The following is a 57671-nucleotide window of genomic DNA, read 5'->3' as shown; positions in this document are numbered from 1 at the left end:
CAGTCTCGGAAAGTGCTTCCGGGATGATTCATCATAACGGACTCGATTTCGGCGAGCCCTATGTATACTTAGGCCCGGGGACATATGATTTTACTTATACCCTGCCAGAGATGATAGATCAATCAACAGACACAATCAATGAAGTGAAAGTTAAATTACGTTCTAGAAACAGCAATCAGGAGTATTATATCCTCAATCAGAAAAAGGCAGAACTGGAGCCACTGGAGAATAAAGCTTCCATAACGATAGAGGGGAATCTTGCAGACTATATTAGCGAGCAGGGGACCTTGGTTGTTACCGTAAAAGTTTTAGATAATATGGATAGCGATATTCAAGTGCCGGGAATCCAGATAGAGGGAGAGTTAAAAGAATGATAGAAACCATTAATCTTACAAAAAAATATGGAAAATTCACAGCATTGGATTCCTTGAATTTGAAGGTTGAAAAAGGAACTGTTTTTGGGTTTGTCGGTCATAATGGAGCAGGAAAATCTACGACATTCTCCATCCTGTCCACCTTGCTCGCGCCAACATCCGGGACAGCTTTTGTGAACGGGTATGATGTTAGCAAAAACCCTAAGATGGTTCGTAAATTCATAGGATATATGCCAGACTTCTTTGGTGTTTATGACCAATTCAAAACAGATGAATATCTGGATTTCTATGGCGCAAGTTACGGTATTCCATTACAGGAAAGACAGAAGCTAATCCCACAGCTTTTGGAGCTCGTGAACCTGACGGATAAAAAAGATGCCTATGTAGATGTCTTATCAAGGGGGATGAAGCAACGCTTATGCCTAGCAAGGGCATTGATACATGATCCGGAAGTCTTGATTTTGGATGAGCCGGCATCAGGCCTTGATCCAAGGGCAAGAATCGAGATGAGGGAGATCTTAAGAGAACTGAAGAGCATGGGGAAAACGATCATGATTTCTTCTCACATACTGCCAGAACTTGCGGAAATGTGTGATGAAATTGGTGTCATTAATGGTGGGAAGCTTGTCGCTACTGGACGGGTGGAGGAAATCCATCAACAGTTGCAGGCAAATAAAGTATTAAAGGTCTTGATTCTTCAAGACATAGAAAAAGCAATTCGTTTTTTTGAGGATGTGCCAAGCATCTCAAATATCCAGGTCAGTGAGCAAAGAGAGAACCTGATTTCTTTCTCCTTTGAGGGTTCGGATAAAGAGCAAGTAGCTTTACTAAAGGATGCATTGGATTCAGGAGTCATGATTCTAAGCCTTAGCCAGGAAGAATCGAACCTTGAAGACATCTTCTTAGAAATTACAAAGGGTGTGGAATAATGAAGGCGCAATTAATCAACCCCATGTTAAATAAGGAATTCAAGCTACGTTTCAGAAGTTTCAAAAGTTTTCTTGGTATTCTTTTCTACCTTGGAGTACTTGGCTTGATTGCATTGTTTTATATCTATATGGAAACCCGTTATAACACCATGGGGATGTTCCGGGCAGAAAATAGTAGAAATATGTTCATGATCTTGGCGTTTGTCCAGCTTGCCTTAATCTTCTTTATGACCCCAGGACTCACAGCTGGAATCATCAGTAGTGAAAGAGAAAAGCAAACCTTGAATATCCTGTTGACCACCCAGCAGTCTTCCACAAGTATCATTGTAAGCAAGCTGGTCTCGTCACTTTCATTTTTATTATTGATTGTCATCTCCAGCTTGCCATTGTATAGCATTGTGTTCTTGTTTGGGGGGATCTCTCCAAAGCTTTTACTGATGACATTTGGAGTCTATCTCCTCTCGATGGCTACACTCGGAAGTATCGGGGTTTTCTTCTCCACACTGATCAGAAAAACAATCGTTGCGATGGTATGTACGTACGGGGTTGCTTTTTTCCTTGCAGCAGGTACAGCCATCATAACCATGTTCACGATAAGCTTTACACAATACGGAGCAACTGGCCCTCAGACCAATCCAATACCATATTTTATTGCGATGTTTAATCCATTTGGTGTCATGTTGGCACTGTTTGAACCTGCAGCTGCAATGGAATTGAAAACTCTCACAGGAATTGAAACACACTTAGGTATTGGACTGGTTTGTACGTATATCATTATTTCCATCACCTTGATTTTGCTTAGTATAAGAAAGTTACGCCCCAATATGAAATCACGTAAAGGGTAGATGAATATGAAAGAAAACGATCAAATTGTCAGATTTCTTCACTCAATCAGAAAGAAACTAAGGATTCAAAGGCTATCCAAACATGCGCAGTATGCTTTATTTTCATTCTGTGCGAGCTTTTTGAGCGTACTTATAGTAGCAAGGTTCGTAGTAACCCCGTATATGCTTGAAAAGGCTGTTTGGATAGGAGCAGCAGTCTTTATAGCCGTATTCGCACTCTATTGGAAAAACAGGCCATCTACTTGGGATGCAGCAAGATTTTCCGATCAATACTTAGAAGAAGACAGACTCACCACTTCACTCGATTACGTGGAGGATTCTTCCTTACTGGCACAATTACAGCGGAACGAGGCATTAAAGCATTTGAAGAAAAAGGAACATCAAATAAAAGAAGCAAAGCTTAGGCATCTTATACCTAGACTGCTCGTACTGACATTCCTGACGACAAGTGTAGCTGTCCTGTTAATCCTGTTCCCAAATAGTAAGATGCAGGAAGCCCAGGCGGTAGAAGCAGAAAGGGAGATTGTGGAAGAGACTTTAAAGGAAGTGAAAAAAGACACAAAGAACCTTCAGGAAAAACAAGGCTTGAAGGAAGAGCTGGAAGACCTTAAAGAACTACAAGAGAATAAAGAGGCAGATGAATTGCTGAAGGAGCTTATGGAAAAGGAGAACAGGTTGGACGAACAGCTGAAAGAGCTTCAAGAAAAAGAATCTGCACTTAAAGAACTGGCAAAAGATCAACCAGAAAACTCTATGGCAAATCTTGCATTGAATCGAAAAAATGAAGAACTTGAAAAGCTACTGAATGAAATGAAAAATAAAATTGGCACTTTGACCGATGAAGAAAAGGAAGAGCTTTCTGAGCTTTCAAAAAGTCTTCTCGATCAAGAAGAAACAAACTTGAATGAAATGTCCGATGAGGAACTGGAGGCTTTGCTGGAACAACTTGAGGAAATGCTTCAAGATATTGCGGCACTACCAGATATGGAGGCATTAAAGAATGCACTCCAATCAGCTGCGACAAACCAATACGGAAAAATGTCACAGGCTGGTATGAACCCCTCTAAACTGACGTTATCTAATTCAAACAATCCTTCTTCCAACCAAACCGCTCAAGGTCAAAGTCAGGGGCAAAGCCAAAGTCAAGGTCAAGGTCAGGGGCAAGGCCAAGGTCAGGGTCAAGGGCAAGGCCAAGGTCAGGGTCAAGGGCAAGGCCAAGGTCAGGGTCAAGGGCAAGGTCAAGGTCAAGGTCAGGGTCAAGGGCAAGGCCAAGGTGGCGGTGGTCTTGGTGCAGGTGTTGGTGTAGGTGATCAGACCTTTACCGTTCCATCCAACCTACAAAGTGACATTCATAATGAAACGGATGGTGGCCCTACCGGGGAAGGGCAATCTGAATATGAAGATGCTCCCGACTCCCCAACGCTAAAAGGGGAAGCAAGACCTTACGGAGAAGTGTTTTCTACGTATGAAAAATCCTACAGGGAATCTTTGGATAGAATGCAATTGCCATCTCGATTAGAAAACATCGTCAAACAATATTTTAGTGAAGTGGATCCGAAGGGAGCAGATTAAGTGATCAGTTTGGAAGAGAAAGAAAAGGAACTGAAATATTATCAAGATACATTGCAAGAAGTGAAACAGGAAATCGGAAAAGTGATTGTTGGACAGGAGGAAGTGATTGAACAACTGATTTGGGCCATGGTATCAGACGGCCATGCCTTGCTCGAAGGGATGCCAGGTGTGGGTAAAACCATGCTTATTCGCACCATATCAGAAGTTTTAAGCTTTGATTTTTCAAGAATCCAGTTTACTCCTGACTTGATGCCTTCCGATATTACCGGTACGAAAATGATTGAGATACATGATAACGGGAAGCAATCCTTCGTGTTCCATGAAGGGCCAATTTTTTCAAATATAGTCCTAGCGGATGAAATAAACCGTGCAACACCAAAAACACAGAGTTCCCTTTTAGAAGCGATGGCAGAGAAGACTGTTACCATCATGGGTGAAACAAGAAAGGTTTCATCTCCATTCTTCGTACTTGCAACACAGAATCCAATTGATATGGAAGGGACCTATCCGCTACCAGAAGCACAGATGGACCGTTTTCTGTTGAAAATTAACATGGGCTATCCGAAAAAGGAAGAATTATATGAAATTATTAAAAGAACGACAGGAACGGAAACCTATCATGTTCAAAAGCTCTTAAATACAGAGAAGATGCAAAAAATCCAATTGGCAGTAAAGGAAATTCTGGTTTCACAGGAGTTGCTTGACTATACGGTCCAGCTCATCATGGCAACCCATCCAGAAGAAGAACATGCAAGTGAGCTCGTTAAGAAGTATGTCCGATACGGTGTAGGTCCACGTGGAGTCCAAAGTTTAATAAAGGTGGCAAAAGCAAGGGCATTCTGCTCAGGGCGCTTTCATGTATCAAAAGGTGATATCAAGCAAGCTGCCATACCAGTCCTTCGACACAGGCTGTTTATGAATTTCGAAGGGGAAGCTTCTGGAATAAAGGAAGATATTATTTTAGAAGATGTGATCCAGCACATTGATAAAGCGTTGAACATAAGGTAGATGCCATGTTGAATTCTACGCTAACCAAGCAGCTCCAAACTTATACACTCCAAGCAGGCAAGCTCAAGAGAAGCTGGCATAAAGGAACCAGGAAGTCGACAAGGTATGGCGCCTCCCATGATTTTTCCGATTACCGGATGTATGAGCAGGGAGACGACTTAAGGCAAGTGGATTGGAACATATTTGCCCGCACCCAAAAGCATTATATTAAACGGTATCTAGATGAACAGGAGTTGTCTGCATCCATTTATCTGGATTGTACAAACTCCATGGCCAGTTCCCCTGAAAAATGGAAACTTGCCAAAACACTTGCAGCCTCATTTGCTTATTTAGGACTAAGTCAGGATGACCGCATATCAATCATTGATGTGCATGGAGAACAGCCTCCTTACTTATATCGAAAAGGGAAAGGGCATCTCTTTCAGATGATGCAATATGTAGAGGAAATAAATGCAAAGGAATCATCCTTATTATTCTCAGAAGCCACTTTAGAACATGTCCAAAGGAAAAGCAGTGTATCGATTGTTATCAGTGACTTAATGGAACCCATTGACTCGGTTTTACACACCTTAAAAATCATCCAAGCCAACCGACAGCAAATCTATCTGTTGCAAGTCTTGGAAGAGGATGAATTAAATCCAAGTTTTGATGGGGACTTTATGCTGATTGACAGCGAAACCAACCAGGAAGTAAATGTGACAGTTTCCGAATTTACTAGAAAGAATTATAAAGAAAAAATGCAACAAAGGATGGAAATGCTAGAGGGTTTCTGTTTTGAAAGGGGAATCTCCTATCTTGTGTGCAGCACAGCAGAGAAAGTGGAAGACATTTTATTCAAAAGGATGACCTCTAAAGGTTGGATTAGGTGATGGGTATGGGTTTTACGGCACCAATATATTTTGTGTTCAGTGCATTTTTACTTTTAGTTATCTTGATGTATTTTTTTAGGAAGCAATATGAAAAGAAAGCAATCCCCTCAGTATTATTATGGCAAGAATGGATGAACGAATTTGAAGCCCAGGCTTGGTGGAGAAAGCTGCAGCACCATCTCCTTTTATACCTACAGCTACTGGCACTGTCATTCCTTATTTTCACTTTAGCGCAACCATACTTTAACAAGGAAGGCATAAAGGGAAATCATATCATTTTCATAATGGATACATCAGGTTCCATGACCGCCTTGGAAGGGGAGAAAACTCGACTGGTATTGGCCAAGGAGAAAGTGGTTCAAACACTGGATAAAATTGACAATCAAGACTTGACAGTTATCGTGGCAAAGGAATCTCCAGAAATTCTAATAGAAAGGTCCACTTCGAAAAAGCAAGTGTTACAACTTGTGGAAGGGTTAGAAACGTCATACGCCTCTCCTAACTTGATAGATTCCATCAATATGGCCAAAAGCCTATTGGGGGATGAAAAAGGAAACATACAACTTATGACCGATAATTTTTCCAAGGACAATAGTTTGGAGTTTCATCCAAATACAGCTTTTTTTGCGCATAATATAGGTAGTTCCCATAAGAATTTGGCTGTGGAAATGTTTGGGGTTGCACTACGTGAAGATTATGTAATCGGAGTAGTAAACGTAAAGAATGAAGGGGAAGAATCAAGGGAAATAAAACTAGACATATTTAACGATCAGGATGAAGTGATACAACAAGTTTCTGAAACGGTGGAAGGTAATCAGATTAAAACCATTCACCTTGATAAGCTCCCTATATCGCCAAGTTATAAAGCTATAGTTAGTGGAGACAATCAGTATATGTTGGATAATGAGCAAATCGCTTATCTGGGACGACAACAAGACCCTACTATATATATCCATAAAGACATACATCCTTTTGCAAGAAAGGCCGTTGAAATTGCTAGTACCAACGTCATCCATCTGGGTTCTGGGTCAGATGAAGATGATAGTTTCGAAGGGGTTCATCTTGTTCAAGGAGGATCAAGAAGCGACTGGCCATCTGGTCCAAAGCTTGTGTTTCTGTCCGGGCAAGATGGTGAAAAAGAGGTGGATCTTTCAGGTAAGATAACGGCGAATATGGCCGATCCGTTGATGCAATCAGTTGAAATGGAAAAGGTATATGTGGAAAAGAGTTTTTCATCAGAGGAATTTTCTTCATTGGACGTGGTTGCTAGCAGAGGGGGAACACCATTGATCCTATCGGGAACATATGAAGGTGATCCAGTTATTGTGGTGACCTTTGAGCTTGGTTCCAGTGACTGGCCGCTCCACCCAGGCTTTCCCTTATTTATGTTCCATTCCATCCAGGAATTGACCCAGAGTCGCAGTATGTTGGGTTATTTTTATCCTGGTCAGACCATGGACTATTTCCCGGCTTCTGATGTAAAAAAGGCGGAAATCATTGATAAGAATGATAAGGTGGTTTTCTCAACAGAATCATTTGATCAGCCAATTGACCTTCCCTTAAAACCGGGTTCTTACACACTCAGAGAGATAAAGGATCAAACAGAGGCAAGGAAGAGCTTTTATATTCTGTTAGAGGATGAAGAAAAGTCAATTCAAACAGAAGATAGCTTTACTGTATCGGCGGTTCCTTCTATCGATCAAGGAGAGGAAACAACAACCAGCAAGGACATCTCTTATCTGTTTCTAATACTTGCTCTAATCGTACTTTTGGTAGAATGGGAGGTTTATAGACGTGGAATTTCAAATTGAACACCCTCTCATGCTTTTATTTCTTATCCCGGTACTATACAGCTTGGTCCTGTTTTGGCGTAAAAAGAAAAAGAAACAGAAAAAAGAGTATGTCATTTTCTCCTTGCGAAGCATCATCTATTTAATGCTTATACTTGGTTTATGCATGCCTTCTCTTCTTTCCCCTGTAAAAGGAACGCATACCGTTTTTCTTGTCGACCAGTCAGATAGTGTGAAAAGGGTGGAAAGCGAAATCCTATCCTCCATTAACGAGGCGATCAAACAAAAGAAAGAAGAGGACAGTTATAGCATAGTCACTTTTTCGGAAAAGCCTAAATTGGAACGATCTTTTACTAATCAGCAAGAGACCGTTCAGCAGATTTCCATAAATGATAGTCCACAATTCACTAATATGGAAGAGGGCTTGAAGTTTGCAGCAAATTATATTCCAGAAGATCGTAAAGGCAGAATCGTTTTATTGACGGATGGAGTAGAAACAAACGGGAATAGTGCCAAACAATCCACATTCTTTTCGGGGAGAAATTTAGAATTGGATGCAATGGCTTTCCAACCACCCTTCGTGGAGGATGTATCCTTACAATCTTTCCATACTCCGCAATCAAGCTTTGAAGGAGAGGCGGTTCCATTTCTTGTCGGCCTTGAAGCCAATGTGGACACGACTGCCACTTTGCATATCACCCAGAATAACGAAACGTTGATTAAAGAAGAAATTATCGTGTCAAAAGGGACGAATAACTATTCTTATTCCATTCCTCTGGCAGACCCAGGTTTGTACACGTTCAAAGCAGAAATTTTCCCGAGTCAAGATAAAATTGTGGAAAATAACATCTCTCATTCTTTAACACAGGTTTCAGGTCAACCTAAAATTCTTATGGTGGACCAAGATGGTGCGGGTGATAATGTGTTCCGCGCGTTGGATGCAAGCGGCTGGAAGGTGGATCGCATCCACCCAAGCCTGTTGCCGACGACACTTAGTGGATTTTTGGCTTATGAAAGCATCATTTTTCATAACGTTTCAGGTCATCTTTTAAGTGGCACACAAATGGAACTCATTGAAACAGCGGTCAGGGATTTTGGTGTCGGTTTTACGATGACAGGAGGCAATGAATCATATGGTCTTGGTGGTTATTTCCAAACCCCAATAGAGAAAATCCTTCCGGTTGATATGGATGTGAAAGGAAAGAAGGAAATACCTTCTCTTGGATTAATCATCGTCCTGGACCGTTCGGGAAGTATGATGGGGGAAAAATTTGAATTGGCTAAAGAAGCAGCAGCGAGGTCCGTGGAATTATTAAAGGAAGAGGATACATTTGGTTTTATAGCCTTTGATACAGAGCCTTGGACAGTCGTGGAGACGCAACCGATTAAGAATAAAGAGGAGGTCATTGAAACGATTCGTTCAACAGCTTTGGGAGGGGGAACGGATATTTTCCCTGCACTAAATCAGGCTTATGAGCAGTTGAACGAAATGGAGCTGAAAAGAAAGCATATTATCCTCTTAACGGACGGACAATCCAATGATGGACCTTACGAGGAAATCATTGAAGAAGGTTTAACGAACAATGTTACTTTATCCACTGTGGCAATTGGTGGGGATGCTGATACTTCCTTGCTGGAAGAATTGGCAGAAATGGGAACAGGGAGATTTTATGAGGTCTATGAAGCAAGCTCTGTCCCAAGTATTCTTTCAAGGGAAACAGCTCTCACTACAAAAACATATATAGAAGATAATCCACATGTACCGACCGTTTTTGCAGGATACGATTGGTCCAAAAGGTTTGAAAATGGCATACCGTTTCTCAATACTTATATTGCCACTACCTTGAAATCTCGGGCTGAGCAAATCATATCCAGTGAAAAAGAGGATCCGATCCTCGCCCGAATGAATTATGGTCTCGGTAGAACAATTGCTTGGACTTCAGATGTTTCGGGTGCATGGAGTGGAGGTTTTCCATCATGGGATGAATGGACGGCTTTCTGGAACGAAATGGTGACATGGTCCTTGCCATCCTATGAGCAGGGGGCATATGACATCTCCACGTCTGTAAATGGTGGGAGGGCCTCCATACAAGTGGAGGCAATTGATGATATGTTAAAACCAGTTACAATTTCGGTCTCAAACAATAAAGGGCAAATTATAGAAGATGCTAAAAGTAAGATGGTGGGACCTGGCCAATATGAAGTCGAATTTTCAGCCATACCTGACATCTACTTCCTCAATATTACGCAAGAAGAGGAAGGGGAGGTCGTTTCCACGTTTACTAGTGGTATGGTTGTCCCTTTTTCAACAGAGTTTGAACAAAGGCCGGTTAATATGGATCTACTAGAAACCATTACAGCAAATCAGAATGGTAAGATAGTAAAAGATCCAAAGGAAGTGTTCCGTCCGTACCATAAGAATGTCTATCAGTCTCAAACGGTATGGCTTCCATTTATCATTATTGCTTTCTTCTTACTGATTTTGGAGATATTCATAAGAAGGTTCGGTTTGAGTCCATTTGGATCCTGGAACAAGAAGAAAGGGGAAAAGGCTGAAGTAGATAAAAAATGGAAGGCACCAGTAATTCAAAGGAAAACGGTGAAACCTAAAGCTAAACAGACTGCAAATAGGGAAGAGCCGAAAGTTGAAAAGCTTAAAGAATTTAAGCCACCAGAAGAAAAAGAACAAACTCCTAAAGAAACAAAAGCTACAGAAGACCGGATGAATCAATTATTGAAAGCGAAAAACAGGAAACGAAGATAAGACAAAGGGGCTGACATATAAAGTCAGCCTCTTTGCTTTTTTCTTTGAATAGGGTATTTTAACATGGAAAGCCAGTTGAAAATGAAAGTTGCAGAAATATTTCTCTGACCTTTGTGTAAAAAGAAAAAGCATAGAATGGCTTGTATGAAACAAAGTCCGGAAGATAATCCAAAAATGGTGGGTACAGAAAAATCCATGAAATATCCAAATACGATAGGGCCTAAAGCAATCCCAACAAATCTGACTGATCCATAAAGGGCAGTTACAAAGCCCCTCGCCTTTTTTTCGCCGGAATTGGTGATGATGGCATTCATACAGGGAAGTATGATTCCTATAGATGTACTGATAAGGGATATTATTATGATATCCCACCATAGATTGCTAAAGAATAACAACCCAAGAAGGAAGCCCGCAAGTAAAAGGAAATTTATGATTATTATTGCATTTATATAGTCAACAAATTTGCTGATGGCGGTACCGGTTAGGAAGGAAGCAATCGTCAAGAACAAAAGTGGAAACGATAAGAGGAGACCATTCAGGAAACCATGGGTCTCAAATCTGTTTTCTAACATATCAGAAGAATAGAACAAAAGACCGAAAAGAAGAAAAAGGCAAAGGGCTCCAGCACTGTAGCTTGTAAATAAATTAAATTTATTCTTCCTCAGAACTTCTGAAAGATGTCTAACATAACTTTTAAAGTTCACTTGTTCAGGAGGGCGCTCTCCTTTTTCCACAAATTTATAGAACAGAACTAATAAAATGCCGCATGCAACCGGAAATGCGAAGAATACATAATGCCACATTATTAAGGCGATAAATGCCCCAATCAGTGGCGAAACGACTTTCCCCAGGCTATTGGTTGTCTCCATGAGACTTAGAACCTTCAACTGTTTCTTACCTGAAAACAAATCTGCCACGATTGCCATTGCAATCGGAGCTGTTCCTGCAGATCCGACCCCTTGAAGGACCCTACCCACCATAATTCCTTCGAATGCATAATCCGATCCTACAATGGAAGCAACCCCAGATATTAACCCTCCTATTCCATAAAGCATAAGCGAGGTTATAATAACATCTTTCCTTGAAAATCTATCGGACAGGTATCCTATGAGTGGGATGGTGATGGCCCCTGCAATAGAGAAAATGGATAAGATGAAACTCGCCTGTACTTGGGTTAGTTGGAGATCGTGGCGTATTTCAGGTAGCACGGGAATAAGCATGGAGTTTCCTAATACAAGGATGAAAGAGGTAGATGTGAGGGAGATAATCTTGATTGACTCAGACTCTGGTTGCATAACCTGTTCCCTTCTACATATAAAATGTGTTTATTTTATGAATTTCTGCCGGAGTTACTTTCAACTTAGTATCAGAAGTGATACGATTTGATTGGAAAATGGAAAAAAAATTAGATGGAATAAGGTGAAGCTCTTGCTGAACAATTGTAAAATAGTATTAATCGGTCTTTGCGCTGTAATACTTGCAGCATGCGGTGGCAATTCGGAAATACCAGATACAACAAACTGGGAACTGGCTGACTTTCAATTCATCAACCAAGAAAATGAACAGGTTGGTTTGGAGGACTTGAAGGGTGAGATAACAGTAGCCAATCTCATTTTTACAAATTGCACCACTGTTTGTTCTCCCATGACTGCCAATATGGCAAGGCTACAACGGATGGCCGAAGAAGAAAAACTGAATGTTCAATTTTTGTCCTTCTCGGTCGACCCAGAAGTTGATAATCCGGAAGTGCTCAAAGAGTTTGGCGAGAACTTTCAAGCAGATTTCACGAATTGGGACTTCCTTACAGGTTATTCCCAAAAAGAGATAGAAAAGTTTGGCCAAGAGAACTTCAAAACAATCATCGCTAAACCGAAAAACGGTGGGGAAGTTGTCCACGGAACTAGTTTCTATTTAATCGATCAAGAAGGAACTATCATAAAAAATTACAATGGACTTGATGTCCCTTATGAAGAAATACTAGAACATATTGAAATCCTTCAACAACAACAATAGAACCGGATCACTCTTGATTTTTCAAGAGTGATCCGGTTGTTTCATTTCCTTACCCGTATCGCGGCTGGCATGCAGGCCATCTGTAACAATAACATGGAGTTCCTTAGAAAATAGTTCTCTGGAAATCTCCTCGTTGCAGGCTAGAATTTCTTTTTCATTTCTCTGTTTCTCCATTGTTTCTGCTCCTTTTACATATTCCAATTTTAGCAAGTAACCTTAAGGTTTTGAAAAATATACTGGAGTATGTTATAAAAAATATACTGTCTTCATTCTAAAGAACTACAATTGCATCCTTAACAAATAAGGAGAATGTATAATGAATAAATTCTGGAAAATTGCCCTATTGGGCTTCCTGGTAATTAGTATGGTTAGTTGCTCTTCAGAAAATTCATCCAGTTACGTGCTGGAAAAAGCGAAAGAACGCAGAGAGAGTCAAAACGAAAAACCGCTTTTTAGAGATTTTTTTAAAAAAGAGGAAACTACTGAAAATCAGAATAAAATCATAAACATTGAAGAAAAAGAAGAGGTAACGGAGGAATTTTTTGATCGTTCCTTCAAGTTGGTGTTCTTCGGCGACTCCCTGACCCAAGGGGTAGGCGACAAGTCCGAAAATGGAGGCTTTACATCAAGCGTGCAGGAATTTTATGAGAACAAACCTTATATTGATAATGCTAGTGTCACCAATCTCGGAGTAAGAGGGAACCGTACCAATCACCTGTTAAAAAGATTGGAGGATCCTGAAGTCCAGGAGGCATTGGCAGAGGCTGATGTAATCTTTATGACTGTTGGCGGAAATGACCTGATGAAGGTCATAAGAGAAAACTTCCTGGACTTGAACTTTTCCCTTTTTGATAAAGAACAGAAACTTTACGCGGAGAGGCTTGACAGTGTTCTAGGTGAGATTAGAAAGCACAATGAAAGCAGTAGGATATACCTTGTGGGACTGTTCAATCCCTTTTACCAATTCTTTCAAGAGATAGAGGAGATGAATGAGGTCGTTACCAACTGGAATGCCACCACAATTTCGGTTTTAGATGAATATCCGAACACCGCATATGTACCGATCCAAGATATATTCATTGATCCAAAAGAGAATCTGCTGGACGATGATCAGTTTCATCCTAATGAAAAAGGGTATCAATTAATAGGAAATAATATTATCGAAGAAATAAAACGTTTTAATGAAGAAAGTACGGCAGATGAAATGTTAGAAGAAGAATAGTGGAGAGGATCATGGTGAAAAAAGTAATCAATTGGAAAACAGCTTTTATAAGCTTGCTTATTTTAAATATCTTGATAGCTGGAGCTGCCATTTTAATGGTTTTTTTGCCTAAGCACACAAATTTCAAACTTAATGGCGATGGCGATGACCGTAAAAGGGTTGCCTTTAACATCCAATCAGACAAAGATGACTTAAATGAACTTATTCGTTATTATCTAGAAAAAGAAACAAGAAGACCATTGAATTATGAAGTGAGATTGACTGATCGTGTAGAACTACGCGGGGAAATGAAGGTATTTGAAAGGGACATTCCTCTGACGATGACTTTCATACCGGAAGTCCAGGAAAATGGGGATGTAGCGCTAAAACAGGATTCCATGTCCATTGGAAGGTTGCAAGTGCCAGTTTCCATGGTACTTAAGTATGTTGCAGATAACTATCCTTTGCCATCTTGGGTTAAAATCATCCCGAATGAACAAAGCATCTATGTAGCTCTGCAGGAATTGGAGCTTCAAAGTGATACAAAGGTAGAATTCACTAAATTTGATGTGGAAAACAATGATATAAGATTCAGGTTGTTGGTTCCTGTCGAGGACTAACCAGCGAAGAAGGCTGTTCCATGGTCAAAGTTGATCGTGTGAACCGCCTTTTTTTTTGCAGAGATCGAGACAGTGATGTCATAAAATATATACCCAAATTTTTAGGAACTGGGCATATGCCTTTACCAATGGCCCCTGTGTGAATACATTATGTATTAGGAAAGAGGGGGAGGTGTAGAGCATGAGTGGTTCTGGTTATGGATCAGGATTCGCGTTAATAGTTGTTCTGTTTATTTTACTGGTGATTGTTGGTGCTGGGGTACTTCACTACTAATTACTAAGGTGAGATATATACCCTTGTAGAGGAGGTGACAGCTATGAGTTGGTGTGGTTGCGGTTACGGTCAAGTAGCAGGAGCAGGATACCCAGGTGGTTACGGAAGCTCTTTCGTGTTAATCGTAGTATTGTTTATTCTTCTAATCATCGTTGGTGCTGCTTGGTGCTAATAGAATAGAATAGAATGGGATGCTCAATCATTGTCTGATTGAGCATTTTGTATGTTTTCGTTTAAGGAACCAAAAAAATTGTTTCTATGCCATTGCTTCCAATTGCAATGATTGTATAAGCAAGGTCCGGTTTTAAGCTGACACGATTAAGTGGTAAGACGACTTCTTTTGTCCCTGCAATTCTAACTTCCAAGTCAACGGTCATCGGAGTGAGGCCCAGATACTCTGAAAGTTCTGTAAAGGAGATGTCAGAGAATACTACATCGCCTTTTTTTACTGCGATATCTACAGCAGGAGCGCTTGGAGACAAGTGCCAGAAACGCATTTTTGCTTCGCTTTGGGGAACAGAAGGGTCATCTTCTATCATTATCAATTGAAGATTATCCACTGAGCCAGCTATTGCTAAGGTGTAACTGATGTCTGGTTTTACCTGAATCACACCAGTAATAAGAGGAGATTCAGTTGAACCGCTCGAATACGCGGAAATTTGAATGTCTAGCTGCTTCGTATCTACATAAACACTGCTATTTTTATAACGAAGATCTCGCGAAACAACCTCATTATCTATATAGACATCTAAAGAGGGTGCCTCGGGTGAGGCATGTATAAATCTTATCTTAGCATAAGATTCTGTAGTTCTTTTTTCCGCTTTTAAATTCGGTTCATTGTGTAACCATTTGTGAAGATGGATATAATGCATCTTATAAAAGTGGATATGTTTTTCCGGATCGAGATATTTGAAATAGTCAGCAAGTAGCTGGTATTGAGCTGCACGGTAATAATGTTCTTCATTAGACATGTACCCACACCTCCAATAACTTCTATTGCTACATGGATATGCAAAGAAAAATCGATTATTAACATTCCTCTTAAATATCGTGACAACTAGTTTAGGATGAATGAGTCAGTGGTACGTTAAGGGGAGAATAGGAAAAGAGAGGTGAGAAAAATGGCAGAGTTTGAAAGCACCATAAAAAGTGATGTGTCTTTGTTTTATGAAGATAAAGGAGTGGGCCAAACGGTCGTTCTTCTGCATGGGTTCTGCGGATCTCATTCATATTGGAAGTATGTGATGGATGGATTAACCTCCTATTATCGAGTTATTGCCATTGATTTAAGAGGTCATGGTCAATCAGCAATCTCGGAAGAATCTTTTACCATAGATGATATGGCTGAGGATGTAAAACTTTTATTAGATAGCTTAGAGATCGAACGGGCAACCATCATCGGTCATTCTTTAGGTGGTTATATTGCTCTTTCCTTTGCAGAACGATATGACCATCTTTTAGAAGGGATCGGGCTTATCCATTCCACTTCTTATCCCGACTCAGAGGAAGGGAGAAAAGGAAGGGATAAGGCGATGGAAAACATCCAGCAGAATGGAATGGAAGGATTTATTGATGAATTAGTCAAAAAGCTGTTTGCTCCTCAAAACATCCATCCCTTCAAGGGAGAAGTGGAATTTACTAAGACCATTGGATATTCTACAAAAATTCAAGGAGCTATTGGTGCGCTTGAAGCCATGAAAAACAGAGTAGATAAAACAAGATTTATTAAAGGATATAAAAAGCCTCTGTTACTCCTTGCTGGTCAAGAAGACCAGATTATTCCACCTGAAAAAACATTTGTGTCAGAAGGTGACCATGTCACACAAGTCCTCCTTGAGAATTCTGGTCACATGGGGATGCTGGAAGAACCCCAAGCTATTATAGACGCACTAAAGACATTCCTCACAGAGATGAAACAATGAAAAAGGATAAAGGCCCTCTTTTAAGGGCTTTTATCCTTTTTGCAATTCGGCATGTCTAATGAAGGTTATTTCTTCATCTACCTGTCCGCAAGTAGCACACTGAATTTTTTGTGAAGGTCCTTTATATGGAATATGGAAAGGGTCCATGTTTCCGGATGTGTATTCTTCCACCACTTCACCTGATTGTGGATTCAACTTAACGGATTTTGCTACCTGTTCAATGATGTTGAAACGTGAGCGGTTCGTTTTACAGTTTGGACATAGATAAGGGGATGCCATTAAAAATCCGCCTCCTTTACAGATAGTTTTTTCTGAAAGGAAACTTTTTATACCAATTCAAAGATGCCTACCTGCAAAGGAGGTAGGCATCTCAGACTGTTGACAAACTATAATTTAATTAGGTTAACTGTTGAAACAGTTGACCTCCGTTGCATGCGCTTCGCTTTCCTGCGGGCGGTCCGGAAGCCTCCTCGGGCTTACGCCCTGCGGGGTCTTCCCTGTCCCTTCCTCCCGCGGGAGTCTGCGCACCTTCCACTGCGATCAAATAGAGGTTTTTATCATTTTTGAACTTTGTCTACACACTGAGATGCCTACCTGCAAAGGAGGTAGGCATCTTTGTTTTATGCTGCTCTGTTGTCTGAAAGGTCTTCAGCATCCAGTTGAAAATCCGTTTTGCGAGCAGAGATGGCTTTAACATAAAATAGTCCAATGATTATAATCGTAAACATAGCTGCACCGATATAGGATGCCTCAATCGGCAATCGGAAACCGATTGGAGCATTCAAGATATAAGTGGTCGTTGCCATCGTCATGAATATGGCAGGGATCATGGCAATATAGTATTGCTTTCTTGCAATGAAGAGATACATCGCTCCTACCCATAAGGCAATGACGGCAGTGGATTGGTTAGCCCAGGAGAAATATCTCCAGAGTAATTCAAAATCGATATTCGTTAATACAAATGAGATAACGAAAAGCGGGATGGCAATCCACATACGGCTGATGATTTTCTTTTGAGAAATATTGAAATAATCCGCAATTATCATACGGGCACTACGGAAAGCAGTATCTCCTGAAGTGATAGGCAGGATAATGACTCCGATGACAGCCATGGTACCACCAATTGCACCAAGCATAGTAACGGATACTTCACTTACAACTGCACCTGGTCCCCCATTTGCCAAGATCTCACTAAGGCCTGCGGAGCCATTGAATAGGCTCATGCCTGCTGCAGCCCAAATCATGGCTATGATACCTTCTGCAATCATCATACCGTAAAATATACGACGGCCTTGTTTTTCATTTTGTGTCGTTCTTGAAATGATTGGTGTTTGTGTTGCATGGAAACCTGAAAGTGCTCCACAAGAAATTGTCAAGAACAATAATGGGAATATCGGTACATTATCAGGGTGCATGTTTGTAAAACTTAATTCAGGGATTGGTGCACCTGTAATGATAAGTGACGCCCCTACACCTAATGCACTGATTAACAATAGTGCTCCGAAGATTGGATACAAGCGACCGATCACCTTGTCAATTGGCAACATGGTAGCAAAAATATAATAAATAAAGATGACTAAGATGATGGCACCTAGAGCGATGCTTCCATCAGCCAATGTATGGATCAAACCTGCCGGAGCAGTGACGAAAACGGTTCCAACTAAAAGCAATAGTAAAATGGCAAATGCATTTACCGTGTGTTTCATGAATTTACCAAGGAATTTTCCAGCCAATTCAGGCAAGTGTGCTCCGCGGTTACGGATGGATATCATTCCTGTCAAGTAATCGTGAACAGCTCCTGCAAAAATACATCCCAATACTATCCATAAAAATGCAACCGGGCCGTAAAGTGCACCAAGTATAGGTCCGAATATCGGTCCAACCCCGGCAATGTTTAATAGTTGAATCAAGGAATTTTTGTTTTTACCTAGAGGTAGATAATCGACGCCATCCTGATTAGCATAGGCAGGCGTTTTTCTAGAATCCTTAATACCAAAAACTCTTTCCACGAATTTTCCGTAGATGAAATATCCTAATATGAGCAAGATGATTCCTGCAATGAATGTATACATGATTGATGACCCCTCTCTTTTTTTTTGGAGTAACATCATTATAGGATGAAAAGGCTTACATCAGGGTCGACTTTGATTAACATGTATATAAAAAGAAATAACATGTCAGTTTTCGACACTGACATGCTATAATTCAAGTTTATTTCTAAGTGATTTCACATAATTTCTGCTTACTGACAGTTTTTCTGTACTGTTGGTTAGTTCGAGCATATAAGCACCGTTAAACCAGGGGATCAATTTGGATACATAATTTAAATTAACAAGATAGCTTTTATGGATACGAAAGAAAGGAAAGCTTGCTAGCCTTTCTTCAAGATCCTTCAAGGCAAGCTTCGATTCGAAATTTGACTCTTTCGTGTATATACGTGTTAGTCGATCCTCACGGCTAATATAAAGAATGTCCAAAGGATCCAGGAAATGAATTTCACCATCATGTTCAACAGCTAGCTTGGAGGAGGAACTTGGTGAAAGGGCTTCCTTATCTCCATGTAGAAGTTTTCTAAGTCGCTGTATGGTTTGTTCTAATTGTTCCTCTTCATAAGGTTTTAACAAATAATCTACCGCTTCATGACGAAAGGCTTCTACGGCAAAGTTTGGGTACGCGGTTGCAAAAACAATAAAGGGGGATTTCTTCAATTCCTTTAAATGATTGGCAACTTCCAATCCATTCATTTTTGGCATTTCAATATCAAGAAATACCACATCGGGTTGCTGTTGCATGCATGCCACTAGGGCGTCTTCTCCTGATGCAGCCTCAGCAATTATCTGTATTGAATTATATTCCCCAAGCAGGTGTTTCAGCTCATCACGGCTATAGCGTTCATCATCCACGATCATAATTTTTATTTTATTCATTAGAAAATTCATCCTTATTTAATTTTTTATGGATGGAAAAGGATACCGTAGTACCAACATTTGGTGCACTATGAAAATATAATTTCGATTCCTTTCCAAACATCATAGTTAGTCTCTTATTGATATTGTACAGTCCCAGCCCCGTCCCGGTAGGAGATGATACCAGGTCCTCTCCTAGTATAGCGATTCGCTCGTGGGAAATCCCTATTCCATTGTCTGCGATAGAGATGAAAATATCATCAAGTGACTCCTTGATCTGTATATTGATTTTACAATTTTCGTTAATATCCTTGAGGCCATGTTTGACCGCATTTTCCACAATGGGTTGTAGCGACAGTGGTGGGATGAGGTAGGGGAGGGCGGACTCCTCTACATTGTATTCTACGGTTAAACGGTCGACAAAGCGTGCTTCTTCCACAGAAAGGTATGCCTGCACATGTTTTAGCTCCTCATGTAGAGTTGTCCACTTTTCCGTTGTTGCGGTCAAATTTTGGCGGAAGAAACGGGAAAGGGAAATAAGCAGCTTTCTTGCTTTCTTTGGATCTGTTCTTATCAAAGAAACAATGATATTTAAAGAGTTGAAAAGAAAATGCGGACTTATCTGTGCTTGAAGCGCTTTTATCTCCGCTTCTTTTGCCAGCTTGGAAGCTTTTTCTGCATCCGATATTTCCAGTTGATGGCTCATGAGAGAGCTTAACCCTTTGATAAGTTGTATAACAACATTATCGATATCCTTTTCCGAGGGGAAGTAGAACTTGAGTGTTCCGACCGGTTTCTCCCTCTTCTTTAATGGTGCAATAACAACTGCTCCTAATGGGCATGATGATTCCTGACACTGAATGTCTTTTTTTCCAGCCACTAAAAGGTTACCAAGTTCTAGTACTTGCTTGGTACTATATGTCTGAATGGGAGAGAGTGGGCGATGATGATCATTCCCTATACCAACATGAGCAAGGATTTGCTCTTTATCAGTCATTGCCACAGCACTTGCATTTACTTCGTTAAAAATAATCTTGCACGTTTCTTCCGCGGAATGTGGACTTAAGCCTGTTCTAAGATGGGCAAGTGTGTTCTCTGCAAGAGACAAAGCCTTTTGGGCCTGAACAGCACCTACCTTTTCCTCTTCATTGATCACTGCCAGTATAATTAGAAAGAATAGGGCTGAACCCACTCCGTTTGCCAATATCATCGGAAGTCCAATGCTTTCCACAAGACTCAAAGCTCGCTCAAAGGGCTGAGAGCCGATTAGAATGATTCCCATTTGTATTGCTTCTGCCAATGCACCTGTTAAGAGAGCAACACGGACGCTTATGCGTTTTCCTTTGTACTTACTACGTATGAACCCAGCCAAAAGTCCAGCCACGATGGCGGAAAATCCGCAGGAAAAAGCGGTAAACCCACCTAAACTCATACGATGGATACCAGCTATCAGCCCTGCACCAATTCCCACTTTGTATCCTCCAAGCAGTCCTGCCATTACAATTCCAATTACACGGGAATTAGCGATTGCCTCTGTTTGGTTCAATTCCGTGATCCAACGATTAAAACCTAATGTTTCCGTACTGAAGGTTAGACCTGTATAGGTACCGATGATTCCGAAGAAGCCAAAGAATAATATGGCATAAAATTGTTGATGACGTCCAATCTGCTGACGGTTGATCAGTTGTCGAAAAAAAGGAAGTCTTGTCATGATGAAGGCCACGGTTACAATAATCCCGAGGCGCTCCAGCATAGTGAGTAGTAATTCAAACATCCATACACGCTCCATAAATAATCATAATGTGATAATGGTAGCATATCCAAAGTGTCCAGTTAAGATTTAACTAGTATTTTATAAGTACAAAAGAAAAAGGCTTCTTCCGGTCTGCATGTGAACGGAACGAGCCTCTTTAGGTGCTATTATTTTGGTATTATCAATTTCTATTTTGCTTAAAGTGTGCCTGTATTTGGCCTTTCAACATCTGCTTTTTCCAATTTTCATTTTCTTTTTCTTTCTTTTTCCATTCTCTACGTATCTCGTGGGTCTGGACGCCTTCTTCCATTTGGTTAGCGATTTCCATGAGACGCTCTACATCCGAGAAGGAATATTTCCTGATACCTGAACCGGAACGTGCAGGAAATATAAGCTTGCGTTCTTCATAGTATCTTATCTGTCTTTCCGATAAGCCTGTAAGATCACGAACAGTGCCGATTGAGATGACTTTTCTTTCTTTTAATGATGGGTCTTCCTGTGTCATAGCCATTCACATCCTATTCTACATCTCTTCCTTACATTATAGTACAAATCAAGATTAGGTTCTTGGATATTTGTCAGAATTCCTTACAACTAAATCTTTAAAATATATAATTTCGTGTTAAAAGTCCTTACAAAAATACGGAAGAACACGAAAGTATCGTTTAAACTTTTTTAAAGAGAGGTGGGGATTATGTCTAAAATGCTAAAGAGTGCCATTACTAATGCAAGAGAATTCTATATTGATAAGCTTATTGCAACTGGCTATTTTCTGGATCACGGACTTCTTTCCTCGTACACGTTAAGCGAGCTCAAGAAAGAATACACAACTTTAATTGAACAGAGGAGTGATAAAGATGGAAATGAATGAAATTTCCAATTCGTTAAAGTTGGCAAGTGACATCATAAAATTGGACCAAGAAAGAGATGCAAGATGGGAGGAGTTGCTTTTGGCGGAAGGAGAGAGGGCTTTAGAAATACTAAGGTATGTACAAAATTACAAATAAAGGCTGACCCCTTTTTGGGGGGTTCAGCCTTTTATTGTATAGACAAAGTAAATATCATTGCAGTATTCAAGTTGATTGTAATGGAAGGCGCGAATGCTCCCGCAGGAAGGGACAGGGAAGACCCCGCAGGGCGTAGCCCGAGGAGGCTCAAGGTCGCCCCGCGGAAAGCGAAGCCTAGTGCGGAAATCAACAGCGGTATGGAACAGATTACTAAAATTAGGAACTTTTCAGCGGCCTGGGCGTAGCCCGTGGAGGCTTACGGACCGCCTTAAGGATAAGCGAAGCGCCTGGAATGAAGATCAACAAGTAAATGCAAATATAAAGATTATTAGGGTTTGTAAACAGTCTGAAAGGCTGACCCCTTTTTGGAAATCAGCCTTTGCTTTTGGTAAGTTCCTAGTTATGCAAATAGTGGCGATATAGATAAAAGAGGTATCGATCACAGGAGATAGAGTCTTTATTATGGAAGATGATAGGGTGATAGTTCTTCTTTCGAATATAATCACGTTGATTTAAAAACAGCTTCGCCAAGTGCGTGAAAGATGGTCTTGCTACATAATCAGTTAGAAAGGCGGGCTGGGTGCTTTCTGGCTTTCTAGTGCCATTTAGAAAGTCGATGATATAATCCGCATCCCTTATTCCGAGTCCGTGTCCAAAATACTTGCCGCCCCCCATCACCACCGCATTTTCCCCTCTCCACCAATAAGTTAAAGGATTAAAATCAGGATTTTTAAAATAAACGACATCACCCGGAATGAAGTGAAAAGTGTGAACGGATTGCATAACAAGGTCTGAGTCAAAATGCCAGCTATATAAAAAAAGTTCTTGGAAGTACTTATTAAAAAACTGTTCACCAACTGTGTTAAGAATGGCATGATAATAAATCATAACAATACCTGTCGCACATTCATAAGCATACTCCTGGCTATTTGTGAAAATATCAGAAATTGCATCAGAGGGATTGACACCCCTTCTTAATGATAAACCGCCAACATCTGTTATCTGCCAGAAGGAAGGGTTACCCTGGGTTCCAGCGAATGTTTCAAAACGTGCTACCCCTTTTGCCATTAAGTTTGCACTGGCAACAATGTTATTCCGTAAGGCTATTTCAAATTCCAATTCTTCCGGACTATCATATGAGTAGGTCTCTCGGTCAGCAAGTAAACTTTTGAAGATAGTTTCTTCCAACCCCTTAAACGAAAATATGGAGGTATCTGAAACAGATTCACCAGATATTAGAATCATATTATCCCTCTTTTCAAAATACCGATTTCATCCCTTGTAATAAGGATATTCGTATTTTGACTATTCATGATTGAAAAACTTCATGTCATTAAAAAGCCCCTATTCACTAAAGGAATAGGGGGCTTGTGATAAGACTCTATTTCTTCTCCAACGATGCCAGCTGTTGTTTCAGGGTCTCGGTATTTAAATTTTCCCCTATAATGACAAGGTTGAGAGGTACTTTCACAAGTTCTTTTAAATATAGTGGTGTACCATAGGAGTACTGGAAAAGATAGACACCACTAGTATGCTCAAACGATAAATAACCTTTGATACGATAGACCGAATCAGGTAGATTTCTGAGCCAGTCTTCAAATTCATCCAAGTCAATTTGGCTGGAAAATTGATAAACAAATGTCTTTAAATGAAGTGCTTTGTTTACATGTGCACCTTCATGACTACCTTTTTCAATTTGTTTCGTCTGTTTCCAGCTGTTTGCAGGAATCTTTGCGTAAGTGGTAAGAAGGGTAGATGCATGGGGGTTGATGGTCTGCAATTCAAATAAGATGCTAGATACTTCTCCCTCGCTAAGTAAATCCGTTTTATTGAGGATAAGCATATCGGCATGTTTCACCTGTTCCCTGATTAATTGTCTAACTTGAACAGACAAGCTTGCCCGATCTTTCCATCGTAATACATCCAATAGGGTAATGATGCGGGCACCTGAGAATCTATCTGCAAAAATTGGGGAAAGAACCGTATCTAAGACTTCTACTGGATGGGCTGCTCCAGTGGTTTCTATGTAGATAGCGTCTAGTTCTTTATCCATCAACAAACCCTGCATCGTAGACTCTAATTTTTCCTGTATGGTACAGCAAATACAGCCATCGAATAGTTCAGATAAAGGGGTATCTTCCGGAACGGAATCAGAATCGATGGACACCTTCCCAAGCTCATTCATTACTACTGCTACTTTTCGTTTTTCTGCTTGCTCTTGTTGCAGCATCTGGGTTAGAAGGGTGGTTTTTCCACTCCCTAAAAACCCAGATAATATGTAAACTTCCACTTTCCTGTTCATTTATTGAAACCTCCTGATTGGGTAAGGCTGATTTCGCATACTTTGTTGCCTTTACGCATTTTTAAATAACCCATTAGGTTCCTGGCGAATTTCTTTCTTGGCTGAAAGAATGGAATACATGCCTATAATGCGACTAAGTTTTTAAAAAATCCCATTGGCGATTTTTCACCTAGTGAATAGCTACAATCTTTGAGAAAAGAGCCTTGTATATTAACTCATCTCTTTATTTTATCATACTAAAAAGCTTCCTTAAGCATACCATTAGGAATTTAAGAGCGTTATTGCTATAATTCATCTAAATAATAGTTAAAAGGTGGGAGTAGGGATGACGGAAGAATTTGAAAAGGCCACTTTTGCCGGAGGGTGTTTTTGGTGTATGGTTAAACCTTTCGATGAACAAGCGGGAATCGAGAAGGTTGTTTCTGGATATACGGGAGGACATAAGGAAAACCCATCATACAAGGAAGTGTGTTCTGAAACAACAGGACATTATGAAGCGGTTCAAATTACGTATGATCCACAGGTTTTTCCTTATGAGGAATTGCTGAATGTTTATTGGAGCCAAATTGATCCAACAGATCCAGGTGGTCAATTTCATGACCGCGGCGATTCTTATCGGACAGCCATTTTTTATCATACAGAGGAGCAAAGGGAGCTTGCTGAAAAGTCTAAGAACAATCTAGCCCAGAGCGGCAGGTTCAAGGACCCAATCGTTACCAATATCCTACCAGCCAAGCCGTTTTATCCTGCGGAAGATTATCATCAAGATTATTATAAGAAAAATCCATTTCGTTATAAAATGTATCAGGCAGGTTCTGGTCGTGCGGCCTTTATAAAAGAGCATTGGAAGAAAACAGATGCGGAACTTAAAAATAGATTAACCCCAATGCAGTATGAAGTAACCCAGAATAACGGCACAGAGCCCCCTTTTAAGAATGAATTCTGGAACCATACCGAAGAAGGGATATATGTAGATATTGTATCAGGTGAGCCTTTGTTCAGCTCCTTGGATAAATACGATGCAGGTTGCGGGTGGCCTAGCTTCACCAAACCCATTGAAAAAGAAACCATAAAGGAAGAGATGGATGTCAGTCATCGTATGGTGCGCACCGAAGTACGCAGCAAGCAAGCGGACTCACATCTTGGACACGTTTTTGAAGATGGGCCAGTAGATAAGGGTGGTCTAAGATACTGCATCAATTCAGCAGCTTTGAGATTTATCCCAGTAGGTGAGCTGGAGAAAGAAGGATATGGAGAGTACAAAACATTATTTAAATGATAAACGAGAGTAAAAAAGAGGAGTGTCCACGGGCACTTCTCCTTTTTGTGTCAAATTTCAACAAAATAGCAGAATTATTGCAGGATTTAATAGGAGGGTTGAAGAATACTTAAAATGAATAGTAATTCAGATAAGAGATAGAAGCTAGGATAAAGTGGGGGATATGGTAATGTCGGTTTTAAGCGTGAAAGAGTTGAAGTTTCAAGATTTGGTCAACAAGAACAAGCTGATGTTTTTTGTTATTTTTATTTCCTATGGTGCGGGACTTATGGTGAACATCCTTGTCCCCGCTGCTAATGTGATAACCATTACTCTGCTCATCGCACTATGCATGGGAACGATATTATTCTTTCTGACAAAGTGGAAGAATTGGTTTCACCAAGTTGTACCGTACTTCACGGTCGTGGTGACTTTTGCGGTTTTCTTTATTATTTTAGTAAACCGTGGTGCATCCATTTCAGGTTTTATTTTACCTTTTTTCGTATTGATGCTTGCAACGATCTATTTTAACCGAAATGTTTTTATTGTCGGGGGCATCGGTAGTTTATTATTGTTCGGATACTCATTATGGTCATTTCTAAATGGGAATCTAATGACGGAAGGTCAGTTGGGCAATATCGTCCTACTATTCTTTTTGTTGTTTGTCATCACATTCGTGCAGGTGAAAATAGGTAAGAAATTATTCAACCAATTTGAAGAAATTGTAAATAATATGCAAGGTGTAAGCGAAGAGCGACAAAGGCAGCAGGATGCCTTTCAACAAGACGCAATGGCGCTCATTGATCATGTCAATAAAGTTCACGAACGTATCAGCATGAATATCCATTCACAACGTGAAGTCTCCCAGACCATTCAAGAATTATCCGTTGGCAGTCAAAAACAAACGGACCAGATCAGTGGTATTGCCGAACTTACAAATGATGTTTCTAGTCTGATGGATAATATTGTGGACAGGTCTACTAATCTTTATATGACAACTAATAAGACCAAGTCGGTAGCTGAACAGGGAAAAGAGTTGGCAGTAGAACTTCAACAAAATATGAGTAGTTTCTCAAGAGACGTTAAGGAAATGGATGCAGTTTTTCAAGTACTCACTGAAAAAATTGATGAAACGAATACGTTGACTCAGCATATCAAAAACATCACCGAACAGACTAACTTACTTGCCCTTAATGCATCCATAGAGGCTGCAAGAGCAGGGGAAGCTGGAAGAGGATTTGCGGTGGTAGCGGAGGAAATCAGAAAGCTTGCCATCTCCACTGGAGATACAACGAAAGAGATCACCGTAAACCTTGCCTCCCTTCATCAAACAAAAGAAGAAGTACTTCACCAGCTTCAAGTTAACATTTCAAAAATGAACAAAAATTTGGAAGCCACCAATGAAGTGAATCAGTCTTTCCATCAGATTAGTGAAACGTTGATCAGCTTATTGACCGATGCACAACAATTTCGTGATTTTGCAGGTACGGTAAAAGAAAAAACGGCCAACACCGACTTTTATACAAACGAATTTGCGGCTTTGATGGAAGAATCGACTGCGGGTCTTGAGGAAATTAGTGCAAGCGTGGAGCAAGTAACAAATGATAACAACAAAATGGAAAACACTTTAAAAAGCATGGTACTAATTATAGACAAGATGGAGAAGCGATAGTAGTTATTTTTTATAAATGGGCTAACGCACATACAGGACAGCCACCTAGTTCATAGTGTAGAAGTGTAAATAAAAAACAGGAGTGATGACCATGCACGATTACTGTTACTACACTTGCGGACCATGCGACTATCCATCTCAAGTAGCGCCAGCACATGGATATGGAAATACATTCGTTTTGATTGTTGTTCTATTTATCTTGTTAATCATTGTAGGAGCTTGCTACTGTAAATAAGGAAAAAATGTAAGGAGCATCACCCGCATAATTTGGGGTGATGCTTTTTTAATTGTAATTATATAGTTCACTTGATTTCCCAAAAAGCCGCTATAGCTTTCCTTGGAAGAACCTCAACCTGGTAATGAAGGCCTCCCTTCTTAGGCATCTTTATCGGCAACGTAATTATTACGAAAGATTTCGTGTTATTGAACATAGAATGGAGGTAAGCTAGCTCTTTAACTGCCGGTCTTATAAGCCTCATGAATGGGGAGGTTCCCTATTGCTAGTAAACGGTTACAGAACGCAGGTGGAAAGGAGTAATCGTTTATGGATCAATCCTATCTTATTAAGCCTCTATTAGATAAAGAATACCCGGTTATCAGCCATGGAAATGGTGTGTATCTTTACGATGTCAATGGAAAGAAATACTTGGATGGCTCTTCCGGAGCAGTAACGGCAAGTATCGGTCATCATGTACAAGCTGTCATCGATGCGATGGCTGATCAGGCGAGTAAAGTGTCTTTTGTGTATAGGTCCCAATTCAGCAGTGTGCCGGCAGAGAATTTGGCCAACAAATTAATGAAAATCGCTCCCGGCGATATCAATTGGTCCTTTTTTGTAAACAGCGGAACGGAAGCTGTGGAAACAGCCATGAAAATATCGATACAGTATTGGCAGGAAGTGGGCAAACCTGACAAAAATCAAATTATATCCAGGTGGAAAAGTTATCACGGCATTACAATAGGGGCTTTATCTCTATCTGGACACGCAGAACGTAGAAAAAGGTTTGAGGCGTTATTGGAAAAATCACCAGTTGTGGAGCCACCTTATTGTTATCGATGTCCTTTTAATCTTGAATACCCAGGCTGTGGACTGAAATGTGCGGAAGATCTAGAACGAGCAATCTTGGAAATAGGGGCAGAGCAAGTTGCTGCTTTTGTGGCAGAGCCGATCATTGGAGCAGCTGCTGGAGCTATCTCTCCTCCTGATGGATATTACCAAAGGATAGCCGAAATCTGTAAAAAGTATGACATTCATTTTATTGCGGATGAAGTGATGACAGGTATAGGCAGAACAGGGAAGATGTTTGCCGTGGAGCATTGGGGCGTGCCCCCGGATATTATTTGTATTGGAAAAGGAATGAGTGCAGGCTATTCCCCCATTGCTGCAACCATGGTGAGTGATAGTATCATAGGGAGCATCCTTAAAGGGTCCAAGGTTATCATGAGCGGACATACTTATAGTGCCAACCCACAATCTTCAGCCGTGGCACTTGCCGTACTGGAATATATTGAAGAACAAGACCTTGTTAAAAATAGTGCCCACATAGGTAACTATTTGATGGGTAAGCTGTTGAAGTTAAAATCAGCATTTCCTTTCATCGGGGATGTAAGAGGCAAAGGTCTTTTACTTGGGCTGGAAATGGTGGAGGATCATTCAACGAAATATCCTTTTGTCCAAGAAAAAGCAGTTACGACAAGACTTGTCGAGCTTGCACAAAAAAAGGGTCTGCTGATTTATCCGGCCTCAGCGGGTATTGAAGGCATTGGAGGGGATGCTGTGATCATCGCACCGCCACTTTCCATATGTAAGGAAGAAGTAGATGAGCTGATTTCCATCCTAGAGCGAGCACTAAAGGATCTTCAGGGATTATTGTAAGGGGTGACAAGGGATGGGAAGTGTGGATAACACGTTTAACAAAATCGTGAACACAGAGCAGGTAACTAACCTTTTTTCTAATGGAATGACCTTGATGTTTGGAGGGTTTGGCGGAGTGGGGACCCCACCAAAGTTGGTGGATATTCTCCTTGAAACAGGGATCAAGGATCTGACCCTCATCGGAAATGACGCCGGTTTTCCTACAATTGGAATTGGGAAGGTCGTCTGTACTGGCAGGGTAAAAAGATTGATAGCTTCTCATATTGGTTCTAATCCAGTTGCCGGTCAATTGATGACAGATAAAAAGCTTGAGGTGGAGTTCAGTCCACAGGGAACGTTAGCAGAGAGAATCAGAGCGGGAGGTGTAGGGTTGGGCGGGATACTTGTCGATGTTGGCATTACAAGCCAGATAGTAACCCAAAATAAACAACTCCTTTCTTTAGAAGGAAAAGAGTTCATCCTCGAGCCTGCTCTCACCGCCGATTTGTCGATCGTATATGCAAGAAAGGCAGATCCGTATGGGAATCTTGTATTCGACAAAAGTGCAAGGAACACCAATCCACTTGTGGCAATGGCAGGAACAAAAACAATTGTAGAGGTGGAGGAATTTGTATCACTTGGCCATTTGGACCCAGAAGAGATCATCACACCTGGTGTGTATGTGGATTATATGATTCAAAGTGAAGGGGTGAACTGGTCATGGGTATGGGAAAAGACATACGGAACCTGATAGCCAAGAGGGCCTCAAATGAAATAAAAAATGGGATGGTAGTGAATTTGGGAATTGGCATTCCGTCTCTGGTTCCCAACCATTTGCCAGAAGGAATCCATGTATTTTTTCAGGCAGAGAACGGAGTCTTGGGTATGGGCTCCACCCCTTGTGAAGGGGAAGAAGATGAAAATTTATGTAATGCTGCCGGATACCCTGTAACCATCCAAGCCGGTGCTTCCTATTTTGATAGCGCGCTAGCTTTTGGAATGATCCGAAAGGGGAAGTTAGATATTACGATATTGGGCTCCCTCCAGGTGAGCGAACAAGGGGATTTGGCAAATTGGATTGTACCAGGAAAAAGGGTACCTGGTATGGGGGGAGCCATGGAGCTATCTCAAAAGGCCAAAAAGGTTATCGTTCTGATGAGTCATACCGATAAGTACGGCCATTCCAAAGTGGTGAAAACTTGTAGTTTGCCTATTACAACCCCAAGATGTGTGGATATGATCATAACCGATTTGGCAGTTTTTAAAGTCGGAGAGGAGGGCTTGCTATTGCTTGAGCTAATGCCCGGGGTTACCTTGGAAGAGGTAAAAGCAAGCACAAATGCTACATTTACATTATCACCTGCACTTTCATAAACCGTTTGATGACTTTTGAGACAAGAAGAGCATATGTGATGGATAAGGAGGGGTGGGTGAGATGAAACAGATGGAATGGAAGGATTGGCTGGTTAAAAACAGGGGGAACGCGGTAAAGCTTCTCCAAAAATTGATTCAAGAAAGAAGTATACAAGGAAGGGAAAGCTCCGCTCAAGCGGTTGTCATAGAGGCTTGCAGAGAACTTGGTCTGGAAATCGACATATGGGAGCCAGATGCGAAAGAAATGAGCACTCATAAGAATTTCGTTTCTGTCCGTGAACATTTTCAAGATTCCCCGAATGTGGTGGCTATTTGGAAAGGAGTAGGCGGTGGACGATCCATCATCCTCAATGGACATATTGATGTGGTTCCAGAAGGTGACCCCCTACAATGGGAACATGACCCATATGAGGGGAAAGTGAAGGATGGGAAAGTATACGGTAGAGGTAGCACCGATATGAAAGGTGGAAATGTGGCACTATTGTTTGCCATCAATGCCTTAAAGTCAACAGGGGTAAAACTAAAGGGAGATGTAATTTTCCAAAGTGTTATTGAAGAGGAGAGTGGAGGTGCCGGAACTTTAGCCGCTATCCTCAGGGGGTATACGGCAGATGCAGTATTAATTCCAGAGCCTACCAATATGAAAATATTTCCAAAACAGCAAGGTTCCATGTGGTTCCGAGTAAGGGTGAAGGGGAAGTCCGCTCATGGGGGAACCAGGTATGAAGGGGTAAGTGCCCTTGAAAAAAGTGTTAGTGTTTTAGAAAAAATCAAGGAACTCGAGACGGTTCGAAACAACAGAGTCAGAGATCCTCTATATAATGGCATACCCATTCCACTTCCTATAAATATAGGGAAAATTGATGGGGGGAGCTGGCCTTCTTCTGTACCTGACTTGGTAGTTTTAGAGGGTAGAATTGGGGTTGGCCCCGAGGAAAAGTTGGATGATGTAAAAAAAGAGTTTGCTGATTGGTTGCGGTCATTGAGTGAAGTGGATTCGTGGTTTGACAGTCATCCAGTAGAAATCGAATGGTTTGGGGCTCAATGGGTACCAGGGGCTGTTGAGGTGGAGCATCCTTTTGTGAAGTTGATAGAGGATGCATATAAACAAGTTGTCGAGAAGCCTGCTATCCTCGAAGCTTCTCCTTGGGGAACGGATGGAGGGTTATTTACACAACTCTGCGACATACCGACGGTCGTATTTGGCCCAGGCACAACAGAGGTTGCACACTATCCGAATGAATATATCTCCATTGATCAGATGATGAAGGCAGCCGAAATATTTGCGATGGTGATGATGAATTGGTGTGAAATAGCGGAATGAATGTGAGAACCGGGCCTCTTTTAGGGGTCCTTTTTTAATTTCAATCCTATTATTGGGATTGCGGCATTTGTTTCAGTGCTTCTCTCTAAATTAGGATTCATTCACATATCTTGGGCGTAATAGAAAATACTATTATGTATATGAAGTCCGGGGGCAAGAAGATGGTTACGATACTAACATCCGTTATTTTTTTAGGCATGATGATATTGATTACAGTTTTGGATTGTCATTATTATGACATGAATTGGATGGATTGTTTCATGCGTTTATTTATATTTGATCCAGGACTTCGAGAGTGGATGGTTTATCTCACCTTTATATTTGGAATGGTTGTCGCAATAGTCCAAGATCTGAGGTATAAAAATAAAAAATATTGGAGTAGAGGCGCAAATGGGAAATAAGGAAACTATATCACTATTGCAACTTTTCATCCTGCTGCTGATCTTTGAAATGGGCAGTGCTACGGTGGTAGGGATAGGTGGGGAAGCGAAGCAGAATGTCTGGTTAGCAATCCTGATTGCTGGTTTGATCGGAGTGGGATACATCCTTTTGCTGCATTTTATGTTAGGGAGAAAAGTTGGTATAAACCTCTTCGGACTTATTGAATTTTGCCTTGGAAAATGGGTTGGTCGAGCTATTAGTCTCCTTTATATACTGTATTTCGTCTATTTGTCTTCAAGAGTACTAAGGGACTTTGGGGAATTGATCGTATCTACCATTTTTATCTATACTCCGATTGAAATCATCAGTATTACCATCATGTTGACCATTATTTATATGTTGTACGCAGGGATAGAGGTTATGGCCAGGACGTCGGAAATATTTTTTCCATATGTCTTTTCCTTTACCTTTCTTGTTGGTCTTTTCATTTTGCTTTCCGGTGAGATCCATGTTGAGAATTTAAGGCCATTCCTAGAAGATGGGATACGCCCCGTCTTGAAGGCTGTATTTCCTGGTTTACTGACATTCCCTTTTGGGGAATTGATTGCTTTTGCGACGGTATTACCGTTGGTGACCAAGTTTAAGAAAGCAAAAGGCTTTGCCATCGGAGGCATTGTGCTTAGCACTCTCGTTTTGGTCTATTCTGCCATTATTCAAGTGATGACGCTAGGGCAGGAAATGAAGAGAAGAGCGAATTTTCCGCTTTTATCTGCTGCAAGGGAGATTTCCCTTTTGGACTTTATCGAACGTGTGGACATCGCTGTGGTATTTGTCGTAATGTTCGGAATCATGGTGAAGATAGGTATATTTTTCTTCGGTGCTGTTAAAGGCCTGGAACATATCTCTAAAAGGGAATATAGGTCATTTTTGTTCCCGATAGGCTCTCTTATCTGTTTATCTTCCATTATCATTACAGATAGTTTTGCGGAACATATAGAAGAAGGACTAAGAATTGTACCATACTTCATACATATTCCCTTTCAGTTCGCATTGCCGTTTTTATTACTAGTGATTGTGCTTATCCGTACGAGGAAGAAAAATAGGAAAAGGGGTGAAATGGAATGGGGAGGATAAAGAATTATCTTTTTGGCCAACAACAGGAAATTTCCTCAACAGAAAAGGAGCTATATTCAGACTCAGAAACTTCTAAGCCATTATATAAATCCTTGAGGGAAAATGATGAGATCATCCAAGAAGCTTTCTCCCTTTCTATCGATTTCCATTACTCTACACTAATTGTGGGTCAGCGAGATGCAATCGTATACTATTTCGAAACATTAATTTCAAAAGATAGACTGACGGAAGAGATTTTTGAGCCGTTGGTATCGGCAGAAGGCGCAGATACAGATTTAGAAAAGGGAAATCTTGAAGAGTTTAGAAAAGAGTATTTTGCTTCTGTTCCCTATAAATTTGCAGAGAATTACCATCAAATTTACTGGAAGCTCTTAAATGGATACGCCGTAATAATCATTGATGGTATTGAACAAGCGTTGTGCATCAATCTGGGAAGCATCGAAAAGAGGCCTGTAACAGAACCGAGCACCCAAACCATCATCCGTGGTCCCAAAGACAGTTTCACCGAAACGATGAATACAAACATCAGTTTAATCAGGCGTAGGATCCGGAATCCCAACCTTTGCTTTGAACAGTATCGTATAGGACAGGATACGAAAACAGCGGTAGTGGTTGGTTATATAAAAAATATTACAAATGAAGCTCTTGTTAAAGAAGTGAAGAGCAGGATTGAAAAGGTGAATGTTGTCGGGCTATTTGATAGCGGGAATATTGAAGAGTTTCTGACTGATAAATCCCTGACTCCCTTTCCACTTACATATAATACAGAAAGACCGGATAATATCGCAGCCAATCTTATTGAAGGAAAAGTTGCAGTATTTGTCGATGGTAGCCCATTCGCCTTGAGTGTCCCGACCGTTTTTACGGATTTTTTCATTTCAACCGAAGATTACTATCAACCATTTTTTATGGCATCCTTCATCCGCATTATAAGGTATGTATCTTTTATGCTTTCCCTTTTGCTTCCATCCTTGTATGTAGCCATATCTACGTACCACCATGAGCTGATTCCTACCTCCCTGTTAATTAGTGTACAAGCACAACGGGAAGGGGTACCTTTTCCGGCGGTAATCGAGATCCTTCTTATGGAGTTGACATTTGAAGTATTGCGAGAAGCGGGAGTTCGTATGCCAAGAGCTGTCGGGCAAACCGTTTCCATTGTGGGTGCGCTCGTTATTGGACAAGCTGCTGTGGAAGCGGGATTGGTATCAAGTGTGTTGATTATTATTGTGGCATTGACTGCTATTGCAAGCTTTGTATCACCTATTTATAATTTTTCGATTGCTACTAGGATATTACGATTTGTCTATATTCTCGTGGCTGCGCTAATTGGATTATATGGGGTATTGCTTCTTGTGGTGATCATGGTGATACACCTGACAAGTTTACGTTCGTATGGGGTTCCATATTTAGCACCTGTTGCTCCATTATTGCTAGAGGATCAAAAAGATGTGTTTATTCGTATGCCAGTTTGGGATAATATCACACGCCCATCTTATTTAAAGCCCAAGCATACCAAAAAAACGGTAGACACTGGTAACAATAGTGGTCCATCAAAAGATAAGGGGAATTTTTCATGAGGAAAGTGTTAAGTGTTTGTTTCGTTCTTTTCCTATTGACAGGATGCTGGGATAAAGTGGAGTTGAATGAAATCTCCATTGTAACGGGTATCGCGATTGAAAAAGGTGAAAAAGATAAGTTCCTTGTTACGGTCGAGACGATTAACGCACCTCAGCTATCTGCTGATCAGCCAGGTAGCGGAACACCTGTCATCACCTTTCAAGAAGAAGGGAACTCCCTGGCCGAATTATCTGAAAGAATGAATATAGGGCTTTCTAGAAAATTGATTTATTCCCACACAAGAATCATCGTCATTGATGAAATTTTAGCAAAAGAAGGTGTGGGAGATATATTGGATTTTTTGGAGAGGACCGGGGAATTCCGGAATGATTTCAACATACTTATAACCCGGGGGACCAAGGCCTCTGATATTGTAAAAACGACCTATCCACTTGAGTTGGTACCATCCATAAAGGTACATAAACAGATTGAAGTCTATCTGGAAGAATGGGGTGGAGACCCTTATGTCAGATTGACGGATTTCATTTCCTCCCTTACGTCAAAAGGGAGACATCCGGTTACAAGTGCTGTATCGATAGAGGGAAAACCTGAAGCAGGAAAAAGTATTGATCAGAACTCCAAGACGGAACTAGATGCAACTGTCATTATTTCAGGGCTTTCTATCTTCAAGAAGGATAAATTGATTGGTTTTTTATCACCAGAAGAGGCTCGTGATTATCTCTGGACACAAGGCCTCAACAGGACAAGTCTAACTGTGCCATGCAACATGGAAGGCGAAGAAAAATCGGATTCCTATTTGGATATCCGAGTAATCAACTCGCATTCAGATGTAAAAGTAAAAGACAAGCATGGGAATATAACCATTACCGTTGCCATAAGCGGTGAGGCAAAAATCCAGGGTACCCAATGCCGCAAAAATCTTGAGAAAATTGAAACATATCATAAACATGAAGAAGCATTAAATAAGTATGTAGAAGAAAAGATCTCAAGGACCATTAAAAAGATGCAAGAGGACTACCATGCAGATATCTTTGGATTTGGGGAAGTATTCTATCGTTCCTCGCCGAAGAAATTCAAAGAGGTAGAAGACGATTGGGATCGTTTATTTTCTGAAGCTGAAGTAAAAATAAATTCAAATTACCATATCAAACGATCTGGAATACGGAATAAAAGCTTTTTGTCAGATGAGTCGGTCACAGACTGATAATTAGTAAAGCAAGGCTCTTTTCTCATAAAATTGTGCTATTAACTTGTAAAAAGTCCGCAATTTTACTTTTTACTGCTCACTTACTCTGAAAATAGCATTGAAGAAAGATTAAAAAACTGGGGGATTTTTCATTTTTATAGCGAAGTAAATTAGGAGGGGGGATATTATGACAACAAAAACAGGAAAAGTCATATTATTGAATAATGAATCGTTTTATTTATTTGCCTATCAAGACTATTACAATAAGAGATTAAAAATAGAGGATCTAAGAGGCAATATAGGCGAAATCATCCAAACCATCACAAGGTTGTGCGAGCAACCCCACGTGGAAAAAATCATCGTGAAAGCAAGAAACGAGACGGTTGAAGCCCTTATGGAAAAAGGGTTTCTTTTAGAGGCCAAAGTTCCTAGGTATTTCTTGGGTGGGGACGGGTATTTCTTATGTAAATACAAAAATTTGGATCGATATAACAGCGGAAAATGGTGTGAAGAGGACAAAATTCTAGATGGAGTTTGGCAAAAAGAGAAGCAAGAACAAACAAGCCTAGAACAAGGAATGACAATGCGCATGGCTGAAAGAAAAGATGCACCTTTACTATCCAAATTTTATCAAAGTGTATTTCCCATCTATCCGGTTCCAATTGAAGATCCAGAATATATTACCAAGCAGATGAAGGATGATACCATTTTTATGCTGATTGAAGATAGTGGAAAGATCATTGCGGCAGCTTCAGCAGAAATAAACAACGAATTTAAAAATGCAGAAATTACGGATTGTGCCACCTTGCCTTCCATGCGTAAAGGTGGATTCATGAATCATATAATCCGTAATCTGGAAAACGAGCTTGTAAAAAGGCAGGTATATTGTAGCTATTCCATTGCACGAGCACTTTCGTTCGGTATGAATGCGGTACTGCATAATCTGGATTACACATATAAAGGAAGACTGAAAAACAATTGCTATATTTTTGATAAAATAGAAGATATGAATGTTTGGTACAAGGATTTATCTATCACTACTGCCAATAATTCGGCACGTAATGCTGGGAATTAGGCAGGGATTATGATGCAAAACCACCATTTATCAAAAGAGATGCTGATGGCCATTTTAGATGGAATAGATGAAGCTATCCATGCAGTGGATAAGAATGGCATCACCATCTATTATAATAAAGTGGCAGCAGGGTATGATGGGATGGCAGTGGATGAGGTATTGGGTAAACATTTATTGCATGTTTTTCCTTCTCTGACCGAGGAAACCAGCACGCTTTTAAAAGTGCTTAAAACAAAAAAGCCAATCTTTCATGAAAACCAGCGTTATGAAAATAAAAAAGGTCAAATGCTTGAAACGGTGAACACAACGATTCCCATTCTTCATGGAACAAAATTACTTGGTGCGGTGGAAATTGCCAAAAATTATGGGCAATTAAATACCCTATCTAATAAACTACTGGACTTGCAAGCTAAAATTCACGAAACAGGGGATCGCAAGAGATTGACCACATTCCAGGTTACTTATCGATTAACAGATTTCATCACGAATGATCCGGCCTGTATACACATGCTTCATGATGCAAAATTATTTGCCTCCTCCACCCTGCCCATAGTCATCTGGGGGGAGACGGGAACAGGAAAAGAAATCGTTGCGCAGGGAATCCACCACCATTCACCACGAAGTCATGGTCCATTCATTGCCCAGAATTGTGGAGCAATTCCCTCCACCTTGCTTGAAAGTATTCTGTTTGGGACTGAAAAAGGGAGCTACACTGGTGCAACGGATAGAAAAGGCTTATTCGAAATGGCCTCTGGAGGGACTTTGTTTCTAGATGAAATGAACTCCATGCCTCTCGAACTTCAAGCAAAACTGTTAAGAGTACTTGAAGACGGGGCAGTGAGAAGAGTAGGAGGAACCAGTTCGATTCAAGTTGATGTCAGAATTATTACTGCAATGAATGAGTCACCTGAAAAATGTTTGGAGAACGGAACTTTCAGGGCAGATCTTTATTATCGCTTAAGCACCTGTCCGATCTATATACCTCCTTTACGGGAACGGACTATGGATATAAAAGCAATACTGGAAGAAAAGCTTCAACCCCGTATTAGCAATAGGTTGGATCATGAGGTATTGAGTATGTTCCAATCCTATCATTGGCCTGGAAATGTACGGGAATTAATCAATACAATAGAGTATTTGCTATTAAGGGCGAAACAAGGCCCCCTGTCCTACAAACATCTGCCTGCAAAATTACAACAGGAGACTTTGAAGGTGCCACCGCGCAAAAGCATGGGTGCTTTAAGGGACATTTTACAGGAAACAGAAGAAACAATAATTAAGGACGCACTTACCCATACAGGCGGGAATGTATTAAGGGCTGCCAAGCTCTTGGACATACCAAGACAAACGCTTCAATATAAATTGTCTAAAATGGAGAAGGAAAGAATGTCTGCAAGTAAATAAAAACGAAATAAGTAGGGAGTGCTGAATTTTCAGCACTCCCTTTAATAACAAGTTCTTACTCTCTTACATATATAAGTAGTATATGGGCATCAGCATAGTTGGCACGGTAATTGCATGGTGTAAGAAAGGGAGGAGATAGAGATGAAAATGGATTTATACAAGCCAGAGCGCCATTGGAAGGATATTGAATTGTGGAAGGATGTAACCGAGGAACAATGGAATGATTGGATTTGGCAGTTGACCAATACCATTCGCACACTCGAAGATTTGAAAAAAGTGATCAATTTAACACCGGAGGAAGAGGAAGGTGTGAAAATCTCCACCAAGACTATTCCTTTAAATATAACTCCATACTATGCATCCTTAATGAACCCGGACGATCCCCAATGTCCCATCAGAATGCAATCAGTACCAATATCCCAAGAAATTCACAAGACGAAATACGATTTGGAAGACCCCCTTCACGAGGATGAAGATTCTCCGGTACCAGGATTGACACACAGATATCCAGATAGAGTACTCTTCTTAGTGACCAATCAATGCTCCATGTATTGCAGGTACTGTACGCGAAGAAGGTTTTCCGGTCAGATCGGAATGGGTGTACCGAAAAAACAACTGGATGCAGCGATTGCTTATATTGCTGCCAACGATCAAATCCGTGACTGTCTAATTTCCGGAGGGGATGGTCTTCTAATTAATGACCAGATCCTGGAATATATCTTGAAGAATTTGCGCGCAATCCCACATCTTGAAATTATTAGGATCGGAACACGAGCACCTGTTGTGTTTCCGCAACGCATAACCGATAATTTATGCAATATTTTAAAAAAGTATCACCCAGTATGGCTGAACACACATTTTAATACCTCCATAGAAATTACGGAAGAATCCAAACTAGCTTGTGAAATGCTTGTTAATTCTGGTGTTCCTGTCGGTAATCAGGCTGTCATTCTGGCAGGGATTAATGACAGTGTACCAATCATGAAGAAATTGATGCATGATCTTGTGAAAATACGGGTGAGACCTTATTATATCTATCAATGTGATCTTTCGGAGGGCATCGGTCATTTCAGGGCACCGATCTCCAAGGGACTCGAGATTATTGAAGGGCTACGCGGCCATACAAGCGGATATGCGGTTCCTACCTTTGTGGTCGATGCACCTGGAGGCGGTGGGAAAATTGCTGTTCAGCCGAACTATATTATTTCACAAAGTGCCAATAAAGTTGTTTTACGTAATTTCGAGGGAGTCATCACCACTTATCCGGAGCCGGAGAACTATGTTCCTGGTAGAGCGGAAGCGTACTTTGGGAAAATCTACTCCAACATGGAAGAGAAGCGTTCCAATATCGGTATAGCTGCGCTCATGAATGATTCTCAGTTCAACCTTGTGCCAGAAGGGTTGAACCGTTTGAATCGCCGCAAGGATTATGAAACAAATCCCGAGCATACCACATTAAAAGATAAACGTGACAAACGGGATGAATTAAAAGAAAAGAAATTTCAGGCTCAACAGAAGAAATATACGGTAGGAGAAGAAAATAAGAGCGAAACGAGTTAGGAGGGTTCATGATGAAATGCAATTGGTGTGAAAGTCCACAAGCTACATCATCAACCGGTACAGTGTATTGGGAACTGCCTGATGGAACGAAAGCTGTCACCATAACAGAAACACCTTCTGTTGTCTGCGATGACTGTGGAATGGAATATCAAGAGGACACAATTGTAAAGCAAATAGAAGATCAGTTATTTTTAATTAATACCAGTGAACTTGAAGCGGAACTAAGCTTTGCCAAGTTGATGGGAAAACAAAGATTGCTAAAAAGAAACTACTTCGATTTCACCAGCTAAAGGTTGTCCCACCTTCTCATTATGTTGTAGAATGAGAGAAAAAAACGGGTGTGGATGATTTATGAGAAAGTCGTTTTACCATTATATTATGAAATTCCGTCATGCTTTGAAAAAAGATGATATCAGTATATTTGCCAACCATGCATATGATGACCATGCATTTCCAAAAAACTCAGAGGATTATCATGAGATCAGCAGCTACTTGGAAATGAACGGACAGTACCTGGAAAGTATGTCGACGTTCGATAAAGCGTGGGAATTATATGAGGAAGATGCATGAGAGTTTAAGTGAGACCACCCATTAGTTGGGTGCGTAAGTATGTAGACAAAGTCTAATTATGATAATAGTCTCTAGTTGATCGCAGTGGAGGAAGCGAAGACTCCTGTGGGAGAAAGGATATGGAAGACCCCGCATGGCGTAGCCGAGGCCACTGAAAATCCCAATAATTTATGGTCCTAATGATTTCTAGCTGTCGATTGGAGCAAAAGGCGAAGACTCCTGCGGGGAGGTAGCGACAATGTTGAGACCCCGCAGGGCGCAGCCCGAGGAGGCTCAAGGTCGCCCTGCGGAAAGCGAAGCCGTTTGCGGAAATCAACAGCGGTATGGAACAGTTTACTAAAATAATGTACTTTTTCAGTGGCTTTGGCGTAGCCCGAGGAGGCTTCCGGACTGCCCGCGGAAAGCGAAGCTCCTGCAACGAAGATCAACTCTTCCAACAGATAACCTAACTAATTTATAGTTTGTCAACAGTCTGACGCATCCATTACTTGGGTGCGTTTTCGTATTAATTAGGACTTTTATCTAAAGCACATTCGTTTTATACTTTTTATCCTTACACTTTGGCGATTTTACCTCTTGCTGCATATAATACATTACTATCAAAGCCACAGTGATAAATGGGGAGAAATTATATGGGTAAGAACAAAAAACCAAACAAACCGAAATATAAAATTGGCGACATTGTTGTCATCACCATCTATGGAACTGTCGGTAAAGTGACGGACATGAAGCAAATTGATGGTGCGTATGTATATGAGGTCAATTCAAGCGATGGGCTGTATCAAGAAGAAACATTGGCTTTTGTTTCCGAATATGAGGGAAAAGTTCTAGTAACCGAACGTCTTGATATCAAGTATCTCTACTTCATCGGTGACATTGTACACGTTGCCGGATATGGGAAAGAATTATTTAAAATTGTCGGGTTCCGAACGGAAATATGGAGATATAAAGAGGACTCATGGGAAGACATCATATACGAGCTGACTAGATTGTCAGACGGAGAATGGTTGGAAGCCGGTGAGGAAGAATTGACAATGGTCATCCACCATGAACATGCCGAAATTCTTATCCACAAACTTGGATTGTCCTATATGTTCAACAAAGAAAATACAAGCTTGGAGTTGTATAATCCGATGACGGGATCAAACAAACATTATAAAAAAGAGGAATATAACAAAGAATATCAACGGATAATAGATGGTCTTTTGGATGTCTACAATGATTACAAAGTGTTGCATGATATTTTTGGTGATGAGGAGTACAAAGAAGTTATGAATCTTGTCATGAAAAACTTAAAAAAATACATGGATGGAAAAAAACATAGTCAACTAGAAAAGTAGCATGGAGAATTGAAAGAGCAAATAGATGAAAAACGGACCACCGATTATTGCAGTAGCAAGGATCAGTTTATCCGACATTTTATCTAAGAGCGGTAACAATACTTCCTCTTCTCCTAATCTTTCTAAGCTAGCCAAGACGTTTTTCATCATCATTTCTCCCTTCCGTGAATGCTTGTCCTTTTGTCCCAATTTATGCAAGGAAGGAGACTTATATGTCTTTTTCTGATTTTTTTAAAAACAAAGATAGCATTTGTCCAGTAGGATGGATTAATATAGAGAGTAAGACATATATCTATATAGACGTACATAAACCTTTAAAAAGGGGTGATATTGTGAAAGAAATCGAAGTGGTTATTGATACAGAGGAAATTGCCGAGTTCTTTTACAATGAGCTGGTAAGGCGTGGGTATGTTCCAGCTGAAAGCGAGATAGAAGAGTTGGCGGATATCATGTTCGATTATTTACTGGAAAAATGCATTATTGATGAAGAAATAGAATAGTATACCTAAAAACTTCAAAAAAAAAATAATACAAGCAATGCTGTTTCTTAGGCGAGATCGTTGCCTTGGGAACAGCTTTTTTAAGTTCTGTTGCTCAACAATTAGGGCGGGCCTGCTGGCAATGGTGGTTCGGGAGAGTTCTACGTGATAATTACCTGAAAACAAGTAAATTATGTTCATGTTGACACCTTTCGGACAAATTTCTTAGAGCTTTGGTCAAACTGAACTTTCTATAAGGCGCTGTTCGGACTATTTTTAATTGGCTTTGGACATAAATTAACGAGGTGTGGTCATTTAAAAATTTCGTTCGGGCAACTTTCCAAAATCTTCGGTCAAAATCGCTAAATCTTCAGTCAACTTTCCAAAATCTTCGGACAAATACACCAATGACCATCTCCTCAATAATTAAACCACCAACGTACGACCCACCATCCTCATTATTTTCCCATATCAAAGAAAATCCCATGGAGCTCAGAAATTCCTGTAAGCTTCATCAAATTATAAAGATGTGTTTTCTCCATATCAGCCGGTTCAAAGTTTGCAGGGAGGTTCAAAAACTTCGTCGCTTCCTGAAAATCTTTAAACCAAGCAACGGGCACTATGGATGGGTGGTCAATATCCGCCCATGCTGCTTCTATGGTCGGGCTATATATTTTACGGGAAGTAGACTTTGATGAAAAAACGGCAGGAAGGTAATCTGCCCTTGATCCGGTATGGAGATGCTCCTTGCTGAAACGCAAAGTTCCTTGCAACACATCATCGTTTTTAAACAATAGGACATATAGCCTTTTCCCTATCTCAATACGATTGGAAAGGTTGGAAAATTGTTCGACGCCAAGCCCGGTCATTAGAATGTTTGAACCCTTTTGGTAAGGAAATAGCAGTAAAGTAAAACCCAGTTTTTCCTGTAGTTGATACGTTAAACTGGATAAAACCTTTTGCTGAAAATATGGATTCTGTAGGAGGTTATACTCAATAAAATTCTGTTCATTAATGATCAGGGAGACGGTAAGGAGTTCTTTTTTTCTGTTATCTTTCAAAAAAAGTGTCCATATCGGAATCATAAAAGCTGAAACATGAAATTCGGAGAGTAGATGAAATAGAGGTCTGCCAGCCTTTTTACTTTCTTCATAAAGGAGGAGTTGTGGGTAGGCATCTTGAAAAATAAGGTGATTGGCTTTCTCAAGAAAACGAAATAAGATGGAGGACTTCTCATAGGAAAGCAAGGAGGATAGGTGACTGGCTTTCAGGTCTGTCATATTCCAGCCGCCATTTCTTGAAACCATGTGAGCCAAAAAGCTCCAATGTACCTCTTGGTGTTTTAGATAAAAATCCAAGTAGGCTTGAGTTCGTGTAACATTGTTACGGTTAAGGCTTCTAGTCTTGCTGCGTATTCTCGTTAACAATTCCTGTTCCTTCAGTGATGATGGAGAAAACTTAACAGGCGGATTTGTCCATTCTTTTTTAAGTTTATTTTCATCTGTAGAAGTCCAAATCTTTAGCATAGTATCATCTTTAGAAGGGGATGCTGTTTTTGTAAACCACTTCCCAAACATAAAACCACCTCGGAATATCATATGAAGAATGCGGTGGTTTAATGATACACAGGCGAGTCACGATGTTTTCCTACAAATTTTTATTTCATTCGACAAAACTTTTTATAATCTGATGAAGGATTCGACAAGGTGGATTGCTAATACTATATATAGAAATGGTTGAGGGGTGAAAAGGATGTTGGCTCTTAAAAGAATGATGAAGCTGGGTACAGGGGAATTTGATGTCACCATTATGCAAACACCTAATTACGGGGAATCTAAAGGGTACAATCCCATTTTCCGATTAACCATGGAGGGAACCGGTCATCAGGATGTGGTGGATAAAGTATATAAAAAATTCAATGTAACAGATTCCATCCCGCGTGAATATGAGGGAAGATTTATCGCAACAGGTGATGTCCTCATGATTGATGAGGGTACACTAGGAATAACCTACTACCGTTTGGAGTTCGGTGGGTGGAAGAAAATAAATCGAGTGGCTGTGCGTTAATGAAGGAAAGGGCAAAGGTCAAACTTTGCCCCTTTTGTTTTAAATATGGTTTCCTGGACCGTTTTTGCGGCCCTTTGGTGAGTGTTCCTTCTTATGAGCTGCGTGTTCCGCTTCAATTGCTTCTGGACTGATATGGTTGTTCTTCTTTTGCCCATTAATTCTGTTACGATGTTTCTTTCCCATTTATCTCATCTCCTTTTTAAATACGAGGCACATTCTAGCTTTGTTGCTTATCTTTTCTGGAAGTGTGAGGCTCAGCAGTTTTCTTTTTCGTTGTGTTCGTGGCATTAGCATGCTCTACAGCTTGTCTTAGCTTCTTTTTCAATAAGATCACCTTCCTGAAGGGAGAATTTCTTTCCCTTTTATTTTCTGCTCCAACTGTAAAAGAATGCGCTTTTTTAAGGAGAGATTCTTTTGAAACATGGGTAATATATGGTATAGTAGTCATTGTTGTAAAGCAACAATGGCAAGAGCTATTAGGAGGTAACATAATGAGTGTACATATTGGAGCAAAACAAGGTGAAATAGCCGAAACGATCCTATTACCTGGAGATCCGTTACGTGCAAAATATATAGCAGAAACATTCCTTGAAGATGCTGTCTGCTACAATGAAGTAAGAGGGATGCTTGGTTTCACAGGTACTTACAAGGGCGAGAGAATTTCTGTACAGGGTACTGGCATGGGTGTACCTTCCATCTCCATTTACATTAATGAATTAATGAGTGAATATAATGTACAAAATCTGGTTCGGGTAGGAACTTGCGGAGCTATCCAGAAGGATGTGAAGGTGCGTGACGTCATCTTGGCTATGAGTGCATCCACTGATTCCCAGATGAACCGTTTGACATTCGGTGGCGTGGATTACGCTCCGACTGCAAACTTTGACCTTCTGAAAAAGGCTTATGACGTGGGAGTGGAAAAGGGCCTTAATCTAAAAGTCGGGAATGTCTTCACTGCCGACATGTTCTATAATGACAACGGCGAGCTTGAGAAATGGGCGAAGTATGGAATCCTTGCAATCGAGATGGAATCTGCAGCCCTCTATACACTAGCAGCAAAATACGGTCGTAATGCGCTGTCTGTTCTTACGGTCAGTGATCACATTCTAACCGGAGAAGAAACGACTTCTGAAGAGCGCCAATCCACATTCAGCGACATGATGGAAGTGGCATTGGAAGCTGTAATCAAAAAATAAATCTTGTGAAGCCCTTGAGATACCAGCACTCAAGGGCTTTTTTTTATATAGGATATTATCGTAAACTTTGTTGCTTTTACGTATTTTTATCCTATCGTATTATGCCATTCTGTCGTGCTCTTATGCCTGAGTTATTATTTATGCGATGTGCATCTTTAAAAGAGCATTTCATGGTTTAGCTGTCTTGGATTACGTGTAATAATGTACTACAGGAACTGTACCTAAAGAAAGGATGATATAATTGATACATACCATAAATTTACAAACTTCCAACCGGGATGAGTGGCAAGATATCACGGATAAGGTTGAAAGTCTGGTGCTAAGAACTGGGATCAAAGAGGGGCATGTAATCGTATATTGTCCCCATACTACTGCCGGGATCACCATTAATGAGAATGCTGATCCCGATGTGGTGAAAGACGTCGTGATGCGACTTGATGAAGTATACCCATGGGAACATCCGAAGTACCGCCATATGGAAGGGAATACAGCTGCTCACTTAAAAGCAATGACGCTTGGGAATTCTCAGCAAATTCTCATCGATAAAGGTCAACTTGTTCTAGGGACTTGGCAAGGTATTTTCTTCTGTGAATTTGATGGACCGCGACAGAGAAAAGTATATATAAAAGTGTTCAAAGATGCTGATTAAGATAGTGACTTTTTTCTTATCTTCTATTTTAGCAGTAATATCTTTTTACGGAGTTATGGATTAGTGGTACACTGTTTAAGTATGCTTCACCTTGAGTGGAGCTTTTATTTTTAGCAATTAACCAACACATAATGATTATATTAGAATAGTAAAAAGGTGATTATTGTATGAAAAAGAAACATTTCTCTATCCTGGTAATTTTATTATTGTTAACAGGGTGCTCCAACAAACTGGATAATATCAACTGGAAGTTTTGGGAGTACTTTATAGAAGAAGATGCGTCGGAAGAAGTGGTCGAAGAGGTTCCAGAGGAAGAAGAACCAGTTGAAGAAGAGGAAAAACCGGAAGAAAATCCGCAAACAGAGGTACCACCTGAAACAAATGAAAACCAATTTGTATTAGAGGAACCGTTTTTTACTGTACTGAATGAAGAAAAGGTAATTGAAAATACGGATAATATTCTAGTGTTGGTAAATAAAAATCAATCGTTGCCTGCCGATTATGTTCCAAAGGATCTGACCATTCCAGATGTACCATTCTCGTTTGAAGGAGACTTTGACAAGAAATATTTGCGTGAAGAAGCAGCACATGCCTTGGAAGAACTATTTGCTGCTGCGGAAGCGGAAAATGTAGAAATATTTGCAGTTTCTGGATACCGTTCCTATGAAACCCAGTATGGCATTTACAACTCCTACTTAAAAAAGTGGGGAGAAGAGAAAACCAATGCGGTATCGGCCATTCCAGGACATAGTGAGCACCAGACAGGTTTGGCAATGGACATTTCCAGTCGTTCTGCCGCTCTTGATTTGACAGAAGAATTCGGTGAAACTCCGGAAGGTCAATGGGTAAAAGAGCATGCAAGTGAGCATGGCTTCATCATTCGCTATCCCCAGGATGGAGAAGTAATTACAGGATATCAATATGAACCATGGCATCTACGTTATGTGGGCAAAGAAGTAGCATCCTATATTCATGAACATGACCTCACACTCGAAGAGTTTTTTGATCGTGCCATTAAACAATAAACTAAACCAAAGCCCTCATCCAGCATCATCGATGAGGGCTTTAAAGTATTCCACTTGATAGGACGTAGGAGCATAATAAACCCAGTGCAGATAAAAGGCCCACAATCGGACCGCCTTCTTCAAAGGCTTCTGGCATCATGGTGGAAGCCACCATCGCGATGATTCCTCCAGCTGCTAGACCACTTACCATATACATATATAGCTCGTCTAATTCTTTAAAAACCATGAATCCAAATAATGAGCTTAAAGTGGTTAAAATAAATACAATGGTCCACAGAAATAATATCTTTTTCCTTGAATATCCGTCCTTTTGTAAACCGACGGAACTTGAAAGTGCTTCTGGGATGTTACTGATAAAGATGGCTAGTACAATAACCCAACTCACGGTATTCGACTTTATTAAACTTACCCCGATAATGACCGATTCTGGAATAGAGTCCATGATGGAACCGATAAATATAGCCATACCTGAATGTCCTTCACTTTTTTCTTTTGAGAGTTTCCTTTCCTTCCCACCCTTGCTACTGATGACAAACTCCAAGCCAGTGAACAGGGCTGCTCCGATTAAAAAGCCGAAAATCACAAAGCTGTAACCTGCTTGATCCTCTATGTTTCCCAATAACTCAAAGGATGCGGCTCCAATAAGTACTCCCGTACCAAAAGCCATGATAAAACCCGTTATTTTCCTTGGTATCGGCACAAACAGACCGACCACAGCTCCAAGCAATAAGGCTCCACCAGCTATTGCTCCCCAAAACAAAGCCTCAACCACAACTTCTCACCCTGCTTATCCTAAAGATTTATATTACTAATGTGGACGAAAAAAATTTCAACATACTTTAATTACATTTTTGACAAAATAACTAAGGTACATTTTATATAAAAAGGCTTGGGTAGTATTGAAGGGAAAAGAGCACGCCATTAGTGTTTTAACGATTGATATAAGATCCGTAAAAGAAACGAAAGTCTTAAGAATTAGCCGATAAAAGAAAAGGAGGGATGAATGGTGAGAAGAATCATTACTTTCGTAGTATTAGCTACAGTCATCGCTTATTCACTAAATAGCCCTGTTGGACCAGGTAAGGTGTCTGCTTTTGGTGGGAAGGAGGAGACAGCCCTTTACCACGCGCAAACATCCTTGGATTCTAAATATATTACGGACATGCCATTACCAAAAAGTATGCGAAAAGCCATACAGAATGGTAAATGGGAAGACATTACGTATCCAGTGCCACCGACAGATATCTTTATTAGCCTTGACGGAAAAAAAAGATATGCCGTGGATCATCAATTGAATATATATGATTTAGAAGATAATAAAGCAATATTAATACTCCCGGAAAAAGCAGCACATCGATTGGCCAAGGATATGAAAAAGCTCTACGGCATGCATTACGGAGATCTAATCACTTGGAATGAAGCTAACAGCGCTTTGCCGCGGTACAGTAGCTTTACCGTTCTTGATTTGGATACTGGCCAGACTTTTCAAGTTCAACGAAGAGCGGGATCTTATCATGCTGATGTTCAACCTCTTACAAATGCAGATACCAAAATAATGAAAGACATTTACAGGGGGATATGGAGCTGGGATCGGAGAGCAATCCTGATTTTGTCTGAAGATAACAAGTTTGCCGCCTCTATGCATGGGATGCCACATGGGAAAGGTGCACTTCAAAATGGATTTCCAGGGCACTTCTGCATTCATTTTCAGGACAGCATCACGCACAAATCAAGAAAGATGGATCATGCGCACTCCATCATGATAAAAAAAGCGGCAGGGGAATGGCTTGACCATACAGAAAAGCTTTCTCCAGCAGAAATAGTAGATGCTACCGTCCTGTCGATACATCAACACGACTGGTTCATCCTCGCTTCTGTCCTCGATGATAAGAATAGGGCACTTCTCGAAGAAAAAGTAAAATTCTTAGAAGAGATAGACCTTGTAAAAAGACTTTCGGATCTACCTGTAAGCCAAGATTTCGATACAAAGCTTTATTATCCGATAAGTGCGAAGCTTTATATTCATAGAGACTCAAGTGGAACGGAATCAAGACATGTGACATTCAAGTTATATAGAGGTTCCATTGAGGAGCCCTGGACGTTGGATTTAGAAAATCTCTTGGAACAATTATAAAAGGCTCTTTTCACAGAGATTGTTGCTATTTCGTTGTTAAAAGTCGGTAATTGGACTTTTTACTACGTACAACTCCATGTACGAATTTATAAAAAGTTTACAGAAATATATTTTAAAAAGTAGAGGATGGCCCCCTCTACTTTTTCGGTTTGTTTTTTATGATTTCAATAGGAATCTTTGTGACAGGCTGTTCAGTTTCTTTCGAAATACGTATTTCCAAAATTCCGTCCTGATACTTAGCCTTCGAGCTATTTTTTTTAACGAGACAGGGAAGTTTGATGGTCTGTTTGTTTCCTGAAGTAGGTAAATTTTCAATGAATAAAGAGGTAGTGTTATAAGAAGTTTTTAATTGATGCAGCTGATCTTCAGATGGAATTGGAAAACGGATGAACACTTCATCATGTGTTTCAAAAACATTAGCTTCGAAAGGATTTTTATTTTTCTTCTTTTTTTTTGTTTGAGCTGTTTTCATTAGTTCTAAAGATTGAGCAAAAAAATCAGTGGTTCCCAGCATTTGGGGATTGGGAGGAAGTTTCCCTTGCATGGCTTTTGACATCCAGTTTTCAATGTCTGTTTGTTTGAAGATATCCTTTTTCATATAATCTTTTGGGAACGGAAACATTTTGTTCCATGGTAACATGCTATACGCCTCCTACAATTATCTACTTTAGGATATTCTTTTCATTCGCAAATGTTAAGGTTCTTTGTTTGACGGTCAGGTATTTTTGCACTATACTAAAATAATCTCGAATTCAAGATATTATTCTAGGAGGGAATGTTTTATGAAGCATATTTTCAATAAAGGCTCTGAACGAGTATTACTACTTTTACATGGCACAGGGGGGACGGAACAGGATTTGCTTCCACTAGCGGAAATGCTTGATCCGGATGCTTCTGTACTCAGTGTGAGAGGAAATGTCACAGAAAACGGTATGCCACGTTTTTTCAGGCGTCTATCGGAAGGTGTATTTGATGAAGAAGATTTGATTTTCCGCACAAAAGAACTACATGATTTCCTTGCTGAAGCAGCTGAAAAATATCAATTTAATCGCGAAAATGTAATAGCGGTAGGTTATTCGAATGGGGCAAATATTGCCGGGAGCCTTCTATTTCATTATGAAAAAGCATTAAAAGCTGCCATTTTATATCATCCTATGGTGCCAAGAAGAGGAATGGAGCTTCCTGATTTAAGCACGACACCGGTGTTTATCGGTGCAGGTAAAAACGATCCAATCTGCCCTGCATCAGAAACGGAAGAGCTTAGCAACCTTTTGGAAGCAGCAGGATCAAAAGTAGAAATACACTGGGAGTATCAAGGCCATCAATTAACACATACAGAGGTTCAAGCTTCGAAAAAGTGGTACGACTTAATATGATGGAATTTGGGGGGCGAATCTTTTTTCGCTCCCTTTCATTGAGCAAACCATTTTGTTTCAAAGCGTACATATATTAAAATGAAGGAAGAAATAAAATTTGTACATAACCTCTGGAGGAATAAAATGAAGCTTATTGACCAAAAACATGTGCAAGCTGAATTAAATAAGCTCATCGATATGACGGTGTTCTTACACTTGGAAACAACAAACGGTGCATATGCTGGGCACCATAATACAGGTCTTGCGGTGGGAGCGTTCATCCGCAATGTTCCATTAAAATACGAACGCGCAAAAATAGTGGGTAAGGGCCCTTATCGAGTGGGACTGAAGCTTGAACACGGATGGGTATATGCGGAAGGTGTCACACACTATGAAGTGGACGAAAAAGAACGTCTTTTGCTTGCCGGTCTGAATCCTGAAGGAAAGCTGGCCGTAGCTTTACAACTTAGCAAGGAGCCTTTTTAAGTGATGGGAGAGATGACTTTGGAAGCAGAAAAACACGTATTGGTTGTATTTCCTCATCCGGATGATGAAGCATTCAGTTCATCAGGAACCATCAAGCTCTTTACCCAGAGCGGTGTTCCCGTTACTTACTTGTGTGGCACCCTCGGACAGATGGGAAGAAACCTGGGCAATCCGCTTTTTGCTAACCGGGAAACCTTGCCAGAAGTCCGCAAAAAAGAATTAGTGGATGCATGCGAAGTGATGGGAATCGAGGACTTAAGGATGCTTGGTCTGCATGACAAAACACTTGAATTCGAAAATGAAGAGTATCTTGCTGATATTGTAGAGGAAGCATTGTTGGAGTTAAAGCCTAGCTTGGTTCTTACTTTTTATCCTGGCCATGGGGTTCATCCCGATCATGATGCCATGAGTAATGCAGTGGCAATCGCTGTCGCTCGACTTCCTGAACAGGAAAGGCCAACTGTTTATGGCAAGGCAATCTTGAAGAATAGTGTAGAGTTGATTGGGGAGCCGGATGTCACTATCGATATTCGTTCTGTCGCAGAAGAAAAACTAAAAGCTATCAAGGCACACAAGTCACAAACAAGTGGCTGGGTGGAGTTGATGGAGAAGCAATTGAAGGAAAACGCCCCTGAGATTGAGGATTGGTTATATAGGGAAACGTTTTGGACATATAAAGTTTAATTTTTACAAGGGAACCGGAAGACAATGTCTGCCGGTTTTTTTTGTGTTTTTCTTTGAATTATAAACTTTAGAGGAGTCGTTAGTGGCCTGAGAATAAGAAAAAGGTCCTCATAAGCGATATCCTAAACTGCCTATATAAATGAATATTCAGAATTATTTGTTGACATTTCCATTCTCCGAGGTTATTTTTATGGTGTTGAGTAATATTACATATTGTTATAGGTCGAAAAAAATACGTTATATTAAAAAAGTGAAAGGTGCGATGGCCATGATTCTTCATGATACAGAGACATTGTCTTTGACAGATATGCGAAGTCTGCAATCTACTAGGTTGAAAAATACAATCCATCAAGTTTTCGATAATGTTCCTTTTTATAAACAAACATTCACCAATAACAATGTCATTCCTTCTGATATAAAAACGATTCAAGATATAGTAAAACTTCCCTTCACCACTAAAAATGATTTGCGCGAGAACTATCCATTCGGGCTTTTTTCCATACCTAGAAACCAAATAACAAGACTTCACGCTTCTTCAGGAACAAGTGGGAAGCCTACAGTGGTAGCTTATTCTAAACGGGATATTGAAATGTGGAGTGATATAGCAGCACGTGCAATCTCAATGGCAGGTGGAAAAATAGGAGACATCCTTCATAATGCATATGGATACGGACTTTTTACAGGAGGGCTCGGGTTGCATTATGGAAGTGAAAGACTTGGGATGATGACAGTCCCTGTTTCTGGAGGTAACACAGAAAGGCAAATTCAACTTATTCAAGATTTTCAACCTTCCGTGATTTGTGGAACACCATCTTATGTCCTTAATATCGCGGAGAAAATGATTGATCTTGGCTTTGACCCCAAAACGACCTCCTTACAATATGGCATTTTTGGTGCAGAACCGTGGTCAGAGGAAATGAGGAGTACATTAGAAGAAAAGCTGGGGATAAAGGCTTGCGATATCTATGGATTAAGTGAAGTGATTGGGCCTGGTGTAGCGATGGAATGCCATGAGGCGCAGGATGGCCTTCATATAGCGGAAGACCATTTTTATGTGGAAGTCATTGATCCGGATACTATGGAAGTCCTGTCAGAGGGAGAAGTGGGAGAACTTGTGTTCACAAGCTTAACGAAAGAAGCTATGCCCATAATCCGTTATAGGACTGGCGATGTTGCCTCCATCAAAAGGGAGAAATGTGTTTGTGGCAGGACAACAACAAAAATGTCCCGGGTAAAGGGGCGGGTTGATGACATGTTGATTATTAGGGGAGTTAATATCTTTCCATCAGAAATCGAGCATACATTGTTGCAAATCAAAGATATAGCACCTCATTATCAGATCTTCGTTTCCCGTGATAAAAGCTTGGACATGGTGGAAGTGGAGGTTGAAATACATGAGCAAACATTTCTACAAACACATAGTAACCAAAGAATTAATAGAATGAAATCCCTCGCCCGTGAAGTAGAACATGTATTGAAATCAAAGTGCTATATCAGTGTCAAAGCAAACATAGTGGAACCAAAGACTATCCCACGCTCAGAAGGGAAAGCCATCCGCATTATTGATAAAAGAATGGCTCACTCATGATAATTCAGAACTTTCAGAGTTGAAAAACGTATAACATTATATTATAATGACGTTAAATAAACGTTATAGAAATAGGAGGCGGCGAAAATGACCAACTCATTATCGTTTGACCGCTTGACGGAAGAAGAGAAACATGAGCATTTTATGCAGCGTATTAAGGCTGGGGAAAAGATTGAAGCAGATGACTGGATGCCGGAAGAATATCGTAAAACATTAATTAAACTGATCTCCATGCATGCAATCAGCGAAATAATGGGAGCGCTTCCAGAAAAGGAGTGGGTACCAAAAGCTCCCACTTTAAAAAGAAAGCTTGGGATCATGGCGAAAGTTCAGGATGAAATGGGCCATGGACAACTGTTGTTGCGCGTTGCGGAAGATTTAATGGAACCTTACGGGAAGTCCCGGGAAGAAATCATGCAAGATTTATTTTCAGGAGATTTAAAGTTTCATAATGTGTTTCATATGGAAGCTCCAACATGGGGCGATGCTGGCCTGATCGGTTGGCTTGTTGACGGGGCGGCCATCATATCCCAGACAAATATGCTTGATGCATCATATGGACCTTATGCGAGAGCACTTAAGAGGATATGTGCAGAAGAAGTTTTTCATGCTCAACATGGCGAGGCTATTATTATGGCGCTTGCGGAAGGAACAGAAGAGCAAAGAAATATGATACAAGACTCCATCAATCGCTGGTGGGAAGCTTTGTTAATGTTCTTTGGACCGGCAGATGCCTCCACCACTGGTACATCAAAGCAAGATATCACCATGAAATATAATATCCGCACCAAGAGCAATGAAGAACTTCGCCAGGACTTTTTTACGAAATACATCCCAAGGGTGTTATCGCTTGGCTTAACTTTGCCGGATGAAACGATGCATTATGATGAAAAAGAAGAAAAATGGATTTACAAACAACCCAATTGGAACAACTTTAAAGATATTATCAAAAACAAAGGTCCTAAATCACAGGATCGCTTGAGATTAAGAATAATAGCACATGAAAATAATGCATGGGTTCGTGAAGCGTTAAGCTCCGAAACATCAGCAGGGTGAGGGGAGGAGCTAAAGAATTGAGTACAAAAGGCTTTTATAAAGAATTTGAAGTATTTAGTAAAAGGACCCATACAGCTCCGATGCAATATCAGTTCAGTCTACTTGCTCCCAACGAAGAGATTGCGCTTGTCATGGCACAAGAAAACTTTATGAGGCGGGAACCTGCGGTGGATATATGGGTGGTACAACGCAGAGATATTCGGAAAATGTCTCAAGAAGAGCGTCAATCTTTGCAGAGAATTGACAACAAGGACTACCGAAACACGAAAGGCTATGGATATTTGAAGAAAAAATGGCGCCACTATGAACAGGGGATGCTTGATGAGCAGGAAATCATGTCTTGGGGAGGGAAGAAAAAAGGATGAATATCGCAACGATAGAAGAAGCCAAAAGGGATGCATCCTATTATAAGGCCCTTACAGCGCTATTATATCAACTGGCCGACGATGATTTCATTATTGCCTACAGAGGATCGGAATGGCTGGGCCTTGCACCGCATATTGAAGAGGATGTTGCTTTTTCCTCCATAAACCAAGATACGATGGGGCATGCTGCCATGTACTACCAATTGCTTGAGGATTTAGGCGAAGGGGATATGGATGCACTTGCCCATGGAAGAAAAGCAGCAGATAGAGTGAACGCGGTTCTTTTAGAAAAAGTGAACGGATCTGGAACCTATCTCACCGAACCAAAATATGACTGGGCATATACAGTCGTAAGGCATTATTTTTACACACAGGCTAAGAAAATAAAAGTAGAGGCATTGAAAAACTCCTCCTATGAACCTCTGAAACATGTGGCAGTAAAAGTGAATATGGAACTTTATTATCACTTGTTACACTGGAGAACTTGGTTCAGACAGTTGTGCACAGCTAATGGTGAAGCTAAGACCAGGATGAAAGCAGCCATTAATAGAGTTGTAGAAGAATTTGATGGTGTACTGTCATTGGGGCCGAGTAGAGTTCAAATTACACAGCACCAACTAATAGATTCAGAAGAAAATATTCGACATCGCTTTAAAGAAGAGATGACGAATATGTTTGAAAAAGTGGGAATGACTTTTCCTAGTAATATGGGAATGAAAAGTGGGAACGGCAGACAAGGTGAACATACAAAGGATTTGGATGATGCCCTCTTAACGTTGAGCGAAGTCTATAATAGCAATCCAGCAGCAGTGTGGTAATCTATACACCTTTTAGCCCAACAAAAAGGAATGATGACATCATGCAGGAAGAAGTAAATATCATGAAGGTTTGGGATGCCCTGCAGCATGTAAAAGATCCTGAGATAGACTCTGTTAGTGTGGTGGATCTCGGAATGGTGGAAGCAGTCGATTTGAAAAATCAAGAAGTAACTATTCAGATGCTGCCCACTTTCATGGGGTGTCCGGCCCTTGAGATTATCAAAAAGAATGTAGAAAACGAGATTACTAGCTTAGGATTATTCAAAAAGGTGAATGTTCAATTCATCTACCAGCCACCATGGACTTCTGACCGCATTACAGCTCAAGGCAGAATCCATTTGAAGGAATTCGGCATTGCTCCACCACCCACACTGGATGACTCCGGTGAATGGCATGTGGATTGCCCTTATTGCGGATCGACCTATACTACATTAGATAACATCTTTGGCCCGACTGCCTGTAGAAGCATTCTCTACTGCAAAGGATGCAAAAATCCTTTCGAAGCAATGAAACCCGTATCCACCATGATGTAAGTTTCACTGCCTTACAGAACAATTCTGTTGGGCAATTACATAAATAACCGGCCTGTTAAAATCCTAGCTGTTGATGGAGTACAGGGCGCAGCCTGAGGAGGCTCAAGGTCGCCTTCTGAAAAAGCGTAGTCATGTACGGAAATCAACAGAGGTTAAATGAGAGGCCCATAAAAAGGAGAGATTTAGAATGGTAAAATTAATCGCGCTCTATAAACACCCGGAAAACAAGGAAGCTTTCGATCAGCACTACTTTGACACGCATGCACCTATCACTGCTAAGATCCCTGGACTACGCAAAATGGAAGTCACAAAAGTAGTAGGAAGTCCAATGGGTGGAGAAGGCAAGTACTATTTAATGTGTGAAATGTACTACGATAGTCATGACGCTTTAAAGCAAGCGATGAGAACGGATGAAGCGAAAGCATCTGGAAAGGATCTAATGAGCTTTGCCGGTAATCTTGTCACTTTGATGATTGGTGAAGAAGTGAATGAGTAAAACGTACGAATATATCGAAGTTTCCATTGAAAGCTCGATAGGTATCATTAAACTCAATAGACCAAAAGTGCTGAACGCAATTAACAGGCCGATGGTCACTGAAATTGTGACAGTATTGGAAGAGTTTGATCGAAGCGATGAAGTCAAAGCTATGATACTGGCTGGAAACGGCCGTGCGTTTGCCGCAGGAGCAGATATCGAGGAAATGGCAGAAGCAACAGCGATCGAGCTTGAACTGTTAAATCAATTTACTGAATGGGATCGACTTGCTTGGGTAAAGAAACCAATTATTGGCGCAGTTCAAGGGTTTGCTCTTGGAGGGGGATTTGAGCTCGCATTGTGTTGTGATATCTTATTTGCAGCACATGATGCTGAATTCGGCTTTCCTGAAATTAGCCTCGGTGTCATGCCTGGGGCCGGGGGAACCCAAAGATTGACGAAGCTAATGGGCAAATCCAAAGCAATGGAGTGGCTGCTCACTGGTGACAGAATGAGTGCAAAAGAAGCATTGCACTATGGAGTAATCAACCGTGTTATTCCGAAAGAACTATTAATGGAAGAAACGATGACTTTTGCACAAAAAATAGCCAAACAACCACCTCTTTCCCTTCGTTTGATCAAAGAATCTGTCCATAAGGCAGTGGACTATTCCGTGTATGAAGGAATGCAATACGAGCGAAAGAATTTTTATCTTTTGTTTGCATCCAACGATCAAAAAGAAGGCATGCGTGCATTTAAGGAAAAGCGCAAGCCTAAATTTGAAGGGGAATAGGGGGGAATACCATGTTTGAAACGATTAAATATGAAGTATTGAACCAAGTTGCCTGGGTCATCATGAACCGACCGGATAAATTGAATGCGTTTACAGAGCAGATGA

At 40.6% G+C, this 57671-nt stretch carries 64 protein-coding genes (2 of these 64 cut by a window edge); 49 read left to right on the top strand and 15 right to left on the bottom strand.

The annotated features are described in order from the left end of the window. The 8 genes in view from EKQ44_RS05390 to EKQ44_RS05355 are tightly spaced (at most 6 nt apart) and all read left to right on the top strand, a layout consistent with a single transcriptional unit that may run on beyond the window. On the top strand, positions 1–374 hold the 3' portion of the coding sequence (locus EKQ44_RS05390) for a hypothetical protein (RefSeq protein ID WP_237662508.1). Its footprint begins 2068 nt before the window's first position; the window shows 374 of its 2442 coding nt (coding positions 2069–2442); its start codon lies beyond the left edge, outside the window; it ends in the stop codon at positions 372–374. Further along, complete coding sequence (locus tag EKQ44_RS05385; protein WP_237662507.1) at positions 371–1303, top strand: ABC transporter ATP-binding protein; 933 nt, start codon at positions 371–373, stop codon at positions 1301–1303. The genes EKQ44_RS05390 and EKQ44_RS05385 overlap by 4 nt, the downstream gene beginning before the upstream one ends. Beyond that, positions 1303–2148, top strand: coding sequence for an ABC transporter permease (locus EKQ44_RS05380; protein WP_237662506.1), 846 nt, complete (start codon positions 1303–1305; stop codon positions 2146–2148). Before EKQ44_RS05385 ends, EKQ44_RS05380 begins: the two co-directional genes overlap by 1 nt. 6 nt (positions 2149–2154) lie before the next feature. After that, entirely contained in the window at positions 2155–3720 is a 1566-nt protein-coding gene (locus tag EKQ44_RS05375) for an AAA family ATPase (RefSeq protein ID WP_237662505.1), read from the top strand. Further along, complete coding sequence (locus EKQ44_RS05370) at positions 3721–4728, top strand: AAA family ATPase (protein WP_237662504.1); 1008 nt, start codon at positions 3721–3723, stop codon at positions 4726–4728. A 5-nt stretch (positions 4729–4733) separates the two neighbouring features. After that, entirely contained in the window at positions 4734–5597 is an 864-nt protein-coding gene (locus EKQ44_RS05365) for a DUF58 domain-containing protein (RefSeq protein WP_237662503.1), read from the top strand. Continuing rightward, complete coding sequence (locus EKQ44_RS05360) at positions 5597–7408, top strand: vWA domain-containing protein (RefSeq protein ID WP_237662502.1); 1812 nt, start codon at positions 5597–5599, stop codon at positions 7406–7408. Before EKQ44_RS05365 ends, EKQ44_RS05360 begins: the two co-directional genes overlap by 1 nt. Continuing rightward, entirely contained in the window at positions 7392–10151 is a 2760-nt protein-coding gene (locus EKQ44_RS05355) for a VWA domain-containing protein (protein WP_237662501.1), read from the top strand. Before EKQ44_RS05360 ends, EKQ44_RS05355 begins: the two co-directional genes overlap by 17 nt. Positions 10152–10174: 23 nt before the next feature. Here the strand turns inward: EKQ44_RS05355 and EKQ44_RS05350 are convergent, their stop codons facing one another. Further along, a complete protein-coding gene (locus EKQ44_RS05350; RefSeq protein WP_237662500.1) occupies positions 10175–11446 on the bottom strand; it encodes an MFS transporter in 1272 nt (423 codons plus the stop codon). A gap of 136 nt (positions 11447–11582) precedes the next feature. On the opposite strand from EKQ44_RS05350, the gene EKQ44_RS05345 reads away from it, so the two are divergent. Continuing rightward, positions 11583–12164, top strand: coding sequence for an SCO family protein (locus EKQ44_RS05345; protein WP_414491249.1), 582 nt, complete (start codon positions 11583–11585; stop codon positions 12162–12164). 21 nt (positions 12165–12185) lie between these two features. Here EKQ44_RS05345 and EKQ44_RS05340 read toward each other — a convergent pair whose 3' ends face one another. After that, on the bottom strand, positions 12186–12338 hold the full coding sequence (locus tag EKQ44_RS05340) for a hypothetical protein (protein WP_237662498.1): 153 nt from the start codon (positions 12336–12338) through the stop codon (positions 12186–12188). 142 nt (positions 12339–12480) lie between these two features. Here EKQ44_RS05340 and EKQ44_RS05335 point away from each other — a divergent pair, with 142 nt between their 5' ends. From EKQ44_RS05335 to EKQ44_RS05320, 4 genes are all read left to right on the top strand, one after another. Next, positions 12481–13386 (top strand): SGNH/GDSL hydrolase family protein, encoded by a 906-nt coding sequence (locus EKQ44_RS05335; protein WP_237662497.1) that lies wholly within the window; start codon positions 12481–12483, stop codon positions 13384–13386. A gap of 11 nt (positions 13387–13397) precedes the next feature. After that, positions 13398–13985, top strand: coding sequence for a YpmS family protein (locus EKQ44_RS05330; protein WP_237662496.1), 588 nt, complete (start codon positions 13398–13400; stop codon positions 13983–13985). Positions 13986–14166: 181 nt separating this feature from the next. After that, a complete protein-coding gene (locus EKQ44_RS05325) occupies positions 14167–14259 on the top strand; it encodes a YjcZ family sporulation protein (RefSeq protein WP_082892031.1) in 93 nt (30 codons plus the stop codon). 43 nt (positions 14260–14302) lie between these two features. Beyond that, positions 14303–14431 (top strand): YjcZ family sporulation protein, encoded by a 129-nt coding sequence (locus tag EKQ44_RS05320; protein WP_082380721.1) that lies wholly within the window; start codon positions 14303–14305, stop codon positions 14429–14431. Positions 14432–14492: 61 nt separating this feature from the next. Here the strand turns inward: EKQ44_RS05320 and EKQ44_RS05315 are convergent, their stop codons facing one another. Next, positions 14493–15230 (bottom strand): DUF4397 domain-containing protein, encoded by a 738-nt coding sequence (locus EKQ44_RS05315; RefSeq protein ID WP_237662495.1) that lies wholly within the window; start codon positions 15228–15230, stop codon positions 14493–14495. Positions 15231–15380: 150 nt separating this feature from the next. Here EKQ44_RS05315 and EKQ44_RS05310 point away from each other — a divergent pair, with 150 nt between their 5' ends. After that, positions 15381–16181 (top strand): alpha/beta fold hydrolase, encoded by an 801-nt coding sequence (locus EKQ44_RS05310; RefSeq protein ID WP_237662494.1) that lies wholly within the window; start codon positions 15381–15383, stop codon positions 16179–16181. Positions 16182–16211: 30 nt separating this feature from the next. Here the strand turns inward: EKQ44_RS05310 and EKQ44_RS05305 are convergent, their stop codons facing one another. The 5 genes from EKQ44_RS05305 to EKQ44_RS05285 form a co-directional block, all read right to left on the bottom strand. Then, positions 16212–16460 (bottom strand): DNA alkylation repair protein, encoded by a 249-nt coding sequence (locus EKQ44_RS05305; RefSeq protein ID WP_237662493.1) that lies wholly within the window; start codon positions 16458–16460, stop codon positions 16212–16214. A 341-nt stretch (positions 16461–16801) separates the two neighbouring features. Next, a complete protein-coding gene (locus tag EKQ44_RS05300; RefSeq protein WP_237662492.1) occupies positions 16802–18253 on the bottom strand; it encodes a carbon starvation CstA family protein in 1452 nt (483 codons plus the stop codon). A 126-nt stretch (positions 18254–18379) separates the two neighbouring features. Then, entirely contained in the window at positions 18380–19108 is a 729-nt protein-coding gene (locus EKQ44_RS05295) for a LytR/AlgR family response regulator transcription factor (protein WP_237662491.1), read from the bottom strand. Beyond that, positions 19101–20861 carry a sensor histidine kinase gene (locus EKQ44_RS05290; RefSeq protein ID WP_237662490.1) on the bottom strand — a complete coding sequence of 587 codons (1761 nt, stop codon included), beginning with the start codon at positions 20859–20861 and terminating at the stop codon, positions 19101–19103. The genes EKQ44_RS05295 and EKQ44_RS05290 overlap by 8 nt, the downstream gene beginning before the upstream one ends. A 160-nt stretch (positions 20862–21021) precedes the next feature. Beyond that, positions 21022–21345, bottom strand: a complete 324-nt coding sequence (locus tag EKQ44_RS05285) for a MerR family transcriptional regulator (RefSeq protein WP_088018440.1) — start codon at positions 21343–21345, stop codon at positions 21022–21024. A 189-nt stretch (positions 21346–21534) separates the two neighbouring features. Here EKQ44_RS05285 and fbpA point away from each other — a divergent pair, with 189 nt between their 5' ends. Together fbpA and EKQ44_RS05275 are read left to right on the top strand one after the other, a co-directional pair. After that, entirely contained in the window at positions 21535–21711 is a 177-nt protein-coding gene (gene fbpA / locus EKQ44_RS05280) for a Fur-regulated basic protein FbpA (RefSeq protein ID WP_237662489.1), read from the top strand. Continuing rightward, positions 21698–21847, top strand: a complete 150-nt coding sequence (locus EKQ44_RS05275) for a hypothetical protein (protein ID WP_237662573.1) — start codon at positions 21698–21700, stop codon at positions 21845–21847. The genes fbpA and EKQ44_RS05275 overlap by 14 nt, the downstream gene beginning before the upstream one ends. 396 nt (positions 21848–22243) lie before the next feature. Here EKQ44_RS05275 and EKQ44_RS05270 read toward each other — a convergent pair whose 3' ends face one another. Both EKQ44_RS05270 and EKQ44_RS05265 read right to left on the bottom strand, forming a co-directional pair. Then, complete coding sequence (locus EKQ44_RS05270; protein WP_237662488.1) at positions 22244–23092, bottom strand: protein-glutamine gamma-glutamyltransferase; 849 nt, start codon at positions 23090–23092, stop codon at positions 22244–22246. Between the two features lie 136 nt (positions 23093–23228). Then, entirely contained in the window at positions 23229–24149 is a 921-nt protein-coding gene (locus EKQ44_RS05265; RefSeq protein WP_237662487.1) for a CobW family GTP-binding protein, read from the bottom strand. 325 nt (positions 24150–24474) lie between these two features. Between EKQ44_RS05265 and msrA the strand changes: the two genes are divergently transcribed. The 16 genes from msrA (at position 24475) to EKQ44_RS05185 (ending at position 41863) form a co-directional block, all read left to right on the top strand. Then, positions 24475–25428 (top strand): peptide-methionine (S)-S-oxide reductase MsrA, encoded by a 954-nt coding sequence (msrA, locus tag EKQ44_RS05260; protein ID WP_237662486.1) that lies wholly within the window; start codon positions 24475–24477, stop codon positions 25426–25428. 169 nt (positions 25429–25597) lie between these two features. Further along, the gene (locus EKQ44_RS05255) at positions 25598–27079 is read left to right on the top strand and encodes a methyl-accepting chemotaxis protein (protein WP_237662485.1); all 1482 of its coding nucleotides are present in this window, start codon (positions 25598–25600) and stop codon (positions 27077–27079) included. 91 nt (positions 27080–27170) lie between these two features. Next, positions 27171–27314 (top strand): YjcZ family sporulation protein, encoded by a 144-nt coding sequence (locus tag EKQ44_RS21620; protein WP_414491244.1) that lies wholly within the window; start codon positions 27171–27173, stop codon positions 27312–27314. 309 nt (positions 27315–27623) lie between these two features. Further along, on the top strand, positions 27624–28955 hold the full coding sequence (locus EKQ44_RS05245; protein WP_237662484.1) for an aspartate aminotransferase family protein: 1332 nt from the start codon (positions 27624–27626) through the stop codon (positions 28953–28955). Between the two features lie 13 nt (positions 28956–28968). Continuing rightward, positions 28969–29685 (top strand): CoA transferase subunit A, encoded by a 717-nt coding sequence (locus tag EKQ44_RS05240; RefSeq protein ID WP_237662483.1) that lies wholly within the window; start codon positions 28969–28971, stop codon positions 29683–29685. Beyond that, the gene (locus EKQ44_RS05235; RefSeq protein WP_237662482.1) at positions 29655–30308 is read left to right on the top strand and encodes a 3-oxoacid CoA-transferase subunit B; all 654 of its coding nucleotides are present in this window, start codon (positions 29655–29657) and stop codon (positions 30306–30308) included. The genes EKQ44_RS05240 and EKQ44_RS05235 overlap by 31 nt, the downstream gene beginning before the upstream one ends. Before the next feature lie 61 nt (positions 30309–30369). After that, a complete protein-coding gene (locus tag EKQ44_RS05230; RefSeq protein ID WP_237662481.1) occupies positions 30370–31632 on the top strand; it encodes a peptidase in 1263 nt (420 codons plus the stop codon). Between the two features lie 390 nt (positions 31633–32022). Then, complete coding sequence (locus EKQ44_RS05225; RefSeq protein ID WP_237662480.1) at positions 32023–33147, top strand: GerAB/ArcD/ProY family transporter; 1125 nt, start codon at positions 32023–32025, stop codon at positions 33145–33147. Continuing rightward, positions 33135–34727, top strand: a complete 1593-nt coding sequence (locus EKQ44_RS05220) for a spore germination protein (RefSeq protein ID WP_237662479.1) — start codon at positions 33135–33137, stop codon at positions 34725–34727. The genes EKQ44_RS05225 and EKQ44_RS05220 overlap by 13 nt, the downstream gene beginning before the upstream one ends. Beyond that, entirely contained in the window at positions 34724–35932 is a 1209-nt protein-coding gene (locus EKQ44_RS05215) for a Ger(x)C family spore germination protein (RefSeq protein ID WP_237662478.1), read from the top strand. Before EKQ44_RS05220 ends, EKQ44_RS05215 begins: the two co-directional genes overlap by 4 nt. A gap of 169 nt (positions 35933–36101) precedes the next feature. Then, entirely contained in the window at positions 36102–36989 is an 888-nt protein-coding gene (ablB, locus tag EKQ44_RS05210) for a putative beta-lysine N-acetyltransferase (protein ID WP_237662477.1), read from the top strand. Between the two features lie 12 nt (positions 36990–37001). Next, positions 37002–38393 (top strand): sigma-54 interaction domain-containing protein, encoded by a 1392-nt coding sequence (locus EKQ44_RS05205; RefSeq protein ID WP_237662572.1) that lies wholly within the window; start codon positions 37002–37004, stop codon positions 38391–38393. 141 nt (positions 38394–38534) lie between these two features. Beyond that, positions 38535–39953, top strand: a complete 1419-nt coding sequence (gene kamA, locus EKQ44_RS05200; RefSeq protein ID WP_237662476.1) for a lysine 2,3-aminomutase — start codon at positions 38535–38537, stop codon at positions 39951–39953. 11 nt (positions 39954–39964) lie between these two features. Continuing rightward, complete coding sequence (locus EKQ44_RS05195) at positions 39965–40243, top strand: YokU family protein (RefSeq protein WP_237662571.1); 279 nt, start codon at positions 39965–39967, stop codon at positions 40241–40243. A gap of 61 nt (positions 40244–40304) precedes the next feature. Then, the gene (locus EKQ44_RS05190) at positions 40305–40523 is read left to right on the top strand and encodes a YozE family protein (protein WP_237662475.1); all 219 of its coding nucleotides are present in this window, start codon (positions 40305–40307) and stop codon (positions 40521–40523) included. Between the two features lie 632 nt (positions 40524–41155). Continuing rightward, a complete protein-coding gene (locus EKQ44_RS05185) occupies positions 41156–41863 on the top strand; it encodes a hypothetical protein (protein WP_237662474.1) in 708 nt (235 codons plus the stop codon). Here EKQ44_RS05185 and EKQ44_RS05180 read toward each other — a convergent pair. Continuing rightward, on the bottom strand, positions 41852–42016 hold the full coding sequence (locus EKQ44_RS05180) for a hypothetical protein (protein ID WP_237662473.1): 165 nt from the start codon (positions 42014–42016) through the stop codon (positions 41852–41854). The genes EKQ44_RS05185 and EKQ44_RS05180 overlap by 12 nt on opposite strands. A gap of 179 nt (positions 42017–42195) precedes the next feature. Between EKQ44_RS05180 and EKQ44_RS05175 the strand changes: the two genes are divergently transcribed. Further along, positions 42196–42363, top strand: a complete 168-nt coding sequence (locus EKQ44_RS05175; RefSeq protein WP_010193926.1) for a YozD family protein — start codon at positions 42196–42198, stop codon at positions 42361–42363. A 437-nt stretch (positions 42364–42800) separates the two neighbouring features. Here the strand turns inward: EKQ44_RS05175 and EKQ44_RS05170 are convergent, their stop codons facing one another. Then, positions 42801–43919: a DUF2515 family protein gene (locus tag EKQ44_RS05170; protein WP_237662472.1), complete on the bottom strand. Its 1119-nt coding sequence runs from the start codon at positions 43917–43919 to the stop codon at positions 42801–42803. Between the two features lie 175 nt (positions 43920–44094). Here EKQ44_RS05170 and EKQ44_RS05165 point away from each other — a divergent pair, with 175 nt between their 5' ends. After that, entirely contained in the window at positions 44095–44409 is a 315-nt protein-coding gene (locus tag EKQ44_RS05165; protein WP_237662471.1) for a hypothetical protein, read from the top strand. Positions 44410–44448: 39 nt separating this feature from the next. Here the strand turns inward: EKQ44_RS05165 and EKQ44_RS05160 are convergent, their stop codons facing one another. Continuing rightward, a complete protein-coding gene (locus tag EKQ44_RS05160; protein WP_237662470.1) occupies positions 44449–44592 on the bottom strand; it encodes a hypothetical protein in 144 nt (47 codons plus the stop codon). Positions 44593–44900: 308 nt separating this feature from the next. Here EKQ44_RS05160 and deoD point away from each other — a divergent pair, with 308 nt between their 5' ends. The 3 genes from deoD to EKQ44_RS05145 all read left to right on the top strand — a co-directional run bounded on the left by deoD (position 44901) and on the right by EKQ44_RS05145 (position 47279). Beyond that, a complete protein-coding gene (gene deoD / locus EKQ44_RS05155) occupies positions 44901–45605 on the top strand; it encodes a purine-nucleoside phosphorylase (protein WP_237662469.1) in 705 nt (234 codons plus the stop codon). A 241-nt stretch (positions 45606–45846) separates the two neighbouring features. Then, entirely contained in the window at positions 45847–46254 is a 408-nt protein-coding gene (locus EKQ44_RS05150) for a secondary thiamine-phosphate synthase enzyme YjbQ (protein ID WP_237662468.1), read from the top strand. 167 nt (positions 46255–46421) lie between these two features. After that, on the top strand, positions 46422–47279 hold the full coding sequence (locus tag EKQ44_RS05145; RefSeq protein WP_237662467.1) for a M15 family metallopeptidase: 858 nt from the start codon (positions 46422–46424) through the stop codon (positions 47277–47279). A 40-nt stretch (positions 47280–47319) separates the two neighbouring features. Here EKQ44_RS05145 and EKQ44_RS05140 read toward each other — a convergent pair whose 3' ends face one another. Next, positions 47320–48051: a ZIP family metal transporter gene (locus tag EKQ44_RS05140; RefSeq protein ID WP_237662466.1), complete on the bottom strand. Its 732-nt coding sequence runs from the start codon at positions 48049–48051 to the stop codon at positions 47320–47322. 231 nt (positions 48052–48282) lie between these two features. Here EKQ44_RS05140 and EKQ44_RS05135 point away from each other — a divergent pair, with 231 nt between their 5' ends. Further along, the gene (locus EKQ44_RS05135) at positions 48283–49413 is read left to right on the top strand and encodes a hypothetical protein (RefSeq protein ID WP_237662465.1); all 1131 of its coding nucleotides are present in this window, start codon (positions 48283–48285) and stop codon (positions 49411–49413) included. A 136-nt stretch (positions 49414–49549) separates the two neighbouring features. On the opposite strand, the gene EKQ44_RS05130 is transcribed toward EKQ44_RS05135, so the two are convergent. Then, positions 49550–50053 (bottom strand): Hsp20/alpha crystallin family protein, encoded by a 504-nt coding sequence (locus EKQ44_RS05130; RefSeq protein ID WP_237662464.1) that lies wholly within the window; start codon positions 50051–50053, stop codon positions 49550–49552. Positions 50054–50195: 142 nt separating this feature from the next. Here EKQ44_RS05130 and EKQ44_RS05125 point away from each other — a divergent pair, with 142 nt between their 5' ends. The 11 genes from EKQ44_RS05125 to EKQ44_RS05075 all read left to right on the top strand — a co-directional run. Continuing rightward, positions 50196–50789 (top strand): alpha/beta hydrolase, encoded by a 594-nt coding sequence (locus tag EKQ44_RS05125; RefSeq protein WP_237662463.1) that lies wholly within the window; start codon positions 50196–50198, stop codon positions 50787–50789. Positions 50790–50912: 123 nt separating this feature from the next. Then, on the top strand, positions 50913–51254 hold the full coding sequence (locus EKQ44_RS05120) for a YojF family protein (protein ID WP_237662462.1): 342 nt from the start codon (positions 50913–50915) through the stop codon (positions 51252–51254). 3 nt (positions 51255–51257) lie between these two features. Further along, a complete protein-coding gene (gene bshB2, locus EKQ44_RS05115) occupies positions 51258–51938 on the top strand; it encodes a bacillithiol biosynthesis deacetylase BshB2 (RefSeq protein WP_237662570.1) in 681 nt (226 codons plus the stop codon). Between the two features lie 190 nt (positions 51939–52128). Next, positions 52129–53526, top strand: a complete 1398-nt coding sequence (locus EKQ44_RS05110) for a phenylacetate--CoA ligase family protein (RefSeq protein WP_237662461.1) — start codon at positions 52129–52131, stop codon at positions 53524–53526. A gap of 87 nt (positions 53527–53613) precedes the next feature. Next, entirely contained in the window at positions 53614–54582 is a 969-nt protein-coding gene (gene paaA, locus EKQ44_RS05105) for a 1,2-phenylacetyl-CoA epoxidase subunit PaaA (protein ID WP_237662460.1), read from the top strand. 17 nt (positions 54583–54599) lie between these two features. After that, entirely contained in the window at positions 54600–54947 is a 348-nt protein-coding gene (gene paaB, locus EKQ44_RS05100) for a 1,2-phenylacetyl-CoA epoxidase subunit PaaB (protein WP_237662459.1), read from the top strand. Further along, positions 54944–55765: a 1,2-phenylacetyl-CoA epoxidase subunit PaaC gene (gene paaC, locus EKQ44_RS05095; RefSeq protein WP_237662458.1), complete on the top strand. Its 822-nt coding sequence runs from the start codon at positions 54944–54946 to the stop codon at positions 55763–55765. The genes paaB and paaC overlap by 4 nt, the downstream gene beginning before the upstream one ends. Positions 55766–55806: 41 nt before the next feature. Beyond that, a complete protein-coding gene (gene paaD / locus EKQ44_RS05090; protein ID WP_237662457.1) occupies positions 55807–56298 on the top strand; it encodes a 1,2-phenylacetyl-CoA epoxidase subunit PaaD in 492 nt (163 codons plus the stop codon). 187 nt (positions 56299–56485) lie between these two features. Then, complete coding sequence (locus EKQ44_RS05085; protein ID WP_010193977.1) at positions 56486–56794, top strand: EthD family reductase; 309 nt, start codon at positions 56486–56488, stop codon at positions 56792–56794. Beyond that, a complete protein-coding gene (locus tag EKQ44_RS05080) occupies positions 56787–57566 on the top strand; it encodes an enoyl-CoA hydratase/isomerase family protein (protein ID WP_237662456.1) in 780 nt (259 codons plus the stop codon). The genes EKQ44_RS05085 and EKQ44_RS05080 overlap by 8 nt, the downstream gene beginning before the upstream one ends. 11 nt (positions 57567–57577) lie before the next feature. Further along, on the top strand, positions 57578–57671 hold the 5' portion of the coding sequence (locus EKQ44_RS05075; protein ID WP_237662455.1) for an enoyl-CoA hydratase-related protein. 680 nt of this gene lie beyond the right edge of the window; only the first 94 of its 774 coding nucleotides appear in the window; the start codon lies at positions 57578–57580; its stop codon lies off the right edge, out of view.

Origin of the sequence: Sutcliffiella horikoshii (assembly GCF_021991925.1) — a bacterium.
GTDB lineage: Bacteria > Bacillota > Bacilli > Bacillales > Bacillaceae_I > Sutcliffiella_A > Sutcliffiella_A horikoshii_F.
This window is presented reverse-complemented; position numbering and strand designations above follow the sequence as displayed.

Bases quoted from the DNA above. Each gene is read 5' to 3' on its own strand.
- EKQ44_RS05385 (WP_237662507.1), top strand. From the start codon at position 371: ATGATAGAAACCATTAATCTTACAAAAAAATATGGAAAATTCACAGCA.
- EKQ44_RS05380 (WP_237662506.1), top strand. From the start codon at position 1,303: ATGAAGGCGCAATTAATCAACCCCATGTTAAATAAGGAATTCAAGCTA.
- EKQ44_RS05375 (WP_237662505.1), top strand. From the start codon at position 2,155: ATGAAAGAAAACGATCAAATTGTCAGATTTCTTCACTCAATCAGAAAG.
- EKQ44_RS05365 (WP_237662503.1), top strand. From the start codon at position 4,734: ATGTTGAATTCTACGCTAACCAAGCAGCTCCAAACTTATACACTCCAA.
- EKQ44_RS05360 (WP_237662502.1), top strand. From the start codon at position 5,597: ATGGGTATGGGTTTTACGGCACCAATATATTTTGTGTTCAGTGCATTT.
- EKQ44_RS05350 (WP_237662500.1), bottom strand. From the start codon at position 11,446: ATGCAACCAGAGTCTGAGTCAATCAAGATTATCTCCCTCACATCTACC.
- EKQ44_RS05340 (WP_237662498.1), bottom strand. From the start codon at position 12,338: ATGGAGAAACAGAGAAATGAAAAAGAAATTCTAGCCTGCAACGAGGAG.
- EKQ44_RS05335 (WP_237662497.1), top strand. From the start codon at position 12,481: ATGAATAAATTCTGGAAAATTGCCCTATTGGGCTTCCTGGTAATTAGT.
- EKQ44_RS05330 (WP_237662496.1), top strand. From the start codon at position 13,398: ATGGTGAAAAAAGTAATCAATTGGAAAACAGCTTTTATAAGCTTGCTT.
- EKQ44_RS05325 (WP_082892031.1), top strand. From the start codon at position 14,167: ATGAGTGGTTCTGGTTATGGATCAGGATTCGCGTTAATAGTTGTTCTG.
- EKQ44_RS05320 (WP_082380721.1), top strand. From the start codon at position 14,303: ATGAGTTGGTGTGGTTGCGGTTACGGTCAAGTAGCAGGAGCAGGATAC.
- EKQ44_RS05315 (WP_237662495.1), bottom strand. From the start codon at position 15,230: ATGTCTAATGAAGAACATTATTACCGTGCAGCTCAATACCAGCTACTT.
- EKQ44_RS05310 (WP_237662494.1), top strand. From the start codon at position 15,381: ATGGCAGAGTTTGAAAGCACCATAAAAAGTGATGTGTCTTTGTTTTAT.
- EKQ44_RS05305 (WP_237662493.1), bottom strand. From the start codon at position 16,460: ATGGCATCCCCTTATCTATGTCCAAACTGTAAAACGAACCGCTCACGT.
- EKQ44_RS05300 (WP_237662492.1), bottom strand. From the start codon at position 18,253: ATGTATACATTCATTGCAGGAATCATCTTGCTCATATTAGGATATTTC.
- EKQ44_RS05295 (WP_237662491.1), bottom strand. From the start codon at position 19,108: ATGAATAAAATAAAAATTATGATCGTGGATGATGAACGCTATAGCCGT.
- EKQ44_RS05290 (WP_237662490.1), bottom strand. From the start codon at position 20,861: ATGTTTGAATTACTACTCACTATGCTGGAGCGCCTCGGGATTATTGTA.
- EKQ44_RS05285 (WP_088018440.1), bottom strand. From the start codon at position 21,345: ATGACACAGGAAGACCCATCATTAAAAGAAAGAAAAGTCATCTCAATC.
- fbpA (WP_237662489.1), top strand. From the start codon at position 21,535: ATGTCTAAAATGCTAAAGAGTGCCATTACTAATGCAAGAGAATTCTAT.
- EKQ44_RS05275 (WP_237662573.1), top strand. From the start codon at position 21,698: ATGGAAATGAATGAAATTTCCAATTCGTTAAAGTTGGCAAGTGACATC.
- EKQ44_RS05270 (WP_237662488.1), bottom strand. From the start codon at position 23,092: ATGATTCTAATATCTGGTGAATCTGTTTCAGATACCTCCATATTTTCG.
- EKQ44_RS05265 (WP_237662487.1), bottom strand. From the start codon at position 24,149: ATGAACAGGAAAGTGGAAGTTTACATATTATCTGGGTTTTTAGGGAGT.
- msrA (WP_237662486.1), top strand. From the start codon at position 24,475: ATGACGGAAGAATTTGAAAAGGCCACTTTTGCCGGAGGGTGTTTTTGG.
- EKQ44_RS05255 (WP_237662485.1), top strand. From the start codon at position 25,598: ATGTCGGTTTTAAGCGTGAAAGAGTTGAAGTTTCAAGATTTGGTCAAC.
- EKQ44_RS21620 (WP_414491244.1), top strand. From the start codon at position 27,171: ATGCACGATTACTGTTACTACACTTGCGGACCATGCGACTATCCATCT.
- EKQ44_RS05245 (WP_237662484.1), top strand. From the start codon at position 27,624: ATGGATCAATCCTATCTTATTAAGCCTCTATTAGATAAAGAATACCCG.
- EKQ44_RS05240 (WP_237662483.1), top strand. From the start codon at position 28,969: ATGGGAAGTGTGGATAACACGTTTAACAAAATCGTGAACACAGAGCAG.
- EKQ44_RS05235 (WP_237662482.1), top strand. From the start codon at position 29,655: ATGGGTATGGGAAAAGACATACGGAACCTGATAGCCAAGAGGGCCTCA.
- EKQ44_RS05230 (WP_237662481.1), top strand. From the start codon at position 30,370: ATGAAACAGATGGAATGGAAGGATTGGCTGGTTAAAAACAGGGGGAAC.
- EKQ44_RS05225 (WP_237662480.1), top strand. From the start codon at position 32,023: ATGGGAAATAAGGAAACTATATCACTATTGCAACTTTTCATCCTGCTG.
- EKQ44_RS05220 (WP_237662479.1), top strand. From the start codon at position 33,135: ATGGGGAGGATAAAGAATTATCTTTTTGGCCAACAACAGGAAATTTCC.
- EKQ44_RS05215 (WP_237662478.1), top strand. From the start codon at position 34,724: ATGAGGAAAGTGTTAAGTGTTTGTTTCGTTCTTTTCCTATTGACAGGA.
- ablB (WP_237662477.1), top strand. From the start codon at position 36,102: ATGACAACAAAAACAGGAAAAGTCATATTATTGAATAATGAATCGTTT.
- EKQ44_RS05205 (WP_237662572.1), top strand. From the start codon at position 37,002: ATGCAAAACCACCATTTATCAAAAGAGATGCTGATGGCCATTTTAGAT.
- kamA (WP_237662476.1), top strand. From the start codon at position 38,535: ATGAAAATGGATTTATACAAGCCAGAGCGCCATTGGAAGGATATTGAA.
- EKQ44_RS05195 (WP_237662571.1), top strand. From the start codon at position 39,965: ATGAAATGCAATTGGTGTGAAAGTCCACAAGCTACATCATCAACCGGT.
- EKQ44_RS05190 (WP_237662475.1), top strand. From the start codon at position 40,305: ATGAGAAAGTCGTTTTACCATTATATTATGAAATTCCGTCATGCTTTG.
- EKQ44_RS05185 (WP_237662474.1), top strand. From the start codon at position 41,156: ATGGGTAAGAACAAAAAACCAAACAAACCGAAATATAAAATTGGCGAC.
- EKQ44_RS05180 (WP_237662473.1), bottom strand. From the start codon at position 42,016: ATGATGATGAAAAACGTCTTGGCTAGCTTAGAAAGATTAGGAGAAGAG.
- EKQ44_RS05170 (WP_237662472.1), bottom strand. From the start codon at position 43,919: ATGTTTGGGAAGTGGTTTACAAAAACAGCATCCCCTTCTAAAGATGAT.
- EKQ44_RS05165 (WP_237662471.1), top strand. From the start codon at position 44,095: ATGTTGGCTCTTAAAAGAATGATGAAGCTGGGTACAGGGGAATTTGAT.
- EKQ44_RS05160 (WP_237662470.1), bottom strand. From the start codon at position 44,592: ATGGGAAAGAAACATCGTAACAGAATTAATGGGCAAAAGAAGAACAAC.
- deoD (WP_237662469.1), top strand. From the start codon at position 44,901: ATGAGTGTACATATTGGAGCAAAACAAGGTGAAATAGCCGAAACGATC.
- EKQ44_RS05145 (WP_237662467.1), top strand. From the start codon at position 46,422: ATGAAAAAGAAACATTTCTCTATCCTGGTAATTTTATTATTGTTAACA.
- EKQ44_RS05135 (WP_237662465.1), top strand. From the start codon at position 48,283: ATGGTGAGAAGAATCATTACTTTCGTAGTATTAGCTACAGTCATCGCT.
- EKQ44_RS05130 (WP_237662464.1), bottom strand. From the start codon at position 50,053: ATGTTACCATGGAACAAAATGTTTCCGTTCCCAAAAGATTATATGAAA.
- EKQ44_RS05125 (WP_237662463.1), top strand. From the start codon at position 50,196: ATGAAGCATATTTTCAATAAAGGCTCTGAACGAGTATTACTACTTTTA.
- EKQ44_RS05120 (WP_237662462.1), top strand. From the start codon at position 50,913: ATGAAGCTTATTGACCAAAAACATGTGCAAGCTGAATTAAATAAGCTC.
- bshB2 (WP_237662570.1), top strand. From the start codon at position 51,258: ATGGGAGAGATGACTTTGGAAGCAGAAAAACACGTATTGGTTGTATTT.
- EKQ44_RS05110 (WP_237662461.1), top strand. From the start codon at position 52,129: ATGGTGTTGAGTAATATTACATATTGTTATAGGTCGAAAAAAATACGT.
- paaA (WP_237662460.1), top strand. From the start codon at position 53,614: ATGACCAACTCATTATCGTTTGACCGCTTGACGGAAGAAGAGAAACAT.
- paaC (WP_237662458.1), top strand. From the start codon at position 54,944: ATGAATATCGCAACGATAGAAGAAGCCAAAAGGGATGCATCCTATTAT.
- paaD (WP_237662457.1), top strand. From the start codon at position 55,807: ATGCAGGAAGAAGTAAATATCATGAAGGTTTGGGATGCCCTGCAGCAT.
- EKQ44_RS05085 (WP_010193977.1), top strand. From the start codon at position 56,486: ATGGTAAAATTAATCGCGCTCTATAAACACCCGGAAAACAAGGAAGCT.
- EKQ44_RS05080 (WP_237662456.1), top strand. From the start codon at position 56,787: ATGAGTAAAACGTACGAATATATCGAAGTTTCCATTGAAAGCTCGATA.